The sequence below is a fragment of the Bacteroides sp. An269 genome (assembly GCF_002159755.1).
Classification (GTDB): Bacteria; Bacteroidota; Bacteroidia; order Bacteroidales; family Bacteroidaceae; genus Phocaeicola; species Phocaeicola intestinalis.
The window spans coordinates 1-47,743 of the sequence record NZ_NFJG01000018.1 but is presented as its reverse complement, the minus strand read 5'-3'; the positions used below and the strand labels follow the sequence as shown (position 1 = coordinate 47,743).

The window sequence follows — 47,743 nt, the reverse complement described above, 5'->3', positions numbered from 1 at the left end:
CCTATAGGACACAATAGGTCACCTCCTTTTCTTGGTTAACCTTTTTTACGGCAAAGGTAACTTTTTTCTTTGCCCTTTTACCAATGCAAATCTAAAGGAGGACACAGAGGCTTTTAAATTTTTTGAATATCCGCAAAATGCCCATAGTATAAAAGGGAATTAGAAGGAGTTATGCCTTCGGCAGGAGTTAATCCTGCTATGGCTCCCATGAGCAAAAGTATTGGCTTCTAACTCCTTTTAACTCCTTGAAATAACTCCTTTTAACTCCTTATTGGGCAAAATGCGGACATTCATTATTTATAATCTGCGAAAATCTGCGTGAAGCTGCGTTTCTTCATCGTGCCACCTCATTTATACTGTGGTGAAATTCATTTACCAACAAACTACTTCATGACAAAAGTATGCAGGGAATGTGCGTCCAGCGTCACGTTAAGGTATTTCTTCCCTATCTTCACGCTTACCGGCTGCGGCGTATCGCCCAAATTGCCTGCTATAACGACAATTTTCTTTTCAGGAGTACGGTAGACCACCGCTATCGTTCCGTCTTTCTCTTTGGGAGCATAGCCTATCATTTCACTTCCGGGAACGACAAAATGAGAAAAATGCTTCACGGCATAATATTCTGCCGTATAGCGGAACGTCCGTGTTTCACTGTCCAGCTCTATCAATGCATTCTGGTTCCATCCCCAAGGACTGGTGCCATGCTTTGGAAGCAAGAAGTTCCAATTAAACCATTCGTCGCAACCATTGCCCACATTGTCACTTATCAAAAAGAACGTATGCTCGCCCGCCTTCCAGTCCATAGCTCCGTTGCCGCATTCACTTTCCGAACAGATATAATGGAAACCGGGATACTGACGGCGTAGGGCAGGCAGGATTTGACGTCCTTCCCACTGAAAGGCAAGCCCTTCGATGCAGGCACGCAACCGGTCATCGCTTAATACCTTTTCTACATGGTCTTGCCGGTTGGTATTAAACGTACCCAAATACAGCTTCACATCCGGATGATGCTTTTTCAAGGCAGGAGCCAAATAATCACGGTTGAAACGTATCGTGCCTTCAGCTGTCCAGGCACAGCCCGGATAAGGCGTGTAGCTGTAGGCCTCATTCTGATAGATTACCATATCGATGTTTACCCCCTGGGCTTTATAGGCATCGATGAACTTACAAAAATAATTGGCGTATGCCTGCAGGTAACGAGGGTCTTGAATGAAATAATCCTGTGTAGCCAGTTTTCGGGGGAATTGCCCTTCACGCTCGCCCAAGAATTTCATCTCATCCTCGTTTACCCCGTCTTGCGAGCCATACAGCAGATAGTCCAAACGCTTGTCCTGCCGGTTGAAACGGCTGCTCAGTACCGGGTAATCTCCATTGATTTTCATCCAGCTTGGCGGACTCCAGGGAGATGTCCAGAAAGTCAAGCGAGGATTGAACTTCTGGGCGGCACGAATCAAAGGAATGATGCCCAGCTTGTCGCGGTCGATATTGAAATAACGCAGTTCCAAGTCGCCTGCCACTTCGTCACAGCTATACCACGAACGGGCATAATCGCTGGCATTCATCGGGATACGTCCGCGGGTAAACTTCAAGTCTCCGTCGGGAGCAAACAGGTTATGCATAATTTCATCCTGTTCATCACGGGTCAGCGCCAGCAGGGCATCCCAGTCCAACTCGTTGAACGTCGTACCCCATGCCTTGAAAGGAACGCCTTTTTCTGTCCCATCTATTTCCAGCAAAGGAGTCTGAACGGGACGGGATTGCAGCTTGGTCTCATCCTCTTTCCAATAATTGTTTTCTGTACTGCATATCCATACATAAGACTGTGCCTGTATGCCATAAACCATACTCAAAAAGCATACGGCAAAGGTCCATTTTAGAAAAATCGGTTTCATAAGAATTTACGTGTTACGGTTTATGATTGTAAAATATACGAATATCCTCATTTCCCCTACATGGGCTGTTTGCGGACATTCACTTTGCAATAATAATTATTTTTCCCCGAAAAAGCAAGAGAGTATGCCCCAATGAAAGCAAATACAGACTTACCATTAAAAAATGAATATCCGCATTTTACTCCTACATGGAATGTTTGCGAATATTCAAATTTAGAAATTTATCTGATACTAAAACCTATTGCCATGCAGGGTTTTGTGTCAAGACCCCTTCTGAACTGGTTATATAATAGGTAGGAATAGGGAATTTGCTATGCTTCGCATAGTCAAAATTCGTCCGTCCTTTACGGTGCATGAGGTTGGTCGTATAATTGGGTACTACTTTTTCATAACGCACCAAATCAAACCAACGGTTTCCTTCAAAAGCCAATTCTATACGGCGTTCGTTCCAGATTATTTCCCGTAAGGCATCTTTTCCCAACCCTCTTTTTTCCGGCAATACACCTGCCTCGGCATACGTTTGGTTTCCACGAGCGCGGAAACGGACTTTTTCAAGGGCATCTTCTGCCTCTGTTGTTTTCCCAAGTTCATTAGCCGATTCGGCATAAACCAACAAGATATCCGCAAAGCGGAGGAATGGCAGGTTCAATTCTTGCTTGAAAAAGTCATTGTCGGGCCATTGCGTAGCGGGCCAAATCACTTTCTTGTTTGCATAGTTAAACTCAGATACAACATTCCCTGCCTCATCTTTTTCTTCCAGCCAAGTTATTTCACCTGTATAGCCTTCAATGGTTTCTCCCTTTTCAAAGATTGTCGCTTCCTTACGCGGATCTCCCTCTTCATAAGCACTTACAAATTCATCGGAAGGAACAAAATAAGCAGACCCCAATCCTGAGCCGGGAATACCTTGAAATTCTACATACGGATTACGCAAACGCCCCTCGATATTCTGGTAAATATAGTGTCCCGGCATCATGCTTTCCGAAGAATATTTACCCTGAATAGAGAACAGATTCCGATAATCCGGGTCGAGTGAATATTCATGGTCTACATTCACAACTTCATTGGCATACTTGTAGGCGTTTTCATAATCCTGACGATATAAGTAAACCTTTGCCAGTATCCCTTTTGCCGTTCCTTTGGTCACACGACCCAAGTTTTCTTCTCCCCATTCCTGACGGGTAGGAAGATGTTCTATAGCGTATTCCAAATCAGATATTACCAATCTATAAATATCTTCCTCTGAACTTTTGGGAATATTATATTCATTTTCTGCCGGAACATGGTCACGCAACACCACTTCACCGAATACATTCATTAAATCAAAATGCCAATATGCACGGAAAAAACGTGCCTGCGCGTTATAAAGAGCTGCTGTTTCATCATCATAATCTTTCGTAAGTTCCAATACCTGATTGCAATCATTTATATATTGATACCATCTTTCCCATAACCGTTCCACATAAACGTTATTGGGGTCGTACTGAAAGTTATATGCAGTCAAGAAATTAGCGTCTGCCGTATTCATCCGCACATCATCCGAAGGAAACTCATGCGTTGTAAAATACATTGTACCCAAACGGAAAAAACGCCAGTTAATGGATGAATAAACACGTGATACCGCTTCATTAATTCGTTCTTCTTGGCTAAAATACAAATCTGTGGTCAATTCTCCTTGCGGAGTAATATCCAAGAAATCACTACACGAACCTAATATACAAGTTCCAGCCAATGCCATTATATATGTTTTTATCTGTTTCATATCTTCTGAATTAAAAGAATTATTATAAAGTCAAATTCAAACCGAAGTTCACACTGCCCGCCATCGGATAAGTATTCGAATCCTGCCCATCCATGATTTCGGGAGTAAAACCTTTATATTTAGTAAAGTAAAGCAGATTAGATGCGTTTACATAGATACGAAGTCTGCCAATCCCAATCTTATTCATCCATTCATCAGGCAACGTATAGCCCAATTCTGCAGAACGCAATTTCAGATAATCACCATCGAAAACCATTATATCCAATGTTCTTCCTACATTGATTGATCCGCCTGCCAAACGAGGCATAACAGCGTCCGGATTTTCAGGAGTCCATGAATCACACCAATCACGATGCATATTGTTGGTCACCGATGTAAAGTCATTGTAAGAGTTATTCATCACCTTCCCTCCAAAACTTCCGGTAAAATCCAAATACAAGTCAAACCCTTTCCATGACGCATTAAATCCCAAGCTTCCCGTAAATTTAGGATAAGGGTTTCCAAGATCCGTCTGATCCTCTGCGGTAATTCTTCCATCCCCGTCAACGTCTACATAAATCAAATCTCCCAATTGGGCTTCCGAATGATATACGTCCGCCCCTTTGCTACGGGCATATTCGTTCCAGCGGTCAAGGTCTGCCTGAGTACGGTAAATGCCTTGCGTCTTATACCCATAGAAATATCCGAAAGGTTTTCCTTCTTCCTTGGCTGTCTGAAGATTAGTAGACCAAGCAGTGGAAATAGTCTTTTGATTCTTCCAATCGGTTACTTCATTCTTGAATGTACTTCCACTAAATGTAAAACCATAATTGAACGGATGCCTGTTATCCTGCCATGCAACAGTAAACTCAAAACCACTGTTACGGACTGAACCTGCATTGGAATATGTAGGCGTAATACCCACCGAACCGCCTTTTATCGGCAATATCATCAAGAGGTCTTTGGTCTTACGGTTGAAATAATCAAACTCAAGAGTCAGCATACTATTAAACAACCCCAAGTCAAATCCCAAATCAACCTGTTCACTACGTTCCCATTTGATATCCGGATTAGATGCATTTACAATACCTACATCGGGATATACTTGTCCATTAAAAACAGCATGATACTCATCAACCATCGATACCAACGCATACGAAACATTGTCCTGAATCTTGTCATTACCTGTTTGTCCCCAGCTTCCTCTTATCTTTAAATTGCTCAACCAGTCCACATCCTTCAGAAACGCTTCTTCACTGACCCGCCAACCTACTGCAGCCGACGGGAAATACCCCCAACGGTTATTCTTTCCAAATTTGGAAGAACCGTCCGCACGCATTGTAGCCGTAAACAGATAACGGTCTTTCAATGAATAATTGACACGGAACATGTAAGAAGCTCTTGTCGTAATTGTCGGTTTGACCGCTGCCACGGTACGGTCTGCATCAGTAGGAGCGGTAGCTGTCATGCCATAATCCTTGTCGTACATCAAAATATTCCGGCTGTTTGCTCCCAATCCTTGTGTCCGTGCTTTTTCAGACGTAAAACCTGCCAGGATATTCAAATGGTGAGTGTTCCCCCATAAACGATCATACGTCAATGTATTTTCCCACAACCATGTGTTTTCGAGCGCATAATTCTCCATAAAGGTATTAGAACTGTTGCTTTGATGGGATGGATTGATATTGTAAATCCCCTTCAACTGATGTTCATAACCATGTAACCAATCAACACCATACGACGTACGGAATGTAAGCCCTTTCACTATTTCCCAGCTTCCCCATACATTCCCAAAGAAACGTATCCGCTTATTGTTATAACCGGCATTCAGGGCTAATTCCGCAACAGGATTTATCAAATCACCATTCTGCATAGAATTCCACTCTCCTTGTTCATTTTGGGGTGTAATAAGAGGTGAACCAGACAAAACGGAACGCATCAAACGATATGAATCGCTTCTGCCGTCACTGTTGCTGACAGCTAAATTCAAGTTATGTCCTATCCGGATAGATTTTGAAAGCTTATATTCATTATTGATACGGAAAGTCCAGCGGTCATAAGACGTATTCTCCCATACACCATTCTGCTTGAAATATCCGGCACTCACATTATAATTCACAGATTCGGAGCCACCCGATACAGAAAGTTGATGGTCACGTGTCCAACCGTTCCGGGTCATTTCCCCCAGCCAATCAGTTCCTTTTCCATACCCCGACGGATTTCCGTAAGGTTGTTCTTGTCCGGAATTTTGGGCAACAATATTCATTAAGCGGGCATATTCGGAACCATTGCAGACATCATAATTATCAATGATATACTGAAAGCCTTCACTCCCTGAGTACGAAACGACAGGCTTTCCGGACTCGCCTCTTTTTGTTGTCACCATAATCACGCCATTGGCTCCTCTTGAACCGTAAATAGCAGTAGCTGAGGCATCTTTCAGCACATTCATACTCTCGATATCTTTAGGGTTAAGAAAATCTATATTATTTGTCATTACCCCGTCTACTACGTACACAGGAGTAGCGTCACCATCCGTACCAATACCACGAATACGGACGGTAGGAGTTGCTCCCGGCGCTCCTGAAGTCACGACCGTCAGACCGCTTTTCCCTTGCAAAGCTTCTCCGGCATTTCCTCCCCTGATACCGGAAATGTCTTTTAACTTGATTGTGGTAACAGAACCTGTAAGGTCTGATTTACGCTGTGTACCATACCCCACTACTACCACTTCATCCAAAGCTTTCGAATCTTCTTCCATCATGACTTTCAGATGTTTCTGCCCGTCAAGAACCACTTCTTGCGTCTTATAACCGATATACGAAATAACCAAAACGCCTTGAGCATCCGGCTAACTAAACTTACCATCCAAATCTGTAATAGTCCCGTTTGACGTGCCTTTCACTACAACGCTGGCACCAATAACCGGCTCACCGTTCACATCAGTTACAATACCTTCTACAACATTAGCTTGCTGCATCCACCCTACGCTGCCTATACCTGCAAAAGCCGATAACGAACTTCCAGCCATCAAAGGTGATGCCATAAAGACAGAGAATAACATTCTCTTTGACAACATTCTCACTACATTTTTCATAAATCAATTTTTAAATTAACAATTTATTTAGATACATGCTCTCATGAATTCACGTACATCTCTCCTACTAACAAAAAGGTGGCTTTCTACCGTACGAAAGGACAGATTCAGCTTTTGGGATATTTCCGAAATGGAGTTAGACTGAAACCGACTCATCACATACACCTTCCGACGCTGTTCGGAAAGCGTAGCAACTTTCCGGTACTCCCACCGCCGCAAGTCTTTTGCAATCACCTGGCTCTCCAAATCCGTAACAGAAACCGGAAGCACCTCATACAGATAGCGGTCGATTTCCTGCTTCTTATATAAACGACGTAAATAATCGTTTACCAAATTACGCACAATGGTAAAAAGGAAATATTTCAATGTATCCCGACGAATCATCATCCGGTATTCAAGTAATCGTAAAAAAGCATCTTGAGTCAAATCTTCCGCATCGTCCCTGTCATCGATACGACGGCAAATATAGAAAAACACTATCCGACGGTATTCTTCATAATATTCGGTTATCAACTGGTCTGACATTTTAATACGGTTTTTCATATCATTAAATCTTTTTTGAATTACATGCAAATATATGTAGTGTATCTTACATGTGAAATTATTCAGGAATAAAAGCTATATCACTCAATAAATAGAGACTAAACAATCAATAAATAATTATTTTTCAAATGATTAGAAGAGTACGAATGGAAGTCTCAAATAATTGTGTGATACTGTACGTGACGTTTTACTGCCTTTTACATATTGCAGAATAATAACAGAATAACCCAAAAGAACACGATAAGACACAAAAACAACATACAAAACAGAATATCCTGCCAGCCTATCCATCAACATACACAACCGGGCACCTGCCTTAACCCCAGATTTCCGAAACTATTTTCCCAGCTTATATCCTCCCACACCGGCAAATACCTCTCTTGCCCCATTGACCTAACTGCATCGTTCCACCCAAATAAGTAACTTTTCTGTAAGATTAATAATCCTACACGTGTAAGATTAATAATCTTACAGCCGGAAGATTAATAATCTTACAAGCAACGCACCTGCCTGCGTTTGCCTACGCAACTATCTGCATCGGGCAAAACAAAAGGCACAAAGAGGAATAGAACCTCTTTGCGCCTTCATGACACTGCAGGTATTATTTCTTAACGGTTCAACTGCTTGATGTATTCATTGGGAGTGATACCTGCCACCTTCTTGAAATAACGGAAGAAAGAGGCACGCGAACTGAAGCCGCATACTTCTGCCAACGCCTCCAGCGTGTACTTGGCATATTGCTCATCCACAATCAGCCGCTTGAACTCTTCCACACGGTATTCGTTGATGTAATCGTAATAGTTCTTCTTCAGGTATTGATTGAAGAAGTAAGAAAGCGTATGCGAAGTGTATCCTGTCATCTTTGCCAGGTCGGCTATCTTCAACTCGGAATTCTTATAAGGCTTTTCTTCCTGCATCAGCCGCTCCAGTATTTTCTGGAGCTGGCGGCATTCTTCAGGGTCTACCTTGTGCACCTTGTATTTCTCTTTTGCCGGCTCGTCCTCCGAATGTTCCATCGGCGGAATGTATGTTTCCAGCGCACCGTCTAGAATGGTCTGCAATACCAGTTTGTCCGGGTCGGGCTGCGTAACGGGATTATCCTGGCTTTCCTGCCTGCCGGATACATGCAGGCGTCCCGACCGTTTCTTCCGCACAAGAAACCAGGCAAGGCTTCCGATAAACAACAGTCCTGCCCCTGCCACAAACCAGCTCCAAAATACGGAATGCACCTTAACAGGCAATGCGATTTCTGATTCGGGAAACCCGATGCTACGTATCCTGAGCAGATAATCTCCCGCAGACAAATTGTAAAAAGAAACAGACGACTTACCGATTAAAGGTTTCCACACGTCATCCTCTCCGCCTTCCAACCTGTATTCGTAAAACATATCAGACGGATGGGTATAAGTAAGCGCCGAAAAGAAAACGGTCAGATTGTTTTTCACCTTGTCCAGGTAAATGCCGTCCGCCTGTCCTTTGCTCCACACTTCGGGAATCGCCTCTTCCCCATCGACCTGCACTCCCGAAACAGCCAGCTTATAAGGCGGAATTTTTCTCGACTTCAGCTTGTTCATGTCCAGATAAACCAAGCCTTTGGAATTACCGAACCAAAGTCCGCCGTTTTCGTCCTTCACCGGCATACAGTTGATAAAGATAGGGCTCAAGATACCGTCGGAGAGGCTATAAGGCATCACCCGGTCTTTCTTGTCGTAGCGATAGATGCCGTTGTTGGTCGTGAACCACAGCCATCCTTCATTGTCCTCCACCACCGACATCAGCGTTTTGCCCCGAAGCAGTTCGTTGTCGAAACGCGAGAAATGGCTCATGGAAAGGTCGGACACAAACAAGGTACCCTTTTCGGGCAATAAATAAAGATTGTGCCTGGAATCTTCGTAGACCACCCTTACTTTCTCTTCGTTGATGAATCCTTCGGGAAAGACATCCGTACGGATGCTTTCCGACGAAGCATCCCAAATGCAAAGCCCTTTCTCGGTACAAATCCATCCTTTGCGGGTAGAGTCGAAAAAGACTTCGTAGATATTCCCTTCGGGCAACTTGGAATTGGAACCGGTATAATGAGCCACCTGCTTCCCTGCCCGATAGCGGTAAAGCCCCGATGAAGTGCCAATCCACAAATCGCCGTCCGCATCCGGACGGATGCAGAATATATGGCCTGTCAGGAATGGCTCGCCCTCCGCCGCATCGAAATCAACCAGTTCAAGGGTCAGCGGGTCGAACACATACATGCCGCCTCCATACGTACCGATGTAGTATTTCCCCTCGAAATAGCAACTGGAAATAATCATATTGGCACGCAAGTTATGAAAACTCTTGAACAACCGCCTGTCTTCATCGATAAAATACAGCCCGTCGCGCGAGCCTACCAGCTTTTCCCTCTGGTGGAAAGCGATGGTACGCACCGGCATGTCACGCGTATCCAAATAGGGCGGATACTGATAAGCCGCAAACAGCCCGTTATTGTGCAACGTATAGTCCAGCCCCAGCTGATAAAAACCTATCCAAAGCAACCCGTCGCGGTCTACTAAAAGCGAGTACACCGAATTGGAACGGATACTGGCATCGTTTCCGGTCTCGTGCCGGAACGACTTCACGACCTTTCGCTGAGTCACCGACACGAAATGGACTCCATTTCCGTCCGTCCCTACATACAGCAGGTCCTTGCCGTCGGTAGAAAGAGAAGAGATGACCGAGCAGCCCACATCCACCAGCTTGCCGAAAGCCTTTTCCTGCGTATCGAACGTAACGATTCCTTCGTTCATCGTTCCCAGATACAATACCCCGCCGATACGGGTCAGCGAGTAAAACGGGTTCCGGTATGCATACGTCTCCAGCTTGCCCGAAGCGGTATGCAAAGCCACTACCCCTTTCAAGGTAGCCAGCCACAAACGGCCGTCTTCGCCGATGTTCAACCCTTTGATTTCGTTCCATTGCGAAAACACGTTCTTGTCTATCAGGATGTTACGCATCTTGCCGCCCTCGTAAACGAACAGTCCTTTGCGCGTGCCTGCATACAGCGTTTGCTTCCCGTCCGACAAGAGGCAATATACCGGAGCATCTATCAATACCGGCTCTACAGCCTCCAGGTCATCAGTCGCTTTGTCCAGATGCAGCAACCCCACATCCGACCCTACCCATATCTCCCCCTCTGCCATCTCGGCAACAGCATATACCCGTTTCAGGTTTTCGGCTTTCCCCTTTATCAGATAATGCTTCAGACGAATGCCGTCGAAACGTTCCAACGACACATTGGTACCAAACCACATATAGCCCGACCGGTCCTTATAGCAAGTGTTGATGACCAAATCGGGCAACCCGTCGGACACCGACAGGCTGCGGAAACTATATGAAAAGGGCATGCCTGCCGCCCGTGCCGCCACGAGCAACAAGATGCCCACCATGATTATTATAAACTTCAGCTGTTCTCTCATTCTTATTTACCAATCTACCTTTTTTTGAGACGAACAAAAATAACAATATCTTTTCTACTTTGAAAACAATACAGAAGTTTTTGTTTGCACCGACGGCAAACTAAGCTCTTTTCCACCCATCGTAATTGTACACGGACGGGAAGCGGTGTACATCCAGCCTCCAGCCTCCTTCACCAGCAAAACATCCGCCGCTTCTGCCGCTTCGATGCGGATATCCACCGCCTCAAGCAAGGTTCCGCCGCCCAAGAAAGCCATTTCTCCCTGCCCGCCTTTCTGCCGGTAGAGCGCATATACCGCCTGTGCCGAAATCCCTTCCGTGGTGCAACGCACTTCTGCCTTATCGGAAGAGAGAATCCAATCGGCCGTACCGTCGGTCTGTATCACTTGAATGCCCGTATGGCTTCCTTCTCCGGTGGCGCTGACTTCCGGAAAGCGTACCTCCCTGATGTGCGAAGGCGCATTCTTTGCCGTATGCGGTTCGAATACCGATACGAAAGGACGCTTCCACGCCTCTCCGCGCTGGCGTGCCACAAAGGTCAGCGTAGGCTGGTCGGCTATCACATAAGGCATCTGCTTGATGCGGCTCAACCCTTCGGTCATCGGGCTTAAAGCCGAGAAGATTTTCCGCTCCTGCTCGCCCTTCATCCACATCGACATCGTAATATCATCGCCATCGGGCATCCGGACGGTAAAGTCAGCCCGGACATCTTTACTGGTTTCGATGCATCGCTGATTATATATATAGGAGTAAGCATAGAGATGCGCCCCGGCAAAAGCCAGTTCTTGCGTGGGCTGCATCGCGAGCGTATCGCCGCCGGAAGCACGCAGGTCCAGCGTCTGTCCTAAGTTATGGTAGAAATAGTCGTGCATCTTGTCGCCGCCCTCTATCTTCCGGCTGCGGAACACATCGACATAATACCCCGTAGAATCGCCCGTATTGACAATGCTCACCAAACGGGTCTGGTCGGCATACGATTCGGGCTCGCGGAAATACACGTTGGTGTAGCTTACCGGCTGGTAGCCCACCCTGGCACCCGATGCCGGATAGAGGTTGCGCACACGGAAGGCATGGTTGCTCTTCATGACGGGATACGACGAGATGCCGTCTACGCACACCGTGTTATGAGCCGGGAACTGGCTGTAATACTCCAGGTAATCCAAACCTTGATACAACGTCTTCCCGATGCCTGCATCCGGTCCCAGCACATAGCCTTTTCCGTACAGTTCGAGGCTGATGCCGTTGGCGTGCGCATGGTTTCCCTCGCTTCCGTTGAGCGATGCCATCAGGCTGTTGCGTGCGTCCATGCCGTTGCGCTGTACCAGCCAGCTCACATTGGGCGCATAAAACGTCGGCGTCACATAGTCGTCTATCTTGCCGGCTTTCACCTCCTTGTCCAACACCAGCGGCTTATCGGCGAAAAACGAAGTGACCGCCACCGGCATACGGGCAGACTTTCCTGCCTCGCCGGCTTTCGTGTCGAACAGGCGGAACATCGCCGTGAATTTCCGTTCTTCGGCTTTCTTGCCGTACTGCTGCGCGTTCTGAATCAGGTAACGGAACACATCGGTGCGCAACGCGCCCGGATGTGTATCGCCCCAGCCGCACAGCATCCGGTTGGGGAACAGGTATTGAGGCAAGGCTTCTACCGCCTTCGGGATAACCGGAATCTGCATGGTCAGGTCGGTTTGCAGGTTACGGTCGAACAGGTTGGCAAACGAAACATAGTCGCCCACCACGTTCATGCTGTAGCCCGGACACTCCGCCCAAATGCCCGTAGCGGAATCAAATCCGTAATCCGCCAACCGCTTCAGCGACCACTGGCGGAGCGAAGATTGGTTGATTACATAATCAATGTAATAGCCCCTGCCCTTCCGGTCGGGATAAGCGGCATCGTCTTCCAGTATCAATGCCACGTTCATGATATAACGTGCCTGAATCAGGTTCCAGTTGTTATGAGGCACACCGTTGGCGATGATGTTCTCTATCCATTTCTTGAACGCTCCGGCATACACCGGCATCTTTTCGGGACGGGTCTGCTTCAGGTAATCATAAAGAAAATCATACAACGGCACCAACTCGTTCAGGATGTCTTCGTGAATCACCTCGAACGAGGTCATGCCCACCAGGGTCTGCTGGTGCCCGTTATTCAAGTCGACCGGCACGTTGCGGTAATAAATGCCCGTCATGTACGTATCGAACACCGATGCCGCCATCCGTCCATACGGCTCCTCGCCGGTCAGCCACCACAGGAAAGCAGCATCACGGGCGATGCCCATTATCTCGCGGTTGATGCTCTCTATCATGCGCCCCGTCTTGCCGATGTGCACCCACTCCTTGGGATTCCCTTCCAGCGTAGCGTTCGCCAGATATATGCCCTTCGGGTCTTCGGCGTAAGGCTCCAGCTCTTCCAGCTTGGGACGGCGGTAGTTGGTGGCATGGCTGCGTGCGCCGGTAAACATCACCGTAGGCGCAGGTGCGCGATTGCCTCCGGCATGGTCGTACACCTCTCCTTTTATATATACGTCGGTAGCGTGGGTGTTCCAGTACATTTGCAGACGCGATGTCAGCCATTCTTCTTCACGTCCGGCATAGGTGTCAGCACGCCGTTTCAATCCGTCGAACACCTCCCGTGCCCACGTTTCTTCCTCAATCAACCGTAACGTCGCCTCCTTGCCTCCGGCATCGGTCAAGAAACGCGGGTGCCCTTGCGGCAAACCACTTACCTGACCTGCGACCTGCAAACTGGCACATATACAGAAGAAAACGATTATCCAAATTTTTGTTTTCATAAATAGATGAGTTTATTAAGTTTTCCCTAAAATACGAACAAGAAATGAGAAATACTCAATGCTTTTCTAAAAAAATCTCCGGTAAAACGTTTCGGCAACACTCCGGAGGGCTTCGAAAACCTGCGGAAACGTTTCGGCTGCATTTCGAAAGGATACGGCGCATCAAAGAAACGTTTCGCCGGACATACGAGCCGCAAATTTGGCAAACCGCTGCATGATTCACATCAAACAAGACACTTTGTCTGCAAAATCTTGCTTTTCCAAAACATTCTTCTTACATTTGCGGACAAATAAAAACAATTCATTAAACAAAAAGTCTTATGGTTTACGACATCGACATGCTAAGAACGTTTTACGCCTCGTATGCAAAACGGGTAAAAGCGGCTCAACAGGCAAGCGGCAAGCCTCTCACGCTTGCCGAAAAGATTTTATATACCCACTTGTATCATCCGGAGATACAACCCCGCTTCCGGCGAGGCGAAGATTATGCGACATTCCGCCCCGACCGCGTTGCCATGCAAGACGCCACGGCGCAAATGGCACTGCTGCAATTCATGAATGCAGGCAAAGAAACAACAGCCGTTCCTGCAACGGTACACTGCGACCACCTGATACAAGCCTACAAAGGCGTACAAACCGACCTTCCTGCCGCCTGCCAGACAAACCGTGAAGTGTATGACTTCCTGCAAAGCGTGTCTGCCAAATATGGCATCGGATTCTGGAAACCGGGTGCCGGCATCATCCACCAGGTCGTATTAGAAAACTACGCTTTTCCCGGCGGCATGATGGTAGGCACCGATTCGCATACGCCCAATGCAGGCGGACTGGGCATGATAGCCATCGGAGTAGGCGGAGCTGATGCCGTAGACGTAATGACCGGCATGGAATGGGAACTGAAAATGCCCCGCCTCATCGGCGTACACCTGAAAGGAAGCCTGAACGGATGGGCTGCCCCCAAAGACGTGATACTGAAACTTGCCGGCATCCTTACCGTAAAAGGAGCGACCAATGCCATCATTGAATATTTCGGCGAAGGGACCGCATCGATTTCGGCAACGGGGAAAGCCACTATCTGCAACATGGGCGCCGAAGTGGGTGCCACTACATCCATCTTCCCTTACGATGAACAGATGGCAACTTACCTGTGCGCTACGGGAAGGGAAGAAATAGCCCGGCTGGCATCGGCATGCGCCGATTGCCTGCAAGCCGACCCCGAAGTGCTGGCACAACCGGAAAAGTATTACGACCGCATCATCGAAATCGACCTGTCGGCATTGGAACCTTATATCAACGGGCCGTTTACACCTGATGCCGCCTGCCCCATTTCGGATTTTGCAGAAAAAGTAAAAGCAAACGGTTACCCACGCCGCATGGAAGTAGGATTAATCGGTTCGTGCACCAATTCGTCTTACCAAGACCTGAGCCGGGCAGCCTCTCTGGCACGTCAGGTAAAGGAGAAAGCCCTCAAGATGGCTTCTCCCCTGATAATCAATCCCGGATCGGAACAAATCTATTGCACTGCCCGGCGCGACGGCATGATAAGTGCCTTCGAAGCCGTAGGCGGAACCATTATGACCAATGCCTGCGGCCCGTGCATCGGACAATGGAAACGGGTGACCGATGACCCGAACAGAGCCAACTCGATTGTCACATCGTTCAACCGGAACTTTGCCAAACGTGCCGACGGGAACCCGAATACGCACGCCTTCGTAGCTTCACCGGAGCTGGCTATGGCACTTACCATCGCCGGAGACTTGTGCTTCAACCCTCTGACCGATACCCTTACCAATGAAAAGGGCGAACAGGTGAAACTGGATGCACCTGCCGGCGAAACCCTGCCCCGAAACGGATTCACCGTAGACGACAACGGATACATTGCCCCGCCTGCCGACGGCAAATCCATCGAAGTTTCCATACATCCCGATTCGGAACGCCTGCAAAAGCTGGAACCATTCGCACCGTGGGACGGAAATGACCTCATCGACATGCCGCTCTTGATCAAGACAAAAGGGAAATGCACCACCGACCACATATCCATGGCGGGTCCGTGGCTACGGTTCCGCGGACATTTGGAAAATATCTCCAACAACCTGCTGATGGGAGCCGTAAACGCTTTCAACGGGAAAACGAACTGGGTATTGAACACCCTGACCGGAGAATACGAAGCCGTATCCGCCGTTGCCAAAAGCTATAAGGCAAAAGGGATTCCCTCCATCGTAGTAGCCGAAGAAAACTACGGAGAAGGCTCCAGCCGCGAACATGCCGCCATGGAGCCGCGTTTCCTCAACGTAAGAGTCGTTCTTGCCAAGAGTTTCGCCCGCATCCATGAAACGAACCTGAAAAAGCAAGGCATGCTGGCACTGACATTCATCCATAAAGACGATTACGATAAAGTGCAGGAAAACGACCGCATCTCTGTCTTCGGATTAAGAGAGTTCGCACCCGGAAAACCCCTGCAAATCAAGTTGAGGCATGCCGACGGAAGCGAAGATACATTCGAAGCCGCACATACATATAATGAAATGCAGATAAAGTGGTTTAAAGCCGGAGCGGCATTGAATTTATAAACAATATCAGGAACCAGGGACTAGATACCAGTTGACTAGGTTTTTAAATACATTCTAAAAATCCGGTCTACCAGTACCTAAATTTAATTTGAATATCCGCAAACATCCCATGTAGGGGCGTATCGCATACGCCCGAATGCATCAACTAACCCATGCGGATGCCTTCAGGGCGTATGCGATACGCCCCTACAAGGCAATTGGGTAGAATGCGGATATTAAAAAATTTAAAACAATAATCCATTATGAGCAAAGTACAAATGAAAGACGGTCGGCTGATTGTACCCGACTGTGTAACCATACCTTATATAGAAGGTGACGGAGTAGGCGCCGAAATCACTCCGGTATGCCAGAATATTGTGAACGAAGCGGTCAGAGCCGCATACGGAGGCAAACGTTCCATCGAATGGATGGAAGTGCTTGCAGGAGGAAAAGCATTTGCCCAAACAGGCGAATGGCTCCCCGAAGCTACGCTCGATGCTTTCCGCGAATACCTGATAGGCATCAAAGGGCCGCTGACCACTCCCGTAGGCGGAGGCATCCGTTCGCTGAACGTAGCCCTGCGCCAGACCCTCGACCTTTATGTATGCCTGCGCCCGGTACGCTGGTTCAAGGGAGTCGTTTCCCCATTGAAAGAACCGCAAAAAGTAAACATGCACATTTTCCGCGAAAACACGGAAGACATCTATGCAGGCATCGAATGGGAACAGGGAACTCCCGAAGCCCAGAAGTTCTACACCTTCCTTCACGACGAGATGGGAGTAAGCAAAGTACGTTTCCCCGAGACCTCGTCCTTCGGCGTAAAACCGGTCTCCGCCGAAGGGAGCAAACGGCTGGTACGTTCCGCCATCCGGTATGCCTTGCAGCATCATCAGACTTCCGTCACACTGGTGCATAAAGGCAACATCATGAAATTTACCGAAGGCGGGTTCAAACGCTGGGGATATGAAGTGGCAGAGCAAGAGTTTCCCGACCAGACTTTCTCCATGAACCAATACAACCAGATAAAGAAAGACCTGGGAGAAGAATCGGCAAATGCCGCCCTTGCCGATGCCGCCAACGCCGGAAAGGTTATCATCAAAGACTGCATAGCCGACGCGTTCCTGCAAAACACCCTGCTGAAGCCTGAAGAATATGCGGTAATAGCCACCTTGAACCTGAACGGCGACTATATATCCGACCAGCTTGCCGCCATGGTAGGAGGCATCGGAATCGCTCCCGGAGCCAACATCAACTACGCAACGGGGCATGCCATCTTCGAAGCCACCCACGGCACGGCTCCCGACATCGCCGGAAAAAACATCGTCAACCCTTGTTCGATGCTGCTCTCTTCGGTCATGATGCTGGAACATTTAGGCTGGGAAGAAGCCGCAACCCTCGTCACGCAAGCCTTGGAGAAACTATTCGAAGCGGGAGAAGCGACCAACGACCTCGCCCGCTTCATGCCCAACGGAAAACCCTTGGGCACTATGGAATTCGGACAACGGGTGATTGATGCGCTAAGCAGTAACTGACTCTGATTCGTTTAAATAATCTGTCAGTTCTGAAACGCAGATTAACACGGATTTTCACAGATTATTTAAATACCCGCAAACAGCCAATGTAGGGGCGTATCGCATACGCCCGAATACGCCAACTTATCCACACATGGATGTTTTCAGGGCGTATGCGATACGCCCCTACAAGCTATTTGACAAAGAGGATTTTCACAGATTATTTACCTATCGGTTTAATCTGCGTTTCTAATAAACATCATTTAAATTTTGTACTACTCATGAAAAAAGAATACATCGTATACAAGCTTTCGGAATGCGCCAAGCAGGCTTGCCGCATCGACAATGAACTATTTACGAAATACAACGTGAAACGCGGGCTGCGCAACGAAGACGGGACCGGCGTGCTGGTAGGACTGACCAAGATAGGCAACGTAGTGGGATATGAACGTACGGAAGAAGGGCTGAAACCGATTCCCGGAAAGCTCTTCTACCGGGGATACGACCTTGCCGACATCGTACATGCCCTGCTAAAGGAAAAACGCTTCGGATTCGAAGAAGTGGCATACCTGCTCCTTTCGGGAGAACTGCCCGACAACGAACAGCTGGATGCCTTCAAGGAACTGATAAACGACAACATGCCGCTCGACAAGAAGACAACCATGAACATCATCGACCTGGAAGGACAGAACATCATGAACATCCTCGCGCGCAGCGTGCTGGAAATGTACACGTTCGACCCCAACCCCGATGACATCTCGCGCGACAACCTGATGCGCCAGTCCATCGAACTCATCTCGAAGTTCCCTACCATCATCGCATACGCCTACAACATTTACCGGCACAGCATACACGGCCGTTCGCTCCACATCCGGCACCCGCACGAAAACCTGTCGATAGCCGAAAACTTCCTTTACATGATGAAAAAGGAATATACCCCATTGGAAGCGCGGATGCTCGACCTGCTGCTGGTGCTTCAGGCAGAACACGGAGGAGGAAACAACTCCACCTTCACCGTACGTGTCACCAGCTCTACCCGCACCGACACCTATTCGAGCATTGCAGCCGGCATCGGCTCGCTGAAAGGCCCGCTACACGGCGGAGCCAATATCCAGATGGTAAAGATGTTCCACCACCTGAAAGAGGTCATCTCCGACTGGACCAACATCGACGAAATAGACACCTACCTGATACGGATGCTGCACAAAGAAGCATACGACGGGAGCGGACTGATTTACGGAATCGGCCATGCCGTATATACCATTTCCGACCCGCGTGCCGTGCTTCTGAAAGAACTTGCCAGCGAACTGGTAGCCGAAAAAGGGTGCGAAAAAGAATTTGCCTTCCTGGAATTGCTGGAACAACGCGCCATTGAATGTTTCAAGAAAGTAAAGGGCACAAAGAAACAAGTATGCTCGAACGTGGACTTCTATTCCGGCTTTATCTACGAAATGATTGGGCTGCCGATAGAAATCTACACACCGCTCTTTGCCATGGCGCGCATCGTAGGCTGGACCGCTCACCGCATCGAAGAACTGAACTTCGAAGGAAGACGCATCATCCGGCCGGCATACAAGAACGTATTGGAAGAAGTAACGTACACGCCGATAGGAGAAAGGTAAATCGCTATTCAGTTGACAAGTTGGCAAGGCTTTGTAATATGTAAACCTTGCCAACTTGTTTCCTTGTCAACTAATTCCGTGCATACCTCGCCTCTACCCCCACCCGGCGGCAATCGGCTCCCATGGGCGGGTTCTGCTTATACAGGCCGATAGTGACTTCCATGACATTAGGGAAATCGTCCAGCAGGCGGCGGGCTATCCGATAAACGACATGCTCCAGCAGACGGGAAGGAATTTCCATTTCCGCCTTTACCCGCTCGAACACCTCCGCATAACTGACGGTTCCCTCCAAGGCATCGGCCTCCGCCGCTTGCGAGAAATCGGTACGCAAACACAGGTCGACGGTAAACTCCGCACCTACACGCGTTTCTTGAGGAAACACACCATGACGGGCATAAAATTTCAACCCGTCCAGACGGATATACATCGCTTCCGCTTTCATACGCCTAAATCAGAGAATGCACCACACAAAATGTCCCCGAAGCCTTGCTCACCAGCTTGCCGTCGCAATAGATTTCACACTCGGCAAACTGCAAGTTCAACCCCGATTTCACGACGGTGCCTATCCCTACCAGCTCGTCGCCCCATGCCGCACGCAAGAACGAAGTCTTCAGCTCTGCCGTCAGCACATCCCGGTCGGTAGGCGTCATCGTATAAGCCGCAAATCCGGCTACCGTATCGGCAAATGCCGCCAACACCCCTCCGTGCACCACTCCGCTATACTGGCGCTGTTCGGGCTTCAACGGCATGCGCCCTACCACACGGCCTTCTTCTATCTCTTGAAAATCAATCTCCAAATGATTGACATACGGGTTCTTCTTCACCCGGTCCAACAAATGATGTTTTACTGTTTCTTCCATACCTCTTTTTTAAAGCACCACAGATTACACAGATTAAAATAAATCAAGAATATAATTTTTATGCGAATCAGGAGTTAAACGTAGTTATGTTTCACGGGAGTTATCACTTCGTTCAGGAGTTATACTTCACGCGGTATTTATTTTGTGCATTTTGTATATGCCACGTAGTAGAGACGATGTGCACATCGTCTCTACAGAAGCGGCGCAAAAAGGTATTGGCATCTAACTCCCAGCCCGCACCGACGGGCGATAACTACCTATAACTCCCTTTTAACTCCTGATTGGCATTTTTTATAAGTCTGCGTAATCTGTGGTGAAAAGCAAAGTCATCCGCAACGCGAAGAACCACAAGTCTTGCAAATCAGGCAACCTTCCTGATAAACCAAAGTCTCATTGCCGCAATTCGGGCATTTCACGCCTTTGGCTTCCGTGCCGTCGAGCACATATTTCTTTAATGCACGCGACACACCGTTCTTCCACGTATTGATATTCTCACTATCGAGCTGGAGCGAATTGACCAACTTGATAACCTGTTCGATAGGCATCCGGTAGCGCAACACGCCTGAAATCAGTTTCGCATAATTCCAATACTCCTTGTTGAAGCGCTCGGACAATCCTTCAATCGTCATCTTATACCCACGCTTGTTCTCGAACTGGAAATCATAACGCTTCACGCCGTTCTCGTCATAATTCTTGATGATGCGGCCGCGGACTACCGATTTCGGCAATACAATGCCCTCGTCATCATCTTGCAGACCGGTAAATATTTCGTAAGGATAACCGTCGAGCAGACCGACGAACGCCACCCATTTCTCCTTGTTGTTCTGGAAACGCACCACATCGGCTTCGAGCACACGCGGGCGGACTTCCGTTACCTGAGGAGGCTTGCAATGGCATTCTTCCTCTTTCTTGTCGTCTTTCTTCTTGGCAGAAAGCAACACGCCTGCACGCGAACCGTCGCGGTACACCGTACATCCCTTGCAGCCCGACCGCCATGCCTCTACATACAGACGGTTCACCAACTCTTCGTCTACGTTGTTCGGCAAATTGATGGTCACGCTAATCGAATGGTCCACCCATTTCTGGATGCGTCCCTGCATCTTGACCTTCATCAGCCAGTCCACGTCGTTCGAAGTCGCTTTATAATAAGGAGATTTCGCCACCAGGTCGTCAATTTCCTCTTGCGTGTAATGCTTGTCAGGGTCATAACCGTTCACCTTCATCCACGTCAGGAACTTGTGATGGAACACCAGGTATTCCTCGAAAGCGTCTCCCGTTTCGTCCACAAAGTCGATGCGCACGTTCTCGTCATTCGGATTCACCTTGCGCCGGCGCTTGTAAACCGGCATAAACACCGGCTCAATGCCCGAAGTGGTCTGCGTCATCAGGCTGGTGGTCCCCGTAGGAGCAATGGTCAGGCACGCGATGTTACGCCGGCCGTACTTCTTCATCTCCTCATAAAGCCCGGGGTCGGCTTCACGCAAGCGGTTCACGAACGGATTGTCCTTCTCGCGTTCCGTATCGTAAATCTCGAACGCGCCACGTTCCTTTGCCATAACAACCGAAGAACGGTATGCCTCCAGCGCAATGGTTTTCTGCACCCGCTCGGCAAACTCGGTCGCCTCTTCCGTCCCGTAGCGCAATCCCAAAGCCGCCAGCATGTCGCCTTCGGCAGTGATGCCCACGCCCGTACGGCGTCCCATGCCCGACTTGCGGTAAATCTTTTCCCACAAATGGCGCTCCGTACCTTTCACTTCTTCGCTTTCGGGGTCGGAATCTATCTTTTCCATGATTTTCTCTATCTTTTCCAGCTCCAGGTCGATGATGTCGTCCATGATGCGCTGTGCCAAAGCCACGTGCTTCTTGAACAAATCGAAATCGAAATAAGCCTCCGGAGTAAACGGATTGACCACATACGAATACAGGTTGATGGCAAGCAGACGGCAAGAATCGTACGGGCACAGAGGGATTTCGCCGCACGGGTTGGTAGACACGGTGCGGAAACCCAAGTCGGCATAACAATCGGGCACCGACTCGCGGAGAATCGTGTCCCAGAACAACACGCCCGGCTCTGCCGACTTCCACGCGTTGTGCACGATTTTCTTCCACAAAGCCGAAGCGTCAATCTCTTTCTTCACCATCGGATGAGGCGAACCGATAGGGAACTGCTGCACATACGGGCGGTTTTCCACGGCAGCTTCCATAAACTCATCGTCCAGCTTCACCGACACATTGGCTCCCGTAACCTTTCCTTCGGTCATCTTGGCATCGATGAAAGCTTCCGAGTCGGGATGCTTGATAGATACCGTCATCATCAGCGCCCCGCGGCGTCCGTCTTGCGCCACCTCGCGCGTAGAGTTGGAATAACGCTCCATAAATGGCACCAGCCCGGTAGAAGTCAACGCCGAGTTCTTTACCGGCGAACCTTTCGGGCGGATGTGCGACAGGTCGTGCCCTACCCCTCCGCGGCGCTTCATCAGCTGCACCTGCTCCTCGTCGATGCGGATGATGGCCCCATACGAATCGGCAGCTCCGTCCAGCCCGATTACGAAGCAGTTCGACAAGGACGCGATCTGATAATTGTTTCCGATGCCCGTCATCGGGCTTCCCTGCGGAATGATGTACTTGAAATGATCAAACAGGCGGAACAGCTCTTCTGCGCTCAACCCATTCGGATACTTGGCTTCGATACGTGCCACTTCATTCGCGATACGCCAATGCATATCTTCGGGAGATTTCTCGTAAATATTGCCGAAAGAATCCTTTACGGCATACTTGTTCACCCACACGCGGGCGGCAAGCTCGTCTCCCTTGAAATAATCCAACGAGGCATTATATGCTTCGTCGTAACTGAACGTCTGATTTTCCACGATTAATGAGTATTTTGATTAAAATCTATCGTCTTTCATAAGGTGGTACAAAGCTAAAGATGTTTTTCCAATCTGCAAAACAAAAAAGAAAGTTTTCCAAAACAAAATCTTAACAAGCTGATTCACACAACTTTATTAACACACAAACATCTTGTAAGTTTTCTTTTTGGGAGAACTATAGTTTTAACATAGTTTATCTAACAAAGAAATCAAGACAAGCTACACAAGCAAGAAAACCACCTTGTCCGGCTCGTCCGCACACACGATTACTTTGCAAAAATATTCCCATTAATATAGACAAAGAAGCCCACACTCGCGCCAATGCTTCTACGTGACCGGCACAACGCGACTATCTTCCTTCATGTCCGCATATAATTGAAATGGCTTATGCACATATATGCATGAATCATCCTTGCAATCTCGCAGATTCATACAGCATAACCACTCATGACTTTTTCCGGAATGACCTCATTTCATATAAAGAACAAGCTCTTCCGGTATTGGACGTTTCAAAAGAAAATGCTACCTTTGCAACGATAGCGCTCAGTTACAACATCACTAAAACAAAAGGTATCAATGCGGCAATAATATGAATACATACAAGCTCCTCCCTTACGGCATATCAGACTTCCGGCGGATCCGGAAAGAAAATTATTATTATGTAGACAAAAGTGCCTATATCCAACGCATGGAAGATGTGGCGAGTTTCCTGTTCCTTATCCGCCCGCGCCGTTTCGGGAAAAGCCTTTTCCTATCCATGCTCCGCTATTATTACGACATCAACGAAAAAGAAAATTTCAGAGAACTGTTTAAAGGGCTTTGGGTAGCAGACCATCCTACCCAATGGCAAGGCAAATTTCAAGTGCTGCACTTAGACTTCTCGCAAGTCGGAGGAAATGCAGATGCACTCCCTTTGAATTTCAACCGCTACTTCGGAGTGCGGTTAGACGATTTTGCAGAACGTTATGCCGCCTATTATCCCGCCGACTTTGTAGAAAGAATAAGAGGAGCGCAAGACGCAAACACCAAGTTCGCCCTTATCATTGCAGCAGCCAGCGCACGCAACCATAAACTGTATCTGATAGTAGACGAATACGACAATTTCACCAATACCATACTGAACGAAGAAGGTGAAGCCATTTATCATGCCATAACCCTCGCCAGCGGCTTCTACCGTGATGTATTCAAGAAATTTAAAGGCAACTTCGACCGTATCCTGATGCTGGGAGTCAGCCCCGTGACCTTAGATGACGTGACCAGCGGTTACAACATCGCCACCAGCATCACGATGGATGCCCGCTTCAACCGGATGTTAGGGTTCAGCGAAACAGACGTGCGCGAAATGATCCGTTACTACCAGTCTGCGGGTACATTAAAAGCCGATGAAGAACATCTGATAGCAGAAATGAAACCCTGGTACGACGGATATTGCTTTTCAGAAGAGGTAGTCTATACAGACCCGAAGATGTTTAACTGCGATATGGTTACTTATTATTTGAATTACTATATCCAACACGGATGTGCCCCTAAAGAAATGGTAGACCGCAACACGTGTACAGATTACACGAAATTGGACAAGCTGATTAAGTTAGACCAGTTAGACGGTGATCGCAAAGGCGTATTATTGGAAGTGGCAGAAAAGGGAACAACTACCGGCATCGTAGCCAATTCATTCCCGGCATCCCGACTGACCGACCCGGAAATATTCAAGAGCCTGTTATTCTATTACGGCATGCTGACCATCACGGGAACTTACGGAATCGAGCAAGAACTGGGCATCCCGAACAACAACGTACGGAAGCAATATTACGATTTCTTATTGAACGAATACAAAAAGGTACACCCGATAAACCTTTCTCCGTTGCTTCGCAGCTATACCGACGCAGCTTTCAAAGGGAATTGGCATCCCATGCTGGAACATATTTTCAAAGCGTATCATGACACCACCGCCATCCGCAGCCTGATAGAAGGTGAACGGAACTTGCAAGGTTTTATGAATGCTTACCTCAGCTTGAACCCTTACTACCTGACCGCCCCCGAAGTGGAATTGAATCACGGTTATTGCGATTTCTTCCTCATGCCCGACCTGGTACGTTGGCCCATGGTAAAGCACAGCTATATTTTAGAATTGAAATACCTGCCTGCCACAGCTACCGATGAGAGAGCGGAAGCACAGCGGACGGAAGCCATAAAGCAAGTGAAAGATTACGCTTCCGGTCCCAAAGTGCAAACGCTCATCCAAGGAACCACATTGCATCTTATCGTTGCCCAAATCAAAGGATACGACTTAGAAGCTGTTTTGAATTTATCGTGCGATGATTTGGGATGAGTTTTTGAGGCATTTTCGCTTCTGTGATGAGGAAGATAGCGGGCTATCTGACGAAGAACAGGAGCGAAAAGGACCAAAAAATCGCCCAAAGCACACACGGAAACGGATACATCAAGTCAAGAAAAACTTTTTGGAGAAATTCAAAACAGCTTCTTAATAGGACTGGAAGAAGTGGAACGGGAATAAAATATGGGCGATGCCTGCAGTATGGTCATACGAAATTCAGGAAATATTCCTCTTGAACTTTCAGGACCATATAATAATATTTGTCTTTCTTCATTGCTTCTTATATTTACGTTGGAAATCTGCTATAAACTTTTTTAACCGTTCATCCATCCCCGTTTCCACATCAGAGAATTGGAAGTTTCCCGGAACCGCATAAACATAATAATCCCGATAATTACCGCATTCCGACAGCGTCTGAAGCCGTACTGCATAGTCGTTTGAAAAAGTCATCATTTCGTAAGATGCCTTCACATAGCGGTCAGCTCTTGGCAATTTTCCCGGTCCTTCACTGCCATTGAACAAATGTTCCAAGGTTCCACTTTCTACAGGAGCGCAACCAAGAATATCGTAGCAATCTTTATGCAGCAGCAACAAGACCTGACAATCTCCATAACCGAACCTCGGTGCACAAATTCCACCTTTCGTTTCTTTAATCATCCATATCAAGTCCGGGCTTTTATACCCTGAAGCTACTTTCTTCTTTAGATCTGCCCAATAACCTTCTCTGCCCCTCTGCTCATTACCCATATACAGAGGATCATAGTGCATATAGCTGTCATCACGTTCCGCAAGTCCCAGTTGCTTTTCCAACTCATGTATCTCCCTGTTCATCTCCTCCCGTTTTTTCTCTTCTGCTTTTTGCTCTTTAATCTTTTTGGGTGTTTTACTATAAATCCATTTACCTATATGATACATGGCAATAAACGGACTGCAAATCACTAATCCGCCGATGATGGTCCCAAAAAGGAGATCATCTTTATCTATTTTCATTGTTATCGTTTTTATCATTCTTTTCCCTTTCTATCGTTTCCCATATGCCTTTATACACCGGATAAGCCAACAATTGGAATACAGGCAACGTGCGTCTGCTTCCACAACGTTTGCAAGGCATCGGAACGGAATAGACCATTGCACCGTATTCCACATCCGGTGCCATAAAGACTTTCTTGCACTCGGTGCAGATGAATAATGTTTTTCCTCGTACCATGGTTTTGTTGTTTATTTAAGTTCGTTTGGTTGAATTATTGTTTTCTGTCATCACCGCCCGCCAACCGCCTGCAAGCAGCTTGTGCCTCCGCATGTCCTTGATTCGCTGCCTCCTTATACCAGCGGACAGCTTTTTGCAAGTCCGGTTGGGTGCCTTCGCCTTGCTCATACATGCACCCCAGTGCATACTGCGCCTCGGCTACATGAGCGGTGCGTGCCGCAATCCCGTAACATTGAAAAGCTTCCTCCAAGTTCCGTTCTCCTTCCTTGCCTTCCTCATACAACTTGCCCAAGTCGTACCACATTTCCCGATGCCCCTGTGCGATACACTTTCTGTACCACTCCTTTAAAGCGGAAACCTCCGGATGCGCTAACCCGTCATCCAACAGACGTTTCGCCTCCTTATATGCCTTTTCACTTCCCGCTTTCCAAGCGTTCAAGTAGCATTCCCAAGCTTTTAAGAAGTCTTGTTCCACCCCCTTGCCTGTCTCATAAAGCGACGCCAACCTTTGCCAGGCTTCCGCCGGTTTTTGTTGGGCTACCTGCTGATAGAAAACGAAAGCCTCCTGATAATCTCGTTCCTTTCCGGTGCTTTCATAGAGTCTGCCCAAGTGCAGTTGTGCTTTTACATACCCGTGCTTCGCCGCTTCCTTATACCAACGGACGGCTTCGTGCAAGTCTGGTTGTACACCTTCGCCTTGCTCATACATGCAGCCCAAAGCGTATTCGCTTTCCACACAACCGGACACAATCGCTTTTTGGTGCCACTCAAACGCTTTTTCAAAATCCTTCTCAACTGAGTTGCCTATGCGATACATGTTTCCCAAGTAACACATCGCTTCCGGTAAGCCCTGCCCGACCGCTTTGCTTATCCATTGGTAAACCGTTCCCTCCGCATACGACGTGCAACAAAAAGGTGGTTCTTCCAGATATTTATCATATTTATACCTGTAACGCATGCGATCTAACATTGCGCCCACCTGATACTGCGCCTGTGCATGTCCACGTTTAGCTGCTTTCATAAACCAATAAAAGGCGACTTCAGAATTACGCATACTCCATGCCTCTCCGTTCAGAAACATCATCCCGGTGCGGTATTGCTCATCGGGCGTACCGTCTATGTCCGGCCTCCCTATACGTTTCCAAATACTCTCATAGATTGAATAATAGCACAATTGTTTCTCCAACGGCTTGTTCGGATTCAATTTATCTGAATGAAAAGGATCCAACTTCATCGGCATGGTACGTATGCTCCCACACCGTTCACAAGGCATCGGAACGGAATAGACCATTGCATCATATTCCACATCCGGTGCCCAAAAAACTTTCTTACACTCAGTGCAAATAAATAATGTTATTCCTCGTATCATAACTCATTCTGTTTTTTTATTGCAAGCCGCTACCTTAGCTTCCTCTTTAGAAACAACCGGACTTGCCGTGAACCCGATTGGGCGTTTCTCTTCTTTTTCACTCAATTCGTTCTGCAATAAATCGCACATATCGTCTACGGCATGTTTCACATCCGCAAAGTACTCATAGAAAAGCGAAAGCAGCATCTTGCGATTGGCAAAGTAAAAATGTGCGTCAACGATTATCTCGTCGTTAAAAGCCTTCAATGTTGACAAATAATCCTCGTCCGTATTCACTTTATCGGCAATAAAAGTCTTGCGCAACAAATCCAGTTTTGCATATTTTTTGTCCTTCAGCCGGAACGAAATGTCACACCGAGGATATTCCCCGTCCAAGTCGAACTCTACATTATAATAATAGTCTTCAAACAGCACCTGTATCATGCCGTCTTTCACTTCCGCCTGTATGCCTTCCGCGGTCAGATAATCCACCACCGCCTTGCGCATCCGGCTAACGTCATAACGGAAAAACAGCCGTTTCCAAAAAGAAGTTATCGCCTTGTTCATATCACTGCTGAGTTTAGTTGATTAATACCTGTTCCGCTGGCTGCGGTAAGCATACGAAACCTTCCAACGGTCCAGTTCCAATGCCCGCACACACAATTGAGGGTGCGAATAAAAAATACACTGATACTCTTGTTGTATCCGGTTCCAAAGCGAAGAGCGCTTCAGTGCCTCATACGCTTTTCCTTGTTCCACCAGACAGTCCGGCTGGCGGGAGTCTTCTTTCATTCCCGATGCCAACTTTATCAATACCGACTGATAGGTTTCTTCGCCAACAACTGCTGCCCCACAACGGTCGGCAGACAATTCGCTCTTCCTGTTCCAGTATTGCAAAGCCAGATAAAGCGGCGAAAACATCATCCAAGGTATCAAGCCTAAAAACACACCCATCTCTTTCAGCGTCTCATACATCGTGAGATACAACATATGCCGGCACAAGATATGACCGCACTCGTGGGCGATAATCCCCTTCAATTCCTCCTTGCTCATCCGCTCCACCAAACTGCTGGATAAAGCGATGAACGTACGGGTCTCTCCGTAAGTATAAGCGTTTATCATGGGGTCATTATAGACATACAGTTCCGGTGCCGTGATGCCGACTTGTCCCGTCACTTCTTTAAAAACGGCATAGATATCCGGATAATTTCTTGAGGTGACTCTTATCATATTCGCCAGGTTCTCTCCTCGGTATTTGGCTTCGTAACCCCACTTCATGAACTTACGGACCAATCTTTCACAGCCTGGCACACTCTTTATCAACTGTATCGCTTTTGCATCTTCATGATGCATAATGTCTTGCGCCCTCATAGCCTATCCTCCTTTCTTCCATGAACCGCAAACGCATGCACGACACTTGTATCACGCAGGGAATCGTTACCCGGTAGGCCGGCGAAGCCAAATCGAAAGCCGCCCCAACCTAAAGTGACCGCCCATCCTATCGGACCACCTAAAAAGCCGAACGCCTTATTCAGCAGATTACCACCAAACATCAATATACCCCTGCCTAACAGCATCTTCGAAATCATCTGCGCTACATAAAGCGCAATGCGGGTAAACAGCACGCCCCCTTTCCGTATCGCCATCTGGAGGGCAAACATTAACATAAATTTCTGCGGATGCTTCTCACCAATGTCCAATTGTTCCGCCATCTGCCGCAACTCTTTTTCCGGCATACGCCTTACCGTTTCCATACAGACCTTTTCCAACAAGCGTCTCTCTATCTCTGCGGTCTCTTCCAAATCGGAAAACCAAACCTCCATCTTCCGGCACACATCCTGCAATATCTCCCGATAGCACACACCTCCCTTGCGGAACACATTCACTATCGTATTGCCACCAAAGCGTTGCAACTCGTTGGCAATCTCCTGCCACATACAAGGCAGACGGTCGGGGTAATACCGCAAGTAAGCGTCCGTATTTGTCAACTGTTCCGACAAACGCACATTCCCGTCCTTATCGGATGTCATCATATCCACCAGCGTCTTCAAGTCCTCGCTTTTGCAAGACGCTAAAAACTGCAAGTCCCTGTCTTCTTTCATATCTTTAATGTTTTTATTAGTTTGATAATGCAAAGGAAAGCAGGGACTAAGACAAAAGCTGTCCGACGGGAAAGGATTTTTATGATTTCTCTTGCTGTTCTTCGCGTAACTGTTTGATATAATCCAATTCCCCTTGGATATACTCAGTACGGTCATCGGTCTTTAATAACTTCTTTAGCAATTCTTCCGCTTCATCCAGCCGGTTCATATCCGTAAGGACATACGCACGCCTGCGGAGCAGGAAACAATAATAGCTGAAGGTTTCCTCCGTAAATTCTTCCTCCTTCAAGGCATCCAACCGTCCCAATTCATCGTCTATTTCCTGAATAGCACGAGGGTCTTTGGCATGAACCAGGCAATTGATATATTCATAATTGTATGTGATGTTATCCAAAGGCCAAACGAAACTCAAGTAATAATAGGCTTTCTGATACAGTTTCATTTCGTCATAGCAGAAACCTATCAAGTAACAGCAATGATAAAACACATCCAATCCTTCATCCGAAAGAGTATCATCGAAAAACTTTTCCTTCAACAGATAAAAAGCATTTTCCAAATACAGCAGAGCGTCCCAATAGCGTTTCTCGTTGAAAGCTTCGTGCCCCCATGAATAATTCCATCCGACTTCGGGAGCGATTTTAGCAATCAAAGCCGTTTCATCCGCATCCAGTTCTTTTCCTTTCGCATATTTCTCAGCCACTTTTTCCACTTTCTTCTCAAATTCAGCAATTCGCCTTTGCGGGTCTGTCAAGTCGTATGCAAACAGAAGGGAATAGGTTTCCGGCTGGTTTTGGGTAGCCGAAAAAGAGACGTCACCTTCCTCTGTCGAAAGCGTCCGCATGATAGAAGCACGGATAAACCGGGTCTGTTCATCGCCGCCGTTCTCCTTTAAATGGATAAGCACGGTTTCCTCTGTTTCTTCATTACGGGTATAAGAAACGCACAGAGTCACCTGGTTATAAAACATTTCGGGATGCTTTTCATCCGCCATCGCCTTGCACAAGTCAAAGTTCCATATAGCATCTGGCTGAATGATTTCTTTCCCTGTTTGACTGTCACTTAGTGTATAAACCACATACAGGCTAAGAAGGTCTTCTTTTCGGATATCGAATATCCGGTTGAGCATCGTGCCTAATATCACAGCATGTTCTCTGCTTGCCCGGAACCGAATACGTTCATTCAGATTTTGATGCTCCAACTCTTCAGCCAAATACGCACCGGTCTTCAAGGCTTCTTTAATTAAGAAAGAGGTAGCGAGTTCATCGCCCCGCTCTTTTACGTATCTCTTATCTTCCTGTGAAAATGGCAAGAATTTTGATAGGTGGTCGGTTAGTTTGCTCATATGGTAATTTAATTCCGTTTTAATTCAGTCATACCTTTTATTATAAAATAAATAGAAGAATAGTGATAGCATACTAAATATCAAATTAAGACAGCAAATATAATGAAACAAGAATCTCAATTAAGACAATAAAAGCTACTATTGAAACGAACCATTTATTTTTTTTAACCATTAATCTTTTCTCATTTCTCCAATCAGATACAATTTGTTGTATTTGACTCTGCTGAGTCGCTATTGATTGATTCTGCTTATCTACTGATTGAACAAATTGCTGCTGCAGTTCTTGCCGAATAGAATCTGCTCTAGAATTTAAACCTAATGAAATTTGCTCAACCTTTCCAGCCAATCTATCTTCCATTAAAGAACTTTGTTTTTGTAAAGCAATCTTCTCATCATCCCAATCAGATAAAATTTGCTTTAAATCACTCTTCATAACAATTATAGCTCGATTTGGTTCTTCCATAGCTTGCTCCAACTGTTGATGAAGATTTTTCTTAATAGACTCCATATTAGAGTTCAAATCTGACACTACTTGCAAAAAATTTTCCGACAATTTTTTTTCTGCTAAGGAATATTGTTCCTGCAAAGATTGCGTCCTATCATTTTGCTCTTGTAAAGCTTCATTAATAGTTAATTTTGCATCTTCAAAATCGGCATTCAGCTGATTTTTTGCTTTCTTGAACAATTCATTTAAGCTATTTTGATAAGCAACAAATTCAGTTCGCAAACTCTGATTTACTTTATTCAAAAAATCTATTTTCCCATATACATCATCCTTAAAATCTCGCATTTTAGCTTGAATTCTAAGACGTTTTTCTCTTTCACGTTCTGCAATATGCGACAAACCTTCCACATTAATGCCTTCTCTTAACAATTCTTCGCTGATTGCAGAAATTCCATTAGAAGTTTCATCTGCTGTACTATATAAGTCATTTTCTATCTGGATAATTAGCAGCATTAATTTACTAATTGCATCAATACAACCATTAGTTGCTTTAATAGCTTCTGATATATTTGTAAAACCTTCTTTTGCATTTCCATCAACAGCCGTTACCACTTTTATCAATTCATCACGGCTTACTTTCGGGTCTACAGTATCTACAATCCGCTTCAACCATTCATATTTCACATTATGCCCAAGTTGATTTAAAGGTATACAACAATCCTTTATCTTCGTAAGACTTTCTTCTAACTTCCCTTTTGCTCCAGAAAGTGATGAATCTAACTCTGTGAGTTTGTTCTTTGATATAATATCCAATAAATCATTTCGTCTTATATCACGCTCTGCTGCCAAATATGTTATTTTAACACTCTTGCTTTTTTCATAAATAACCTGAAATAGATCTTTAACCGTATCTATAGCCTGAAAATCAACAAAACCTACTTCTACGTTAAATTCCTTCTTTATCTTTTCACATATCAATGAAGCCTTATCCATATTACCGGAACAAAGCTGCACAAATTTTGTACATTCTGTTATTTCATCATCAATCTCAAAAATGCTTTGTAATACTTTAACCACATTATTTAATGTAATGGACATTCTTTCATCTGGTGTTAACGATTCCATATCTATCACTTTTATAATTCAAAAATCTTCTTCGTCATCATCTTTTAAAAGAAAACCTATTCTTTTACTAGTATCCTCTCCTATTTTTTTAATTTTTTCAACTCTGTCAGTGGAAGTACACAACTTTGATTTAATACTTTTTTTCTTATCTGCCATAGTTTCCAAAGAATCTCCCAAATAATCAATAGTGGTTTGTACACTTTCACCAGCTTTCAACGAAGAGAGCAAAGCTAAAGAAGTATGAACATAGATCAAACGAGTATTAAGAAAATCTTCTCTCAAAGAGGCAGAAGTAATTAACATCTTATTCTTATACCTATCAAACATACAAAGAACGATAGAAGACAGGACACAAGAAATAAGCCCAGACAGTACATCTGCAATATAAGGAGCAGCAGGTGCGATAGGTCCCCACTGTGATAGAAAATCTTTTATTACTTCATTTAACCCGGTACCAAGGAATGCTACCATTCCTGCAGACAAAATTTTAATAGCCTCATATAATCGTTCTTCCCAAGAAGCATTTCCACTAAATATTATACGAAGTGCTCTAATAATCGAATTAAGCATTATGCGAATCATCTTCGCAATATTCTTAAATGAATGTAAAAAGAAATCCACAACAGCATTCATTGCTTCCATGGCTAAAGAACCAATTGCATTCGAACCCATATCTTTCAACAAGTTTTTCCATTCTTTTTTTATCCGTTCAAACCAATTTTGAAGAATATTTTTGAGATGGTCAATGAAAGAACATTCTTTAGAATTAGAAAATTCAACTTTTGTTTCTTGAGCAAAAAACATTACCAACTGTTTCCCAAAATTTATCGCAGCACCCTTTCCCGCTCCTATAACAGCCCTTTGTCCCCTAACTAAAATCTCCTGTTTTATTTTTTCTACTTTCGCCTTCTGTTTCCACTGTTCATACTCTTCTTCCGTAATCTTACCTTTTAAATATTGGTGTATTTTAGATACCTGTCCTGAATGGCGTTCCAAATTATGAACATCAGCAGGCACTAGATACATACCCTCAGGACTTTCATGGATTGTCAACTTATTTTTAGTACGCCATTCTTTAAATTGAGTCGGATTTTTAAATCCAAATTCTTTTGCCATTTCAGCATCAAAATGTTTAAAATTCTCGCTCCTCATCCATTTAGCTACAGCATCTGGCGAACCCGCATTTTCATATTTCATTTTATATTCTTCTGGAGTATAAGCTGCAATTGTAGGTCCTAACCTATAAGAGTCTAAACCTGACAAAGAAGTGAAATTATCTTTCTCACTTGTTTTATAGTTTTTAGTATGTTGATCAACAGTTTTTACTCGATTCGCATACTCTGTTTCATATTGGGACAATCTCTTTTGTCCTTCTATTGACATCCCAGAATTATCACAAAGAGCATCTTTTGCATAAGGAAAATTACGAGCTTCTTTAAGTGTACGATATGTTCTTTGGGCTTCTTTCTCAGGATTTGCTGCCGTTGGAGCATACTTAATAGTTTGCTCATCATTATTCCTCATAGAACTTGGATTCTTTTGATAATCGCCAATAGCTGAAATATCTATAAAAGAATCAATATAATTCATTGTTCCTTTAACGGACGCGTCTATTAACTCTGTCAGCAAATCCTTATCCGTAGGTATATTAGATTTAAGATTTGCAATTTCTTGAAGCATAGCTTCATCTTCCTCTGATAATTGTAGCTCTAACTTATCTAAGTCGTCTACTACAAACTCTTTTTTGTCCATACTATTTTATTATTATTTATCACACGTATATGTTTTTCACACTTCTCGATTCTCTTTTTTACAAAAGACATAAGATTTTAGATTATTGGCAATCTTCTATGAATCAATCATTTTATATAATACGAACATATTCTTTCCACAATCTCCCTCACCTCATTCCTCACCTCCACTGGCTCCAACACCTCCACTTTCTCCCTATTCCACAGCACCGCCTGATAAAAGTTATAGCTCGGCCTCAGCCAATAACTGAAAATACTCCAGCCTTCGCCTGTCTCTATCTCCTGTTGCGATTCGTGCAAAGGACGAGCCTTGATGTAATCCACCTGACTGCCATACACTTTCAACTTTATCAATTGAGGAGGGCAGACTTCATGGTTTACCCCAAAGCAAGCATCGAAATAAGTCTGCGGTTTAATGTCAGGGGAAGGAGTAGCCCGTTCTTCAGACAAACGTAGATTGCTGATGCGTTCCAAGGCATAAACCGTAGGAGTTTTGCGACTTAACGGCTCGGCTATCAAGTACCAACGTTGCTCCCATGTCTTTAGAAAACATGGGATGCGTTGTTGATGAGTCACCGTCTTTTTATTGAAAGAATAATAATCGAATTCGATAACAACGCCTTGGTCAATGGCTTTGAGGATAAGTTGGAGATACTCCACTCCGCTGGGCGCATTTTCCAGCACCACGCAATCTTTGTGCTTCATCGCCAATTCCACTAACGCTTCTACATGGAATGCGGAGAGCAGGTATTTGTAAAGCGCATTGTTCTCAATGTAATCCGGATTGGCTATATAGTACTTGTTCGTTCGCTTGTCACATTCAATGTCAATGGCAAAAACAGCCGAAACATACTCTTTGTAACGCCCAAAGGACTTAGGGAGAAGTTCGCCATCATAAAATGAGGAGTATTCCCAATGCTCGTTTATCTCACGGAGCGACATCGGCTTGCCGCGCGATAACAATTCTACTATATACAGGCATTTTTCAAGTTTACCCATAGCTTTTCGTTTTTTCAGGTCCAAAGGTAAAAACGTAACGGCTAACATTACAAATATAGATATTTTCTTTGAACATAGCACTATTTTTCCCAGAAAGTTTTCTCCCCATAGATTAGGTTATTCAATATCCCTTCCAAAGTAATATATACTGCATTGCCCGATGAATATATACTGCATCAGCCGATGAATATATACTGCATCAGCCGATGGATATATACTGAATTGCCCGATGCAGTATATATTACTTTTTCAACCCATGGCATCGTATCGGATATCAGCCTCTATTTCCAAGCCAGACTCTGCCGCCCACACCTCCGTTATCCGGATGAACTTGGTAAGTTTATCTACATTATCCACATGCAGTTTCTCGGCTATTTTATCCACAAACAGCAACATTTGGTTTTCTTTCTCGCCCCACTTCATCAGTTGCGTGCGCTCTATCTGTTCGCCCAAGAAGGTCTTGATGCCCTTAGCCACCAGTTCCAGCCCCATCGACAAAGAATAAGTAACATCAAGCACCGTATCGGTTATGCCGTTGAACTTGATTATCCCCGCGACATCTTTCGATATTTTTCCGATAAGAGGCACGTCCACCTCTACCGTGTAAGTCACCTGTACCGTATTCCCATCTTCCGCTTTTTGGAAACGAACAGCCTTTCCTGTCTTTTTATGAATCAGAGTTTGCAATTCGTTGTAAGTAATTAGTAGTTTCATAAAGCCATATTTCATTAATTCAATGTAGTACAAATCACCCAAAGTTATATTTGCTATCTTCTATATGTATATACCGTAATGTTCTTTCTTTCATTTTTTTCATTAATCTATTCACTTCATTACTATCAAAGACTAAAGAGAATGTCTCATTAATGTTCGCATTTGAATAACAATCATATCCATTTAAAGACAATATCATATAGATATTTTTAAACACAAACAAGACAGAACCTACTTTCTTACTGACAGATATACTTTCCAATGGCAATAAATATGATACAGACTCCTCATCAGACTTACGAACTTTGACTTCAACTAAAATAGCATTTTTATGCTCGTGAAGATATAGTATCGTACTAAATTTTCTACGGAATGAATCTATTACCTCCATATCCACATTCAAATACTCCTGAATAAAATCACAATCATCCCGCAACGAACACAATACATCATATTGCCAATCGTCTAAACATTTTTCAGAAGATGAATTCATTACGCTCTTTATTAATTCTATAGCCTTATTCAACTCTTCTGTTATGAGTTCAGGAATATAACAAATAACAATGGCGGTCGAATGACGATGATAAAAACAACTATTATTGCATTTATACCGTCTGCCTCCACAACCCTCACAATCCTCCCTGCACCTTTCCATATCACAACCGCTATAATCCCAACCATCACAATTTCCACAATAATCCTTCATACGTCTTTCGTCCAAACACGTCCAACGATGCAGAATTAATTTTTTCATTTCAGAAATGCTAATCTCTCCATTCCACTTTATTGCATATTCTGAATTCCCTAATTTTATGTAATAATCTTCCCGTGATTTATATAAAAATTTTTCTGTTAACCGAATCTTTTTCTCATTTTTTGAAAGATCATAAAAGAGAACGTTATTATCATAAACCTGTTCTATAACAAACGGTTCTCCTGGTACAAACCATTTTTTATAACCGGGGGAGGCTTTAATAATTGCATTTGCACTGTAACGTACTTCTGTTATCCTTGCAATATGTTCATAAGGATAGTATGCATACAAGTTGTAATCGTTATCACGAAATATAAACACACCATGCCCTCGTAATGCTTGAGCGAACAAAACATCGGCATTATCAGGAATATTCGCAAAAGTTTTATCAAACAAACTGGCAAGAACCTTAGCATCATCCTTCCGAAAGTTTTCCTCATTCATACGTTGGTTATCCGTATTATAATAACCAAGCAAACGCATCTTAAAGTTAAATTCCATACAGCAATTGATTTAGGGTAATTGATTTAGTCTGCAAGACAAACAGTAATGTTTCATCGCAGGATATCGTTTAGTTCGTCTTCTGACTTATCGTAAACCATGCGCAGGTAGGCAATGGTTATCGTGCAAGGAATCATCACCCGATAGGCAGGGCCGGCAATATCGAAAGCCACCCAACCCAAAGACAATACCCAGCCGATAGGGCCTGCCAGAACCGCGAATGCTCTGCCTCCTGCGAACTTAGCCACTAAGTTTGCCGCTTGTTTCAAACCATATTTAGTAGCCATCTGAGTAATTAACATGGTTGTCAAACGGATGAATAGCGGAGAACCTGCTTTCAGAAGCCCGATTTGCTTTGCCAACGATTCTTTCGTAAGTTTTTCTGAAAGATGATGCACATCTTCTTCCGTCATTTTTTCTACCGACATGATGAGGAATTTCTGTAGCATATAGTGCTCGATCAATTCCGTAGAGGCGTCTTTGTGATAAGATACTTTCAGCTGTTTGCATACCGATGTCAGTATCTCTCGGTAAGAAACGCCATGCCCTCTGAACATATTAAAGAGGGTATTCCCGCCAAATTTCTGCAATTCATCAATCAAGGTAGGCACGAGCTTTACCATTTCATGAGGGTAATACAACTTGAAAGCTTGTGTAGAAGAAATTTCTTCTGTCCATCTCAACTTGCCGTCTTTATCGTACAACATAAAATCGGCAAGTAATTTCAGTTGGTCATTGGAACACTGATACAAAAAATCTAAATCTTTATCTGCCATAACGTTTGTGTGTTTATAAGTGAGACATTCATTTGAACTATTTTGTATTTTCTAAGTCAAAAGTAGGAGGCGACACGGACAAAAACTGTCCGAACATCACAGTTTCTGCAACATTTAATCCAAAAGTTTCTCTGTATCCTTTGTCTTTTCCTGTTCCATTTCTTGTATGGATTGGTTTAACTTATCTCCCAATTTTTGAAATAACCACCCCACAAGAGCACTGTCATCAATCAATCCGACTGCAGGAAGATAGTCTGGAATCAAATCAATCGGAGATACAACATAGATAATGACCGCAATAATAAGTACAAGTGTATGATCTTTATAGTCATAATATCCTTTCGTTAATAACTGTTTTACGTAATCATACAATTGAACGAGTTGGCTCTGTACGTTCTTCAAACCGTCCTTATTCATGTATCCACTCAAATCATCGGACAATTTTTTCAGGCTATCGGGGGTTTTCAGACAAGACTGGGCTTTATCCATCCATTCACCGCTTTTGAACTTTTCGATAATAGTTTCCTTATCAAATTTTATCATAGCATTACCTTTTATTACTTATACGCCTATAAGCCCTCCGAATTCAGCATTAGATTTAACACAAAAGTAAAGGCGTGAGGACTTGTCTGCTATCCATCAAGAAACAGGCATCGCCAAACGCCTTACCCAGAAATGAATATAAACAGTACTCCCACGCCGTCTTGGTATGAACAGGTACAGCACGGGCTGTACACCGACATATACAAAACAGATGAGCGTCATGTTCCTTTCATCCGTCTGAGTCTGAATTTTGGCGATTTCGTTTCTTAGGACGAAAGCAAAAAACGCTTTCCATAAATGTGAGCCATTTCTCCAGCCCGCATCATGCAAATATACATTTTTTGCCGGACATGACGCTCTTTTTCGGGAGTTTTTTTACCTTTACATCCGATTGATACAAAATTACGGTTTTCCCGTTTACTCCTTATATTATATAAGGACGGATTTCGGCAGGTGCCGGCGTTTTGTATCAAAACCGGCTTAAATTGATACGGATATGAACGAGAAACGAAAGATATTGCAATGCCTCATCGATAACCGGGCTTTTGCGCCTTCGGCTTCCGCACTTGCCAAAGACTTGGGATACGAAAGCAACAAGGCGACCCTTTATCGGATTATGAGGGATGAAACGAAAGACAGTACGGTGGACGACGTGTGGGACAAGCTCCTGGAAGAGCACTGCCTCACGGAAAGGCACTTGTATAACTTAGCGCGTATCTTTGAAGGGGCCGCTTATTTCAGCGACTTGATTCTGCCCGAAATGGACCGGAAACATCCGAAGTGGCTTCGATACTTGCTGCTCATGCTGACCGATGATGATTACGAAGCTTGTTCTCCGGAATTCCAGCAAGAAACCGCCCCGATACTGAAAGACCTGAAAGCGGACGAACCGGACGTGTATTGGGGCATCGTGACGGTGATTTATATACGATGCCGAAATATCGACCCTTATAAGGAAAACCCCCAACGCACTTTCTGCCTGCTGATAGACGAATTGGACAGTATGTTATCCTACTGGTACCCGGGAAGGACGGACGCGCATGAAATTTCTTTCAATCTGAAAGAACTGACAAAAGCATCGAACTTGTGGAAAATCATCGAAAACTGTACCATCTTGTTCCGACGCTATACGGAAGCGGATTTCAGCAGCTATGCCAGTCAAAGCATGATGTTATTCGGTTGGGATGCAAAAAGCTTTTGGCGCATACCAGGGCACCCTTACCTACAAGGCAGCCAAGTATGGGTACTGGTAGAGCATAGTTTCGGGCGTGCCACAAACGGGTGCTACATCGTATTGTGCCTGGAAGCAGGAAAAGACATCTGCACATTCGTACTGAAAGACGCATTGGTGTTTTGCTTTTGGTCGGTAGATAAAGAAGACGACCCGCTCATCCTTCAAGCTTGCCGGGGAACTGGAGCACATAGAGAATGGTGTTTTTATGCCTACGGATATGATGAAGAAACACATACACTCTATCTGGAAGCCAATCCTGCAACAGGTAATCTATTCGGGCTTCCTGAAGCCATGAAACAGATAAATCTGGAAAAACCGAAAGACAAAGAAGAAAAAGTGTGGGCAAGAATCATGAACAAATGGGATAAAGAACAAGGAAATTCCATCTTCGAACAAGCCAAAGCGTTGTTTGCAGGCAGAATTGACCTGAAAGACACCTACCAGCTGGAAGATGTCAGCATCAGCCGGACTTGCCTGAAGCTCTTCATCAGGCACAATGGGGACAGCCGCACGTACCAATTGCCCATAGAGGCATACGACTTTCTTCAAAAAATCAACCCTACGCAACAAGTGTTGATAGTGAGGCATACAGACGACCAAGACATCTACGTAGAATGGCCCGAAATGGGCTATGGCATCAAATTATCCGAATTCGAGGTACATTAAACCGCAGTAAACATTATCAAAATCCGGCGTAACGAACATTGGCACATTAGCACATTAACACATTAACACATTAGCACATTAACACATTAACACATTAACACATTAACACATTAACACATTAACACATTAACACATTAACACATTAACACATTAACACATTAACACATTAACACATTAGCACATTGACACATTAGCACATTGGCACATTGTTTATTTGCTCATTTTATATTACCTTTGCTCAAACCAAAAACCAAAAACAAATTATGGATTCTATCAAAAACAGACGTACGATACGCAAGTATAAGCAACAGGACATCCCTGCCGACTTGCTGAACGGATTGCTGGAAGAAGCTTTCCGTGCCCCAACAATGGGTAACATGCAGTTGTATAGCGTCATTATCACACGTGACCCGGCAATGAAAGAACGGCTGGCACCCGCACATTTCCACCAGCCAATGCTGGCAGAGGCTCCCGTGGTGCTGACCTTCTGCGCCGACTTCAACCGCTTTGTGAAGTGGTGTCGCCAACGCAAGGCAGAACCAGGTTACGACAACCTGCTCTCGTTCATGAATGCCAGCATCGATGCCATCATGCTTACACAAAACTTCTGCACACTTGCAGAAGCCGCCGGACTGGGCACCTGTTTCCTGGGCACCACGATTTATAATCCCGACCAAATCATCGAAGTCCTAAACCTGCCCGAACGGGTCATTCCGCTTGCTACCATCACCGTGGGCTATCCCGATGAATGTCCTCCCCAGACCGACCGTCTGCCTTTGGAAGGCATCGTTCACGAAGAGCAATATCACGACTATTCGCCCGAGGACATCGACCGTATCTATGCCTACAAGGAATCACTGCCCGAGAACAAGCATTTCGTGGAAATCAACCATACCGAAACGCTGGCACAGATTTTCACCGACATCCGCTACACGAAAGAAGGAAACGAGGCAATGTCGAAAGTGCTGAAAGAAACTCTACGCAAGCAGAAGTTTGAGGAATGATGAACTTTTTTAAATGAAGAATGAAGAATCGCTTCGCCACATGGGATTCTTCATTCTTCATTCCTCCAGCTTTGCCTTGATGCGTTCTAGCAGATAAATACAACCTTGCATCTTCGGATTTTCGTAGCATTGGTCTGCTTGCAGAAACAACCTGTGCAATGTTTCTTTCAGGTCTGGGATATATGTAGCCTTGTCCAATTGCAAACTCTTAGGAAGCTCCTTGCTATCGAACCAATGTTCCAGTTCCTGAATTTCTTCTTTCGTATACAAATTGTTAGAATCTTTCATCTTGTCTTTATAATTGAATTAAACTAATCAGAAGGGATAGCCTACAGCAAAGTGGAAAGCAAAGTCACGCTTGAAATCAGGTGAAACAATCGGATAACGGTCTTTGCCCGTATACATCGGATTGATGGCTTTCATACCACCGTCGAAACGCAGGATTAGAAAATCGAGGTCAAAACGAATGCCCAAACCATATGCTACTGCCAATTGCTTATAAAAACGGTTGAACTTGAAAACGCCTTCGGTCTGTGTGCCTTGGGTACGAATATTCCACACATTACCGGCATCGATAAATGCCGCACCATTCAATTTCCAGAACAAATAGGTACGATACTCGATGTTAAGATCAAGCTTGATATCACCCGTATGATTGACATAATCGATGGTATTCCCGTCTCCCCGGTACGAACCGGGTCCCAGCGTACGCACTCTCCAGCCACGCACACTATTGGCTCCACCCGAGAAATAAAGCTTTTCGAAAGGCAGGCTTCTCGAATTGCCATACGGGCAAGCTATGCCCAACCCAGCATGAAATACCAACGAGTTCCGGTCGTCTATCACAAAATTCTTCGCAAAATCGATATCCATCTTCACATACTGGGCAAAATCGATGTTTGCCAGCTGATAAGCATCGCCGTATTTCGGTTTCTTATGCACCAGACGCGAAAATCCATAAAGCAGATTGCCCGACTCTTCAATATTGAAACGGATGGAATACGAATTGCTCTTGGCAGCCTTCATCGCATTTCCTCCTGCACTGTTGTATGTATAAGTATACCCCATCCGCACGATAAAAAGGTCTTCATAACTATGCCGCAACAAAGGATTGACCTGGTCCATACGGTCAAGATAATCATTGAAAGCACCGGAAATGTAAGGCATGTAAACATAGTTGATGTCAAGTACATCAAACCGGTGCGTAGCTTTTCCCCTACGCGACCACCGGTAACTCCAAGCAGCAGAAGCCAACGTCCGTTCGAACTCCGGACGTACCTGTGAATTGAACTTCACACTGACCTCTGAGGTTGCCCGGACACGCCGTTTGAAGTCGGATGACAAAAAAGGAAACATAAATTCGGGGAAATTGATGCTGCTCTCCACGCCATACTCCACATAATTGCTGTTGGCATACCCCTCCAGTCCGCTTACCGCTTCGTACGCACCACGCAATTTCAAGGTAAACGTTTCCGAGCCTTTAAACAAGTTGCGGTGGATAAATGAAGCCGAAGCGGCTGCTCCTAAATCACCAGCCGAATTGGTACCTTCTATTTCGAATGAAAGGGCTTTGTTTTTGTTCTTAGACAAAAAGATATATGCATCCACACGGGCAGAATCGCCGGGCAACCGTACTTCATCGAAACGGATATTGGAATATTTCAATACTGACAGCCTCGCCAGCGAAGAATAAGTGTCCTGTACATTACGGCTGCAATACAAATCCCCCGGATGTAAATGATTATAATCGGTTACGACCCGCGGACGTAAAAAAGGTCTGTCTTTATAAAAAAGCCCGACTCCACCGGAAGATATCGAATCGAGCCAGCGCAAAGCATCCTCTGACAATTCTGCAAAATCTACCCCCAGCACATAACGCACATTACGCAATGTGTACTGCCTATGGGGTTGAGGCGCATCATCCTTTGTACGGCGGTAAGGCAATAATCTCATTGTCAAACCTACCCGATGCGTATTCAGCATCGTATCCGCCTGATAAGTTATGAAATCTTTATTGAAACGATAATACCCACGGTCCTGCAAGTATTGGGTAATACGCTGACGCTCCTCATCCAGTACGTTTACATCGAAACGCATTCCCTCGTACAGACGGGTATGAGTAGAATCTTCTGCCAGATAAGCGGCTATTTTCGAATCGGAAATGTCATAAGTCAGACGCTCTACAACGTACGGTTGTCCCGAATGAATCGAATAATACACTTTCATCCGGTTGCCCGAAGACACCTCGTCCATATCTACAGTAGCTCCCATATATCCCATATTCTGTACGGCTTTTTCCATTTCCTCACGGGTTTCCCGAGCAGCCTCACGGTCATATATGACGGGAGCCTCACCTATCTTGCGCCAAAAACGATTCAGCCATTTTGTAGAATCCAGCCCTGAAGCACTATAAATATACATGGGAAGCTTGACAATACTGAACCATTTGGCATTAGAGGTCTGACGGACATAAAGATTCATCTGCGACGACTTAATCTCTTTATTATCCGACTCTATTTTAACATCATCCAACAAATAGCTCCCCTCTGGAATAAACTTGCTCACTGAACAGCCTGCCAGCAACATAACAGCAAGCATCAGGAATACGTTTATCAGAACCTTTTTTTTCATATACTACTCAGAGGGAATGCAAATTTATCCGCAAAGATAGGGATTTATTGAAAATATCTTCTTAGCTTTGCCCGTAAATATTTGTTATTTGTGCGAATCAGGAGTTAAAGTGGTCATGCTTCGCAAGAATTATCACTATGCCCGGTAGTTAAAAGCCCGTGATTCAGCTTTATGAAACAAGCATACAAGTATCGGCTGCTAACTTCCAACCCAAAATGTGAACAATACCACCTTTTCTGACTCCCCTTGTGATTCCTGACAGGTGTCATTTTAAACGAAAACGTATGCTCAGCAAAAACAAAATCAAATACATCCACTCGCTGGAACAGAAAAAGAACCGGAAAGAAGAACAAGCCTTCATCGCCGAAGGACCGAAACTGGTAGGCGACCTGCTGGGGCATTTTACATGCCGGCTGATAGTAGGCACCGACGAATGGCTGAACCAACACCCCTACATCCAAGCTTCCGAAATCATTGTGGTAAAGAGAGATGAACTATCTCGTATCAGCCTGCAGAAAACCCCTCAGGAAGTACTGGCTATCTTCGAACAACCGCCACATAAAGTAGAAGCAGATGCAGCCAGACACTCACTCTGCCTGGCACTGGACGATGTTCAAGATCCCGGAAATGTAGGAACAATAGCACGGGTGGCAGACTGGTTCGGCATCGAACACATATTCTGCTCGCGAGGCACGGCTGACATCTATAACCCCAAAACCGTACAGGCTACGATGGGAGCCATCGCACGCGTAAAATTCCATTACTGTGACCTGGCCGCATTTATCACAGAACAGGCCAAGGCAGACGTTCCCCTCTTCGGTACATTCCTAAACGGAAATAACATATACGAAGAAGCTTTAGATAGCAAAGGCATCATCATAATGGGCAACGAGGGCAATGGCATCAGCCCGGACATAGCCGAAGTTATCAACCACCGCTTGTTCATCCCAAACTATCCGCCTGAAAGAGCCACCAGCGAATCACTGAATGTAGCCATAGCCACAGCTATCGTCTGCGCTGAATTCAGGAGAAGAAAATAAACAAGCCATACTATACCATATGCGGTATCAACGAACATAAGTGATACGACTGACTTACTTATGTGAAACACCCAAGTCACTTATGTGAAACGGTCCACTCACTTATGTTCATCAAAAGGCATACTTGAACAAATGCACAAATAACTGAGCCAAATTAATGACGTGTGGAGTAGAAAAAACAAAAATCTGCAAGCGGAAAAACCACTTACAGATTTCTGTGATTCCGGAGCGATTCGAACGCTCGACCCACGCCTTAGAAGGGCGTTGCTCTATCCAGCTGAGCTACGGAACCCCGTTTCTTAATTGCGAGTGCAAAGGTACGACATTCATTTGAAATATGCAACCCTTTTACAAAGAAATATCTTTAAAAAGGAAATTTCATATCTCACCGATGCAAACTTGCTTCGATTTCCTCTACTTCGCTCTTGAATGCCTTGTCCACTTCCACCTGGTCTTTAATGATTTTGCAAGCATGAAGCACGGTAGCATGGTCTTTGTTTCCTATCATCTGGCCAATCTTGCCAGATGAAACATCGGTATGCTTTTTTGCCAGATACATTGCAAGCTGGCGTACCTGCACCACCTCACGCTTGCGAGTCTTGGTATGGATAGCAGAAGTATCTATCTGATAATGCTTGCACACCTTCTCTATAATATCATTGACCGTAAGCGGTTTCACTTCGGCACAACGCACAGCTTTCTGCACAATATGCTGTGCCAGTTCCAAGTTGATTTCCCGTTTCAACTGGATAGAATATACTAACAAAGAATTGACAATTCCTTCCAGTTCGCGTACACTCTCGTTTACATTTTCGGCTATATAGCAAATCACAGATTCAGGTATTGTAAGACCGTCGCGACGGATTTTACTACGCAAGATGTTCTTGCGCAACTCAATATCCGGCTTTTCCAGTTCGGCAATCAGTCCCCACTTGAAACGTGTCAACAAGCGGTCTTCCATCCCCTGCAACATCACCGGTGCACGGTCGGACGTAAGAATAAGCTGCTTCCCGTTCTGATGCAGATGGTTGAATATATGGAAAAACGTGTTCTGTGTCTTGGTCATTCCGGCAAATTCTTGAATATCATCAATAATCAGCACATCAATAGTCTGGTAAAAACTGATGAAATCATTAAAATGATTGGTACGAACCGAATCGGTGTACTGCACCTGAAACAAGTGTGCAGACACATAAAGCACACGCTTCTCCGGATACAATTCCTTGATACGTGTACCGATAGCATTAATCAAATGCGTTTTTCCTACCCCTGAAGGTCCGTACAAGAACAACGGATTGAAAGTACGTGCCGGATTCTGAGCCACCGTCTCAGCCACTGTGCGCGAAAACTCATTGCTGGTACCCTTGATAAAGTTTTCAAAATTATAGTTAGGATTCAAATGTGGGTCTAAATCCTGAACTACAGGAGCCTGCAACAATGTAGGAGCCTTATTCCCATCATGTATGGGCTTCTGAGGAGACAAAGCGCCCGAGCGTTCTGTCCCTTTCATATCAATGGCTATGTGATTCGTTTTGTCGGTCAAAATGGAATACATCAACTCCGTACCCTCACCTATCTCTTTATAGATGGCGGCACGCAAGAGTTCCACGTATTTTTCTTCCAGATACTCATAGAAGAAAGGGCTCGGAACTCCAATAGTCAAAGCTTTCCCTTCGTATTTGACAGGCACGATGGGTTCAAACCAAGTAGTAAAGGCTGTCGTATTAACGTTGTCACGAATAAAGTCAAGACAACGTTGCCACAATACAATAGCCTGATTGTTTTCAATCATATTTGTCCTCTCTATATTTTTAAGCTATACTTCTACGGAACAAAGTTCGGAATCTATTTCTATAAAAACAAATGCCTTTTCGCTTGCTTTTTACAAGGCTTTTATAATATATTGGTTTTCAACCGCTTGTTTTACACACTTCTGAAACATATATTTCCAAGCATTTGTAAAATTGCAAAGGTTTGTTTTTCAATGCATTATTTATCTATTTCTCAAAGCGCACAAAGACTAATCCTTCTTCATTCACAACTTGAATATCAAAGGATTAGTCATTACTTATTTCGACTTCAGGCGTCGGATACTATTTAGACAATTTCTATATAAGCATATTTAGAAGCTGTTTTGAATTTCTCCAAAAAGTTTTTCTTGGCTTGATGTATCTGTATTCGTGTGTGCTTTGGGCAATTTTTTGGTCCTTTTCGCTCCTGTTCTTCGTCAGATAGCCCGCTATCTTCCTCATCACAGAAGCGAAAATGCCTCAAAAACTCATCCCAAATCATCGCACGATAAATT

37 protein-coding genes and 1 tRNA gene are annotated in these 47,743 nt (G+C 45.1%); 9 read left to right on the top strand and 29 right to left on the bottom strand.

The genetic code is table 11. From position 1 onward, the window contains the following. Positions 1 to 383: 383 nt before the first annotated feature. From B5F71_RS05800 to B5F71_RS05770, 7 genes are all read right to left on the bottom strand, one after another. Positions 384 to 1,844, bottom strand: coding sequence for a glycoside hydrolase family 30 protein (locus B5F71_RS05800; RefSeq protein WP_241148565.1), 1,461 nt, complete (start codon positions 1,842 to 1,844; stop codon positions 384 to 386). A 286-nt stretch (positions 1,845 to 2,130) separates the two neighbouring features. Further along, the gene (locus B5F71_RS05795) at positions 2,131 to 3,654 is read right to left on the bottom strand and encodes a RagB/SusD family nutrient uptake outer membrane protein (RefSeq protein ID WP_087208422.1); all 1,524 of its coding nucleotides are present in this window, start codon (positions 3,652 to 3,654) and stop codon (positions 2,131 to 2,133) included. Between the two features lie 22 nt (positions 3,655 to 3,676). Then, on the bottom strand, positions 3,677 to 6,466 hold the full coding sequence (locus B5F71_RS05790) for a TonB-dependent receptor (RefSeq protein ID WP_087208420.1): 2,790 nt from the start codon (positions 6,464 to 6,466) through the stop codon (positions 3,677 to 3,679). A gap of 18 nt (positions 6,467 to 6,484) precedes the next feature. Then, a complete protein-coding gene (locus tag B5F71_RS05785) occupies positions 6,485 to 6,712 on the bottom strand; it encodes a carboxypeptidase-like regulatory domain-containing protein (protein WP_087208419.1) in 228 nt (75 codons plus the stop codon). A gap of 45 nt (positions 6,713 to 6,757) precedes the next feature. Next, positions 6,758 to 7,273: a sigma-70 family RNA polymerase sigma factor gene (locus B5F71_RS05780; RefSeq protein ID WP_087208417.1), complete on the bottom strand. Its 516-nt coding sequence runs from the start codon at positions 7,271 to 7,273 to the stop codon at positions 6,758 to 6,760. 608 nt (positions 7,274 to 7,881) lie between these two features. Next, the gene (locus tag B5F71_RS05775) at positions 7,882 to 10,722 is read right to left on the bottom strand and encodes a two-component regulator propeller domain-containing protein (RefSeq protein WP_087208416.1); all 2,841 of its coding nucleotides are present in this window, start codon (positions 10,720 to 10,722) and stop codon (positions 7,882 to 7,884) included. Between the two features lie 54 nt (positions 10,723 to 10,776). After that, on the bottom strand, positions 10,777 to 13,512 hold the full coding sequence (locus tag B5F71_RS05770; RefSeq protein ID WP_143269855.1) for a heparinase II/III family protein: 2,736 nt from the start codon (positions 13,510 to 13,512) through the stop codon (positions 10,777 to 10,779). A 320-nt stretch (positions 13,513 to 13,832) separates the two neighbouring features. On the opposite strand from B5F71_RS05770, the gene B5F71_RS05765 reads away from it, so the two are divergent. From B5F71_RS05765 to B5F71_RS05755, 3 genes are all read left to right on the top strand, one after another. Further along, the gene (locus B5F71_RS05765; protein ID WP_087208414.1) at positions 13,833 to 16,079 is read left to right on the top strand and encodes an aconitate hydratase; all 2,247 of its coding nucleotides are present in this window, start codon (positions 13,833 to 13,835) and stop codon (positions 16,077 to 16,079) included. A 242-nt stretch (positions 16,080 to 16,321) separates the two neighbouring features. Then, positions 16,322 to 17,590: an NADP-dependent isocitrate dehydrogenase gene (icd, locus tag B5F71_RS05760; RefSeq protein ID WP_087208412.1), complete on the top strand. Its 1,269-nt coding sequence runs from the start codon at positions 16,322 to 16,324 to the stop codon at positions 17,588 to 17,590. 260 nt (positions 17,591 to 17,850) lie between these two features. Then, complete coding sequence (locus tag B5F71_RS05755; protein ID WP_013616182.1) at positions 17,851 to 19,191, top strand: citrate/2-methylcitrate synthase; 1,341 nt, start codon at positions 17,851 to 17,853, stop codon at positions 19,189 to 19,191. Between the two features lie 70 nt (positions 19,192 to 19,261). Here the strand turns inward: B5F71_RS05755 and folB are convergent, their stop codons facing one another. The 3 genes from folB to B5F71_RS05740 form a co-directional block, all read right to left on the bottom strand. Then, positions 19,262 to 19,633 (bottom strand): dihydroneopterin aldolase, encoded by a 372-nt coding sequence (folB, locus tag B5F71_RS05750; protein ID WP_087208410.1) that lies wholly within the window; start codon positions 19,631 to 19,633, stop codon positions 19,262 to 19,264. Positions 19,634 to 19,637: 4 nt separating this feature from the next. Further along, complete coding sequence (locus tag B5F71_RS05745; protein WP_013616180.1) at positions 19,638 to 20,051, bottom strand: PaaI family thioesterase; 414 nt, start codon at positions 20,049 to 20,051, stop codon at positions 19,638 to 19,640. Between the two features lie 326 nt (positions 20,052 to 20,377). Next, the gene (locus tag B5F71_RS05740) at positions 20,378 to 22,921 is read right to left on the bottom strand and encodes an adenosylcobalamin-dependent ribonucleoside-diphosphate reductase (protein WP_022040445.1); all 2,544 of its coding nucleotides are present in this window, start codon (positions 22,919 to 22,921) and stop codon (positions 20,378 to 20,380) included. Positions 22,922 to 23,510: 589 nt separating this feature from the next. On the opposite strand from B5F71_RS05740, the gene B5F71_RS05730 reads away from it, so the two are divergent. Both B5F71_RS05730 and B5F71_RS20150 read left to right on the top strand, forming a co-directional pair. After that, the gene (locus tag B5F71_RS05730) at positions 23,511 to 25,250 is read left to right on the top strand and encodes an ATP-binding protein (protein WP_087208408.1); all 1,740 of its coding nucleotides are present in this window, start codon (positions 23,511 to 23,513) and stop codon (positions 25,248 to 25,250) included. Continuing rightward, on the top strand, positions 25,237 to 25,407 hold the full coding sequence (locus tag B5F71_RS20150; RefSeq protein ID WP_158098043.1) for a hypothetical protein: 171 nt from the start codon (positions 25,237 to 25,239) through the stop codon (positions 25,405 to 25,407). Before B5F71_RS05730 ends, B5F71_RS20150 begins: the two co-directional genes overlap by 14 nt. A 119-nt stretch (positions 25,408 to 25,526) precedes the next feature. On the opposite strand, the gene B5F71_RS05720 is transcribed toward B5F71_RS20150, so the two are convergent. From B5F71_RS05720 to B5F71_RS05655, 14 genes are all read right to left on the bottom strand, one after another. Beyond that, on the bottom strand, positions 25,527 to 26,246 hold the full coding sequence (locus B5F71_RS05720; RefSeq protein WP_087208403.1) for a hypothetical protein: 720 nt from the start codon (positions 26,244 to 26,246) through the stop codon (positions 25,527 to 25,529). Next, positions 26,233 to 26,463 carry a hypothetical protein gene (locus B5F71_RS05715; RefSeq protein ID WP_087208401.1) on the bottom strand — a complete coding sequence of 77 codons (231 nt, stop codon included), beginning with the start codon at positions 26,461 to 26,463 and terminating at the stop codon, positions 26,233 to 26,235. Before B5F71_RS05715 ends, B5F71_RS05720 begins: the two co-directional genes overlap by 14 nt. A 34-nt stretch (positions 26,464 to 26,497) precedes the next feature. Beyond that, positions 26,498 to 27,832: a tetratricopeptide repeat protein gene (locus B5F71_RS05710; protein ID WP_087208399.1), complete on the bottom strand. Its 1,335-nt coding sequence runs from the start codon at positions 27,830 to 27,832 to the stop codon at positions 26,498 to 26,500. 3 nt (positions 27,833 to 27,835) lie between these two features. After that, positions 27,836 to 28,378, bottom strand: coding sequence for a hypothetical protein (locus tag B5F71_RS05705; protein ID WP_087208397.1), 543 nt, complete (start codon positions 28,376 to 28,378; stop codon positions 27,836 to 27,838). A 21-nt stretch (positions 28,379 to 28,399) separates the two neighbouring features. After that, positions 28,400 to 29,182: a M48 family metallopeptidase gene (locus B5F71_RS05700; protein ID WP_087208395.1), complete on the bottom strand. Its 783-nt coding sequence runs from the start codon at positions 29,180 to 29,182 to the stop codon at positions 28,400 to 28,402. Then, positions 29,179 to 29,913, bottom strand: a complete 735-nt coding sequence (locus B5F71_RS05695; RefSeq protein ID WP_158098044.1) for a DUF3944 domain-containing protein — start codon at positions 29,911 to 29,913, stop codon at positions 29,179 to 29,181. Before B5F71_RS05695 ends, B5F71_RS05700 begins: the two co-directional genes overlap by 4 nt. A 79-nt stretch (positions 29,914 to 29,992) precedes the next feature. Then, entirely contained in the window at positions 29,993 to 31,255 is a 1,263-nt protein-coding gene (locus B5F71_RS05690; RefSeq protein WP_087208391.1) for a hypothetical protein, read from the bottom strand. Positions 31,256 to 31,340: 85 nt separating this feature from the next. Then, positions 31,341 to 32,825, bottom strand: a complete 1,485-nt coding sequence (locus tag B5F71_RS05685; RefSeq protein WP_087208390.1) for a hypothetical protein — start codon at positions 32,823 to 32,825, stop codon at positions 31,341 to 31,343. An 18-nt stretch (positions 32,826 to 32,843) separates the two neighbouring features. Continuing rightward, on the bottom strand, positions 32,844 to 34,577 hold the full coding sequence (locus B5F71_RS05680) for a hypothetical protein (protein WP_087208388.1): 1,734 nt from the start codon (positions 34,575 to 34,577) through the stop codon (positions 32,844 to 32,846). A gap of 107 nt (positions 34,578 to 34,684) precedes the next feature. Beyond that, positions 34,685 to 35,575, bottom strand: coding sequence for a WYL domain-containing protein (locus tag B5F71_RS05675; protein ID WP_158098042.1), 891 nt, complete (start codon positions 35,573 to 35,575; stop codon positions 34,685 to 34,687). A gap of 249 nt (positions 35,576 to 35,824) precedes the next feature. Further along, positions 35,825 to 36,289 (bottom strand): hypothetical protein, encoded by a 465-nt coding sequence (locus tag B5F71_RS05670; RefSeq protein ID WP_143269854.1) that lies wholly within the window; start codon positions 36,287 to 36,289, stop codon positions 35,825 to 35,827. 34 nt (positions 36,290 to 36,323) lie between these two features. Further along, positions 36,324 to 37,544 (bottom strand): hypothetical protein, encoded by a 1,221-nt coding sequence (locus B5F71_RS05665; RefSeq protein ID WP_087208381.1) that lies wholly within the window; start codon positions 37,542 to 37,544, stop codon positions 36,324 to 36,326. Between the two features lie 53 nt (positions 37,545 to 37,597). Further along, positions 37,598 to 38,320, bottom strand: a complete 723-nt coding sequence (locus B5F71_RS05660; protein ID WP_087208426.1) for a DUF3944 domain-containing protein — start codon at positions 38,318 to 38,320, stop codon at positions 37,598 to 37,600. Between the two features lie 114 nt (positions 38,321 to 38,434). After that, the gene (locus B5F71_RS05655; protein WP_087208378.1) at positions 38,435 to 38,863 is read right to left on the bottom strand and encodes a YkvA family protein; all 429 of its coding nucleotides are present in this window, start codon (positions 38,861 to 38,863) and stop codon (positions 38,435 to 38,437) included. 132 nt (positions 38,864 to 38,995) lie between these two features. Here B5F71_RS05655 and B5F71_RS20145 point away from each other — a divergent pair, with 132 nt between their 5' ends. The 3 genes from B5F71_RS20145 to B5F71_RS05645 all read left to right on the top strand — a co-directional run bounded on the left by B5F71_RS20145 (position 38,996) and on the right by B5F71_RS05645 (position 41,767). Further along, complete coding sequence (locus tag B5F71_RS20145) at positions 38,996 to 39,133, top strand: hypothetical protein (RefSeq protein WP_158098041.1); 138 nt, start codon at positions 38,996 to 38,998, stop codon at positions 39,131 to 39,133. 226 nt (positions 39,134 to 39,359) lie between these two features. Further along, positions 39,360 to 40,763 (top strand): hypothetical protein, encoded by a 1,404-nt coding sequence (locus B5F71_RS05650; protein ID WP_087208375.1) that lies wholly within the window; start codon positions 39,360 to 39,362, stop codon positions 40,761 to 40,763. A gap of 263 nt (positions 40,764 to 41,026) precedes the next feature. Further along, positions 41,027 to 41,767, top strand: coding sequence for an NADPH-dependent oxidoreductase (locus tag B5F71_RS05645; RefSeq protein ID WP_022040428.1), 741 nt, complete (start codon positions 41,027 to 41,029; stop codon positions 41,765 to 41,767). A 57-nt stretch (positions 41,768 to 41,824) separates the two neighbouring features. Here B5F71_RS05645 and B5F71_RS05640 read toward each other — a convergent pair whose 3' ends face one another. After that, positions 41,825 to 42,055 (bottom strand): hypothetical protein, encoded by a 231-nt coding sequence (locus B5F71_RS05640; RefSeq protein WP_087208372.1) that lies wholly within the window; start codon positions 42,053 to 42,055, stop codon positions 41,825 to 41,827. Between the two features lie 27 nt (positions 42,056 to 42,082). Continuing rightward, positions 42,083 to 44,398 (bottom strand): BamA/TamA family outer membrane protein, encoded by a 2,316-nt coding sequence (locus B5F71_RS05635; RefSeq protein ID WP_087208370.1) that lies wholly within the window; start codon positions 44,396 to 44,398, stop codon positions 42,083 to 42,085. Positions 44,399 to 44,682: 284 nt separating this feature from the next. On the opposite strand from B5F71_RS05635, the gene B5F71_RS05630 reads away from it, so the two are divergent. After that, positions 44,683 to 45,438, top strand: coding sequence for an RNA methyltransferase (locus B5F71_RS05630; protein ID WP_022040425.1), 756 nt, complete (start codon positions 44,683 to 44,685; stop codon positions 45,436 to 45,438). 218 nt (positions 45,439 to 45,656) lie between these two features. On the opposite strand, the gene B5F71_RS05625 is transcribed toward B5F71_RS05630, so the two are convergent. The 3 genes from B5F71_RS05625 to B5F71_RS20140 form a co-directional block, all read right to left on the bottom strand. Next, positions 45,657 to 45,730 (bottom strand) — tRNA-Arg (locus B5F71_RS05625). A 93-nt stretch (positions 45,731 to 45,823) separates the two neighbouring features. Next, positions 45,824 to 47,230, bottom strand: coding sequence for a chromosomal replication initiator protein DnaA (gene dnaA, locus B5F71_RS05620; RefSeq protein ID WP_022040423.1), 1,407 nt, complete (start codon positions 47,228 to 47,230; stop codon positions 45,824 to 45,826). Positions 47,231 to 47,535: 305 nt separating this feature from the next. Further along, on the bottom strand, positions 47,536 to 47,743 hold a 208-nt coding region (locus B5F71_RS20140), incomplete at its 5' end, for a hypothetical protein (RefSeq protein WP_206423824.1).

Bases quoted from the DNA above. Each gene is read 5' to 3' on its own strand.
- B5F71_RS05800 (WP_241148565.1), bottom strand. From the start codon at position 1,844: ATGGTTTATGGCATACAGGCACAGTCTTATGTATGGATATGCAGTACA.
- B5F71_RS05795 (WP_087208422.1), bottom strand. From the start codon at position 3,654: ATGAAACAGATAAAAACATATATAATGGCATTGGCTGGAACTTGTATA.
- B5F71_RS05785 (WP_087208419.1), bottom strand. From the start codon at position 6,712: ATGTTGTCAAAGAGAATGTTATTCTCTGTCTTTATGGCATCACCTTTG.
- B5F71_RS05780 (WP_087208417.1), bottom strand. From the start codon at position 7,273: ATGAAAAACCGTATTAAAATGTCAGACCAGTTGATAACCGAATATTAT.
- B5F71_RS05775 (WP_087208416.1), bottom strand. From the start codon at position 10,722: ATGAGAGAACAGCTGAAGTTTATAATAATCATGGTGGGCATCTTGTTG.
- B5F71_RS05770 (WP_143269855.1), bottom strand. From the start codon at position 13,512: ATGAAAACAAAAATTTGGATAATCGTTTTCTTCTGTATATGTGCCAGT.
- B5F71_RS05765 (WP_087208414.1), top strand. From the start codon at position 13,833: ATGGTTTACGACATCGACATGCTAAGAACGTTTTACGCCTCGTATGCA.
- icd (WP_087208412.1), top strand. From the start codon at position 16,322: ATGAGCAAAGTACAAATGAAAGACGGTCGGCTGATTGTACCCGACTGT.
- B5F71_RS05755 (WP_013616182.1), top strand. From the start codon at position 17,851: ATGAAAAAAGAATACATCGTATACAAGCTTTCGGAATGCGCCAAGCAG.
- folB (WP_087208410.1), bottom strand. From the start codon at position 19,633: ATGAAAGCGGAAGCGATGTATATCCGTCTGGACGGGTTGAAATTTTAT.
- B5F71_RS05745 (WP_013616180.1), bottom strand. From the start codon at position 20,051: ATGGAAGAAACAGTAAAACATCATTTGTTGGACCGGGTGAAGAAGAAC.
- B5F71_RS05730 (WP_087208408.1), top strand. From the start codon at position 23,511: ATGAATACATACAAGCTCCTCCCTTACGGCATATCAGACTTCCGGCGG.
- B5F71_RS20150 (WP_158098043.1), top strand. From the start codon at position 25,237: ATGATTTGGGATGAGTTTTTGAGGCATTTTCGCTTCTGTGATGAGGAA.
- B5F71_RS05720 (WP_087208403.1), bottom strand. From the start codon at position 26,246: ATGAAAATAGATAAAGATGATCTCCTTTTTGGGACCATCATCGGCGGA.
- B5F71_RS05715 (WP_087208401.1), bottom strand. From the start codon at position 26,463: ATGGTACGAGGAAAAACATTATTCATCTGCACCGAGTGCAAGAAAGTC.
- B5F71_RS05710 (WP_087208399.1), bottom strand. From the start codon at position 27,832: ATGATACGAGGAATAACATTATTTATTTGCACTGAGTGTAAGAAAGTT.
- B5F71_RS05705 (WP_087208397.1), bottom strand. From the start codon at position 28,378: ATGAACAAGGCGATAACTTCTTTTTGGAAACGGCTGTTTTTCCGTTAT.
- B5F71_RS05700 (WP_087208395.1), bottom strand. From the start codon at position 29,182: ATGAGGGCGCAAGACATTATGCATCATGAAGATGCAAAAGCGATACAG.
- B5F71_RS05695 (WP_158098044.1), bottom strand. From the start codon at position 29,913: ATGAAAGAAGACAGGGACTTGCAGTTTTTAGCGTCTTGCAAAAGCGAG.
- B5F71_RS05690 (WP_087208391.1), bottom strand. From the start codon at position 31,255: ATGAGCAAACTAACCGACCACCTATCAAAATTCTTGCCATTTTCACAG.
- B5F71_RS05685 (WP_087208390.1), bottom strand. From the start codon at position 32,825: ATGGAATCGTTAACACCAGATGAAAGAATGTCCATTACATTAAATAAT.
- B5F71_RS05680 (WP_087208388.1), bottom strand. From the start codon at position 34,577: ATGGACAAAAAAGAGTTTGTAGTAGACGACTTAGATAAGTTAGAGCTA.
- B5F71_RS05675 (WP_158098042.1), bottom strand. From the start codon at position 35,575: ATGGGTAAACTTGAAAAATGCCTGTATATAGTAGAATTGTTATCGCGC.
- B5F71_RS05670 (WP_143269854.1), bottom strand. From the start codon at position 36,289: ATGAAACTACTAATTACTTACAACGAATTGCAAACTCTGATTCATAAA.
- B5F71_RS05665 (WP_087208381.1), bottom strand. From the start codon at position 37,544: ATGGAATTTAACTTTAAGATGCGTTTGCTTGGTTATTATAATACGGAT.
- B5F71_RS05660 (WP_087208426.1), bottom strand. From the start codon at position 38,320: ATGGCAGATAAAGATTTAGATTTTTTGTATCAGTGTTCCAATGACCAA.
- B5F71_RS05655 (WP_087208378.1), bottom strand. From the start codon at position 38,863: ATGATAAAATTTGATAAGGAAACTATTATCGAAAAGTTCAAAAGCGGT.
- B5F71_RS20145 (WP_158098041.1), top strand. From the start codon at position 38,996: ATGAATATAAACAGTACTCCCACGCCGTCTTGGTATGAACAGGTACAG.
- B5F71_RS05650 (WP_087208375.1), top strand. From the start codon at position 39,360: ATGAACGAGAAACGAAAGATATTGCAATGCCTCATCGATAACCGGGCT.
- B5F71_RS05645 (WP_022040428.1), top strand. From the start codon at position 41,027: ATGGATTCTATCAAAAACAGACGTACGATACGCAAGTATAAGCAACAG.
- B5F71_RS05640 (WP_087208372.1), bottom strand. From the start codon at position 42,055: ATGAAAGATTCTAACAATTTGTATACGAAAGAAGAAATTCAGGAACTG.
- B5F71_RS05635 (WP_087208370.1), bottom strand. From the start codon at position 44,398: ATGAAAAAAAAGGTTCTGATAAACGTATTCCTGATGCTTGCTGTTATG.
- B5F71_RS05630 (WP_022040425.1), top strand. From the start codon at position 44,683: ATGCTCAGCAAAAACAAAATCAAATACATCCACTCGCTGGAACAGAAA.
- dnaA (WP_022040423.1), bottom strand. From the start codon at position 47,230: ATGATTGAAAACAATCAGGCTATTGTATTGTGGCAACGTTGTCTTGAC.